At 64.9% G+C, this 57,671-nt stretch carries 41 protein-coding genes (2 of these 41 running past the window's edge); 17 read left to right on the top strand and 24 right to left on the bottom strand.

Features of this window, described 5'->3' with window-relative positions; genetic code table 11:
- Positions 1-1,060: the 3' portion of an ArnT family glycosyltransferase gene (locus tag ACYJSS_RS18215; RefSeq protein WP_236204953.1), read on the top strand. Its footprint begins 404 nt before the window's first position; 1,060 of the gene's 1,464 nt are visible here — the last part of the coding sequence; its start codon lies off the left edge, out of view; the stop codon is at positions 1,058-1,060.
- 70 nt (positions 1,061-1,130) lie between these two features.
- The gene (locus ACYJSS_RS18220) at positions 1,131-2,084 is read left to right on the top strand and encodes an SdiA-regulated domain-containing protein (RefSeq protein WP_111262369.1); all 954 of its coding nucleotides are present in this window, start codon (positions 1,131-1,133) and stop codon (positions 2,082-2,084) included.
- A 160-nt stretch (positions 2,085-2,244) separates the two neighbouring features.
- On the opposite strand, the gene ACYJSS_RS18225 is transcribed toward ACYJSS_RS18220, so the two are convergent.
- Positions 2,245-3,024 carry a COG4705 family protein gene (locus ACYJSS_RS18225; RefSeq protein ID WP_111262370.1) on the bottom strand — a complete coding sequence of 260 codons (780 nt, stop codon included), beginning with the start codon at positions 3,022-3,024 and terminating at the stop codon, positions 2,245-2,247.
- A gap of 1,013 nt (positions 3,025-4,037) precedes the next feature.
- On the opposite strand from ACYJSS_RS18225, the gene ACYJSS_RS18230 reads away from it, so the two are divergent.
- The 12 genes from ACYJSS_RS18230 (at position 4,038) to ACYJSS_RS18285 (ending at position 19,812) form a co-directional block, all read left to right on the top strand.
- Positions 4,038-5,918 (top strand): 3-dehydroquinate synthase, encoded by a 1,881-nt coding sequence (locus ACYJSS_RS18230; RefSeq protein ID WP_111262371.1) that lies wholly within the window; start codon positions 4,038-4,040, stop codon positions 5,916-5,918.
- A gap of 8 nt (positions 5,919-5,926) precedes the next feature.
- Complete coding sequence (locus tag ACYJSS_RS18235; RefSeq protein ID WP_371921704.1) at positions 5,927-6,805, top strand: UbiA family prenyltransferase; 879 nt, start codon at positions 5,927-5,929, stop codon at positions 6,803-6,805.
- Positions 6,802-7,554, top strand: a complete 753-nt coding sequence (locus ACYJSS_RS18240; protein ID WP_236204882.1) for an EboA domain-containing protein — start codon at positions 6,802-6,804, stop codon at positions 7,552-7,554. The genes ACYJSS_RS18235 and ACYJSS_RS18240 overlap by 4 nt, the downstream gene beginning before the upstream one ends.
- Positions 7,555-7,576: 22 nt before the next feature.
- Positions 7,577-8,461 (top strand): TatD family hydrolase, encoded by an 885-nt coding sequence (locus ACYJSS_RS18245; RefSeq protein WP_111262374.1) that lies wholly within the window; start codon positions 7,577-7,579, stop codon positions 8,459-8,461.
- Positions 8,458-9,678: a metabolite traffic protein EboE gene (eboE, locus tag ACYJSS_RS18250; protein WP_236204881.1), complete on the top strand. Its 1,221-nt coding sequence runs from the start codon at positions 8,458-8,460 to the stop codon at positions 9,676-9,678. The genes ACYJSS_RS18245 and eboE overlap by 4 nt, the downstream gene beginning before the upstream one ends.
- Positions 9,671-11,116 carry an alkaline phosphatase family protein gene (locus ACYJSS_RS18255; RefSeq protein WP_236204880.1) on the top strand — a complete coding sequence of 482 codons (1,446 nt, stop codon included), beginning with the start codon at positions 9,671-9,673 and terminating at the stop codon, positions 11,114-11,116. The genes eboE and ACYJSS_RS18255 overlap by 8 nt, the downstream gene beginning before the upstream one ends.
- Entirely contained in the window at positions 11,086-12,249 is a 1,164-nt protein-coding gene (locus ACYJSS_RS18260; RefSeq protein ID WP_111262377.1) for a hypothetical protein, read from the top strand. Before ACYJSS_RS18255 ends, ACYJSS_RS18260 begins: the two co-directional genes overlap by 31 nt.
- Positions 12,246-14,648 carry a hypothetical protein gene (locus ACYJSS_RS18265; RefSeq protein ID WP_236204879.1) on the top strand — a complete coding sequence of 801 codons (2,403 nt, stop codon included), beginning with the start codon at positions 12,246-12,248 and terminating at the stop codon, positions 14,646-14,648. Before ACYJSS_RS18260 ends, ACYJSS_RS18265 begins: the two co-directional genes overlap by 4 nt.
- Positions 14,649-14,722: 74 nt before the next feature.
- Positions 14,723-15,655: a hypothetical protein gene (locus ACYJSS_RS18270; protein WP_236204878.1), complete on the top strand. Its 933-nt coding sequence runs from the start codon at positions 14,723-14,725 to the stop codon at positions 15,653-15,655.
- 18 nt (positions 15,656-15,673) lie between these two features.
- The gene (locus ACYJSS_RS18275) at positions 15,674-16,942 is read left to right on the top strand and encodes a hypothetical protein (RefSeq protein WP_236204877.1); all 1,269 of its coding nucleotides are present in this window, start codon (positions 15,674-15,676) and stop codon (positions 16,940-16,942) included.
- Between the two features lie 4 nt (positions 16,943-16,946).
- Positions 16,947-18,743, top strand: a complete 1,797-nt coding sequence (locus tag ACYJSS_RS18280) for a hypothetical protein (protein WP_236204876.1) — start codon at positions 16,947-16,949, stop codon at positions 18,741-18,743.
- 10 nt (positions 18,744-18,753) lie between these two features.
- Entirely contained in the window at positions 18,754-19,812 is a 1,059-nt protein-coding gene (locus ACYJSS_RS18285; RefSeq protein WP_111261798.1) for a hypothetical protein, read from the top strand.
- A 77-nt stretch (positions 19,813-19,889) separates the two neighbouring features.
- Here ACYJSS_RS18285 and ACYJSS_RS18290 read toward each other — a convergent pair whose 3' ends face one another.
- The 20 genes from ACYJSS_RS18290 to wecB form a co-directional block, all read right to left on the bottom strand.
- On the bottom strand, positions 19,890-20,996 hold the full coding sequence (locus ACYJSS_RS18290) for a glycosyltransferase family 4 protein (protein ID WP_236204875.1): 1,107 nt from the start codon (positions 20,994-20,996) through the stop codon (positions 19,890-19,892).
- Positions 20,993-22,087, bottom strand: a complete 1,095-nt coding sequence (locus tag ACYJSS_RS18295; RefSeq protein WP_111261800.1) for a glycosyltransferase — start codon at positions 22,085-22,087, stop codon at positions 20,993-20,995. The genes ACYJSS_RS18290 and ACYJSS_RS18295 overlap by 4 nt, the downstream gene beginning before the upstream one ends.
- Positions 22,084-23,235, bottom strand: a complete 1,152-nt coding sequence (locus ACYJSS_RS18300) for a GumK N-terminal domain-containing glycosyltransferase (protein ID WP_236204874.1) — start codon at positions 23,233-23,235, stop codon at positions 22,084-22,086. Before ACYJSS_RS18300 ends, ACYJSS_RS18295 begins: the two co-directional genes overlap by 4 nt.
- Positions 23,228-25,390, bottom strand: coding sequence for a heparinase II/III family protein (locus ACYJSS_RS18305; protein ID WP_236204873.1), 2,163 nt, complete (start codon positions 25,388-25,390; stop codon positions 23,228-23,230). Before ACYJSS_RS18305 ends, ACYJSS_RS18300 begins: the two co-directional genes overlap by 8 nt.
- The gene (locus ACYJSS_RS18310; protein ID WP_236204872.1) at positions 25,387-26,988 is read right to left on the bottom strand and encodes a glycosyltransferase; all 1,602 of its coding nucleotides are present in this window, start codon (positions 26,986-26,988) and stop codon (positions 25,387-25,389) included. Before ACYJSS_RS18310 ends, ACYJSS_RS18305 begins: the two co-directional genes overlap by 4 nt.
- 1 nt (position 26,989) lies before the next feature.
- Positions 26,990-28,966 carry an asparagine synthase (glutamine-hydrolyzing) gene (gene asnB, locus ACYJSS_RS18315; protein ID WP_236204871.1) on the bottom strand — a complete coding sequence of 659 codons (1,977 nt, stop codon included), beginning with the start codon at positions 28,964-28,966 and terminating at the stop codon, positions 26,990-26,992.
- 24 nt (positions 28,967-28,990) lie between these two features.
- On the bottom strand, positions 28,991-30,988 hold the full coding sequence (gene asnB, locus ACYJSS_RS18320; RefSeq protein ID WP_236204870.1) for an asparagine synthase (glutamine-hydrolyzing): 1,998 nt from the start codon (positions 30,986-30,988) through the stop codon (positions 28,991-28,993).
- A gap of 10 nt (positions 30,989-30,998) precedes the next feature.
- Entirely contained in the window at positions 30,999-32,693 is a 1,695-nt protein-coding gene (locus tag ACYJSS_RS18325) for a class I SAM-dependent methyltransferase (RefSeq protein WP_236204869.1), read from the bottom strand.
- On the bottom strand, positions 32,683-33,549 hold the full coding sequence (locus ACYJSS_RS18330; protein ID WP_236204868.1) for a class I SAM-dependent methyltransferase: 867 nt from the start codon (positions 33,547-33,549) through the stop codon (positions 32,683-32,685). The genes ACYJSS_RS18325 and ACYJSS_RS18330 overlap by 11 nt, the downstream gene beginning before the upstream one ends.
- Positions 33,546-34,586 carry a radical SAM protein gene (locus tag ACYJSS_RS18335; protein ID WP_236204867.1) on the bottom strand — a complete coding sequence of 347 codons (1,041 nt, stop codon included), beginning with the start codon at positions 34,584-34,586 and terminating at the stop codon, positions 33,546-33,548. The genes ACYJSS_RS18330 and ACYJSS_RS18335 overlap by 4 nt, the downstream gene beginning before the upstream one ends.
- The gene (locus ACYJSS_RS18340; protein ID WP_236204866.1) at positions 34,586-36,289 is read right to left on the bottom strand and encodes an ABC transporter ATP-binding protein; all 1,704 of its coding nucleotides are present in this window, start codon (positions 36,287-36,289) and stop codon (positions 34,586-34,588) included. The genes ACYJSS_RS18335 and ACYJSS_RS18340 overlap by 1 nt, the downstream gene beginning before the upstream one ends.
- On the bottom strand, positions 36,282-37,094 hold the full coding sequence (locus ACYJSS_RS18345; RefSeq protein WP_111261810.1) for an ABC transporter permease: 813 nt from the start codon (positions 37,092-37,094) through the stop codon (positions 36,282-36,284). Before ACYJSS_RS18345 ends, ACYJSS_RS18340 begins: the two co-directional genes overlap by 8 nt.
- Complete coding sequence (locus ACYJSS_RS18350) at positions 37,091-39,790, bottom strand: radical SAM/SPASM domain-containing protein (RefSeq protein ID WP_236204865.1); 2,700 nt, start codon at positions 39,788-39,790, stop codon at positions 37,091-37,093. Before ACYJSS_RS18350 ends, ACYJSS_RS18345 begins: the two co-directional genes overlap by 4 nt.
- The gene (locus ACYJSS_RS18355) at positions 39,787-41,961 is read right to left on the bottom strand and encodes an alginate lyase family protein (RefSeq protein WP_236204864.1); all 2,175 of its coding nucleotides are present in this window, start codon (positions 41,959-41,961) and stop codon (positions 39,787-39,789) included. Before ACYJSS_RS18355 ends, ACYJSS_RS18350 begins: the two co-directional genes overlap by 4 nt.
- Positions 41,958-43,811, bottom strand: a complete 1,854-nt coding sequence (locus ACYJSS_RS18360; RefSeq protein ID WP_236204863.1) for a glycosyltransferase family 4 protein — start codon at positions 43,809-43,811, stop codon at positions 41,958-41,960. Before ACYJSS_RS18360 ends, ACYJSS_RS18355 begins: the two co-directional genes overlap by 4 nt.
- Positions 43,812-43,813: 2 nt before the next feature.
- Positions 43,814-46,606, bottom strand: a complete 2,793-nt coding sequence (locus ACYJSS_RS18365) for an acyltransferase family protein (protein WP_236204862.1) — start codon at positions 46,604-46,606, stop codon at positions 43,814-43,816.
- A gap of 5 nt (positions 46,607-46,611) precedes the next feature.
- A complete protein-coding gene (locus tag ACYJSS_RS18370; protein ID WP_236204861.1) occupies positions 46,612-49,248 on the bottom strand; it encodes a bi-domain-containing oxidoreductase in 2,637 nt (878 codons plus the stop codon).
- A gap of 68 nt (positions 49,249-49,316) precedes the next feature.
- Complete coding sequence (locus ACYJSS_RS18375) at positions 49,317-51,455, bottom strand: bi-domain-containing oxidoreductase (protein ID WP_236204860.1); 2,139 nt, start codon at positions 51,453-51,455, stop codon at positions 49,317-49,319.
- Positions 51,452-52,699 carry a UDP-N-acetyl-D-mannosamine dehydrogenase gene (gene wecC / locus ACYJSS_RS18380; RefSeq protein WP_236204859.1) on the bottom strand — a complete coding sequence of 416 codons (1,248 nt, stop codon included), beginning with the start codon at positions 52,697-52,699 and terminating at the stop codon, positions 51,452-51,454. Before wecC ends, ACYJSS_RS18375 begins: the two co-directional genes overlap by 4 nt.
- Positions 52,696-53,808, bottom strand: a complete 1,113-nt coding sequence (gene wecB, locus ACYJSS_RS18385) for a non-hydrolyzing UDP-N-acetylglucosamine 2-epimerase (protein ID WP_111261817.1) — start codon at positions 53,806-53,808, stop codon at positions 52,696-52,698. The genes wecC and wecB overlap by 4 nt, the downstream gene beginning before the upstream one ends.
- Before the next feature lie 581 nt (positions 53,809-54,389).
- Between wecB and ACYJSS_RS18390 the strand changes: the two genes are divergently transcribed.
- On the top strand, positions 54,390-54,833 hold the full coding sequence (locus ACYJSS_RS18390) for a hypothetical protein (protein ID WP_236204858.1): 444 nt from the start codon (positions 54,390-54,392) through the stop codon (positions 54,831-54,833).
- Here the strand turns inward: ACYJSS_RS18390 and ACYJSS_RS18395 are convergent.
- On the bottom strand, positions 54,820-55,245 hold the full coding sequence (locus ACYJSS_RS18395; protein ID WP_236204857.1) for a hypothetical protein: 426 nt from the start codon (positions 55,243-55,245) through the stop codon (positions 54,820-54,822). The two genes, ACYJSS_RS18390 and ACYJSS_RS18395, sit on opposite strands and share 14 nt — an antisense overlap.
- Positions 55,246-55,445: 200 nt before the next feature.
- On the opposite strand from ACYJSS_RS18395, the gene ACYJSS_RS18400 reads away from it, so the two are divergent.
- Positions 55,446-55,730, top strand: a complete 285-nt coding sequence (locus ACYJSS_RS18400) for a hypothetical protein (RefSeq protein WP_111261820.1) — start codon at positions 55,446-55,448, stop codon at positions 55,728-55,730.
- A gap of 150 nt (positions 55,731-55,880) precedes the next feature.
- Positions 55,881-56,006 carry a hypothetical protein gene (locus ACYJSS_RS18405; RefSeq protein ID WP_256604822.1) on the top strand — a complete coding sequence of 42 codons (126 nt, stop codon included), beginning with the start codon at positions 55,881-55,883 and terminating at the stop codon, positions 56,004-56,006.
- A gap of 108 nt (positions 56,007-56,114) precedes the next feature.
- On the opposite strand, the gene ACYJSS_RS18410 is transcribed toward ACYJSS_RS18405, so the two are convergent.
- Positions 56,115-57,068, bottom strand: a complete 954-nt coding sequence (locus tag ACYJSS_RS18410; RefSeq protein WP_111261857.1) for a FecR family protein — start codon at positions 57,066-57,068, stop codon at positions 56,115-56,117.
- A gap of 67 nt (positions 57,069-57,135) precedes the next feature.
- Positions 57,136-57,671, bottom strand: the 3' portion of a protein-coding gene (locus tag ACYJSS_RS18415) for an RNA polymerase sigma factor (RefSeq protein WP_111261821.1). It continues 10 nt past the right edge of the window; the window shows 536 of its 546 coding nt (coding positions 11-546); its start codon lies off the right edge, out of view; its stop codon occupies positions 57,136-57,138.

The raw sequence follows: 57,671 nt of genomic DNA on the forward strand, positions 1-57,671 counted from the left end.
CCTGCTGCTCGGCCCCGCCTGGCGCTGGTTCTACCTGGCCTGCGCCGCCATGGGCTTCGGCATCATCAGCAAGGGTGTGGGATTCCTCCCCGTGCTGATGCTGATCCCATACGCCTACGCCGCCCGGCGCGGCTGGAACGGTGTCGTGCGCATGCCGGGCGCCGGCGGGGCATGGGCACTGGGCCTGCTGGTTGCCCTGGCGGCCATCGCGAGCTGGCTGCTGCCGCTGGTGATCAAGGTAGCGCTGTACGGCGACGAAGCCAGCCGTGCCTACCTCGACGAGATACTCCTGAGGCAGACGGCCAAGCGCTATGCCGACGCCTGGCACCATCGCGAGCCGTTCTGGTATTTCTTCACCCACGTCATCCCCAAGAACTGGATGCCCCTGGTCCTCGCCCTACCCTGGCTGGTCCCCGCCTGGCGGCGCCAGCTCGCCCGGCGGGATGGCCGCTACCTGGTACTGCTGGGCTGGGTGGTCCTGGTGCTGATCTTCTTCAGCTTCAGCAGTGGCAAACGCAAGATCTATATCTTCCCGGCCGTTCCTGGCTTGGTCCTGGCCATGGCCCCTCTTGTCCCCTGGCTGCTGCGCCGCTGGTTCGCCCAGAGGCCTCGCGCGCGGAAAGTATTCATCGGACTGACGGTGCTCTGGTTCTTCGCCTGGTTCGCGCGGGGCTTCATAGAGCCCATCAAGGACGGTGTGAACCCCAGGCATCTCCTGATGACCAACGTCGCAGATGCCACCCGGGGTTCACAACTCGTGCTGACCCAATGGCAGGAGGGGCATTGGCTGTATGCCCGTCAGCCTCTCGTCCACTTCGGCGTCCTGGCTCCGAACCAGACGGAGAAGGCGGCGGAATGGCTGCGCGCCAACCCTGCTGACTACGCCTTGATCCGCCCGAACGAGCTCGCCCGTTGCTTCATACCCGACAAGGCGAAACGGATCGGCGATGGCGATGAGGAAGACTGGTTCCTCGTGCAGGAGGACGCCGATAACGGCCAGTGCAGTGACCCGGATGCGACCCGGCCGTACCACTTCGCGTGGAAACACCCGATCGATTGACTCCATGGGCAGGACTCGCGCTCCGCTGCTGCGGGGACACGAGCCGGGTGCCCGCAGCACAGGACTCGGCATGAGCATCACAATCGATCCCAACGTGCGCAGTATCAGACCGCGACGCAGGTTCCTCGCTCTCGGCCTCTATGGCCTGGGTGCACTGGCTTTGGCGCTGCTGGTCCTGGCGTCCGGCAAGTTCCACTGGCATGACCGCGTCTGGTTCTATGTCGTCAGCCGCCTCAATGCGGACCAGTGGAGGCAGGAAAGCCTCTGGCTGCCAGACTTCAAGGTGGATATCGAGGCCATGCCGGTCATCGGTGTTGATGACGACCTCTCCGCCATCGACTTCGCCGAGGACCGGCGCCAGCTGCTGGCCGTCACCAACGCATCCCCCAGGCTGCTGGAGTTGGATTTCGACGGGAAGGTCACCGCCCAGTACCCGCTGGTGGGATTCGAGGATGTCGAAGGGATCACCTACATGGGGGACGGCGTAGTGGCCGTGGTGGATGAGGTACAGCAGCAGCTTGTCTTCTTCCACATACCTGAGCACCCCGGTGAAGGAATCGACAAGCGAGACTGCGAGACCCTGGCCATTCCCCTGGCCTCCAGTGCCCATAACAAAGGGCTCGAAGGGATCACCTACGATGCGGTGAACGACCGCCTGTTCGTCGCCAAGGAGCGTGACCCACGTAAGCTCTACGTGGTCAGCGGGGTCAAGGCGAGCCTGGGACACAGGATGCGTGTCAAGGTCGAGGACCTCAGCGACTGGATAACCGACAGCGTCTTCGCCAAGGACATCTCGGACCTTCACTTCGACCAGCGGACCGGCCACCTCCTGGTACTCAGCGATGAGTCCCGGCTGGTCATCGAGCTGAACGGAAGCGGCAAGGCGGTCAGCATCCGCTCGCTGCGAGGCGGCGATGACCTGAAGCACGATGCGCCCCAGCCCGAAGGGCTGACCCTCGACAACCAGGGCACGCTGTACGTGGTCAGCGAACCCAATCTTTTCTACCGTTTCAAGAAGCACTGAGCGCCTGGGTATCGCAGCCCCGGGGCGGTGGCACCGAACCGCCACCCGCTCGAGATAAGGAATTTCCAGCGGTGCCCCAGCATTACGACCTCATCGTGCTGGACATCATTCTGGTAGGTATCGACGGGCGGACGTCGCTCTCGCCGCCCGCCTTCCCAGGTCACTTGCCGGCTTGGGCCTGCTGGTGGTCGCGCCAGCTCAGGTAGCCCACCAGGGCAAGAATGATGACGGCAAACACCTCGCTGGTGCCGACTGTTCCAAGCCCCAATCCGCCTTTCCTGGCCGAGTGCGATAGCCAGTCGCCCACGGATGCTCCGAATGGCCGCGTGAGCACATAGGCGATCCAGAAGGCCGTCACGACATTCAGGCGGAAGAAGTAGTGGGCGATCGCCACGGCGAGGATGCACCCGGCGAAGACCAGGGCCGAGACCGCATAGCCCAGCTTCAGCTCTTCCGCGACCAGGTCACCGGCGGCGGTGCCGAGCGCGAAGGTCATCAGGATCGCCGTCCAGTAGAAAAGCTCCCTCCTTCCCGGATAGATGGTCCGGATCGACAGGGTCTTCTCCTGAGCGAACCAGAGCACGAAGGTCATTGCCAGCAGCACGCTGAACACTGCGGTAGTGGCGGTCAGTGCCACACCGTAGGTATCCACCAGGCTGTCGGTGACCAGGGTACCGAAGATGCTCACCTGCACCACAGCCAGCCAGTACTTCCAGGGCACGTAGCGTTCGCTGCGCAACTGGATGAGCATCACCGCCACCAGCAACGCTCCCATGATCAGGGACGTCAGCGGCAGCCCGACATGCAGCTTGAAGATCAGGAAGTCCGCCCCCGTCTCCCCCACCGTGGTCGACAGGATCTTGATCACCCAGAACACCAACGTCACCACTGGAACCTTGTTCTGCAGGGTATCGGTCCAAACACCGTTGTCCTCGCTCATGCTGGAGCCTCCATGTTGTCTTTCGTTGTACGAAGCGGGCCGGAATGCATGTATTCCCACTACCCTCGCCGAGAGTTGCAAGGGAGGTTAGGGACGGAGGCGTGAAGCGCCTGTCGGGTGTCCGTGAAGTTTTCGTCGGTCCGGCGGCATGCCGCTGGGAGGAAGACTTGCTGCCCGACGGATGAATGGTGTTGTTGCTGTTGCGCATCAGCTGGCTATATAGCGAGGACGAACAGCTTCAGGGTCATTGGTCTTCAGCAGTTCCGCCTGGTCATCCACCGATTCCCGACGGCGCCGCTCGCCGTGATAGCGACTGATGGCGCGATCAGGGATGATCTTCATAGCGCCAGGGGCGCGCCCCTTCCCTCTCGGGGCAGCAGCCGGCGGACACAGGCATCATGCACAACCTCATGGGCTGTTTGTCGATCACCAGAGCGGCGACTCACGGAGTCGACCAGTTTGAGCCCGCACCGCGACAAGTGTGTTTCTGGCTGGCGCGTGCGACACGTGAAGGCTTCTCAGCATGATTACGGCTCACGATATAAGTCAGAAAATCTTGCAATTGAAGAGCCGAAGGCAGTGCCCGGCCATGACCAGTGCCACAGGTGTGCAAGCATCCACTCCCAGACTTGTGCAGCAGGACCTGTAACGTCTCTGAGTCATCATCATTTCGCTCGGCTAGAGCCATTCCTCATCACGGCACCCGGTATCCATAACCGCTTGACCGTCGCCCCGAGCGGCAACCCGGATCGTGTTTTGCTGCAAGGTCACGGATTTCGCGGCCTGCGTCTGCCGGCTCGGTTTCCTGAGCTATCCGACAGCTTTTCATTCTGCAGCCTGAGCTGCATGCAGCGGTCATCGGCTTGCTTGCAAAAACAACCCCACTGTCTACGTTGCAATTACGCAGTCACCGTGGACATGCACCCCAGCCGCTCAGGACGTGAACGCTGGACCTGACGAAGCACAGCCTCGCCAGGGATAGGGAAATCAACCAGAAGAACAAAGGGAACTTGATGAAGCGCCTGATGAGTCATGTCCTCTCGCGTAGAGGCCCGTGGGAACACTTGTGCCTGTCGCTCGCACTGTTCGCGGTGCTGGTGATCGTCAGCTTCCTCCTTTTCGAAGAACCCATGCAGCGCCTGCTGGCGAGCCTTGGCCAGCAGCCTGCGGACCCCGTGCGTGCGCTCAACCTCGCCGTTCTCGTCATCGCGTTGCTGGCCCTGGATGTGGTGCTGCCGGTGCCGTCAAGCATGGTGTCGCTCCTGGCGGTTGCGGTACTGGGGGCCGTAGGCGGCTACCTGGTGATCTTCGTCGGCCTGTGCCTGGGGTCGTTGCTGGGCTACTGGCTGGGGGCCGGGTACTTCCGCATCGCCTCCGGGCTGCTGGACATCGAGGACTGGCGCAAGGCCGGGCGCCTGGCCAACCGGCTCAACACCTGGTCGCTGATCTGCCTGCGTGGCGTGCCCGTACTGGCGGAAACCTCGGTACTCGCCGCCGGCATGCAGCGCTATCCGCTGCGACGTTTCCTGGTCATCACCACCCTGGCCAATGCGGGCCTGGCCGCGGTCTACGGCGCGCTCGGCAGTTTCGTCGCCGAGGACCAGGTCCTGCTCCTGGCGGTGATGGCCAGCATGCTGTTGCCGGCGTTGTTCCTGGCGGGCCGTGGCCTGCTGGCACGTCGCGACCTCACCACGGCCGCCTCCGACACCCGCCAGCTGGAGGGTTCCTTCACCGTCACCTACCGCTACCCGGTGCTGTTCACCGAGCACCTGTTCGCCGCGAACAACGATTGCCTGCATCGCCAGCTGACCGACAACGGCACCCGCCCCGCAAGCGCCATGGTCTTCGCCGACGCGGACCTGCTGCGCAGCAACCCTGCCCTGGCCGCGCAGATCCAGGGCTATTTCCAGTCCCGCGCGAGTGACCTGAAGCTGCTGGCCGATCCCATCGCCGTGCCCGCCGGCGAGTCCTGCAAGACGCCCGATGTGCTGCAACGCCTCTATGGGCAGATGCTCGAACACGGCCTCGACCGGCACTGCTACGTGCTCGCGCTGGGCGGCGGTGCGTTGCTGGATGCCGTGGGCTACGCCTGTGCGACCTTCCACCGTGGCGTGCGCCTGATCCGCATCCCCACCACCGTGCTGGCGCAGAACGATGCCGGCGTCGGCGTGAAGAACGGCATCAACGCCTTCGAGCAGAAGAATCTCCTGGGTGCCTTCCAGCCCGCCAACGCGGTGATCAACGACTTCCAGCTGCTGCTCGGGCTGCCCCGGCGCGACCAGTTGGCCGGGTTGGCCGAAGCGGTCAAGGTGGCGGCGATCAAGGACGCGGCCTTCTTCGCCTGGCTGGAAGAACAGGCCGACGCCCTCTCCGCCTTCGCCCATGAGCCCAGCCGCTATGCCATCCGCCGTTGCGCCGAGCTGCACCTGGAGCAGATCACCCGGGGCGGCGATCCCTTCGAGCGCGGCAACGGTCGGCCCCTGGACTACGGCCACTGGGCGGCGCACAAGCTGGAGAAACTCAGCCAGCACCGCCTGCGCCATGGCGAGGCGGTGGCCGTCGGCATGGCCCTGGATGCCCTGTACGCCAAGACCCTCGGGCTTCTCGCGGAGCATGAGGCCCAGCGCCTGCTCAGCCTCCTGGCCCGGCTCGGCTTCAACCTGTCGCCGCCCGAACTGAGCCTGCGCGATGACCAGGGCAACCTGCGCGTGCTGCAAGGGCTGGAGGATTTCCGCCAGCACCTGGGGGGCGAGCTGTCCATCCCCATGCTCGAACGCATCGGCCGCGCCGTGGATGTCCACCAGATCGACCAGCCGACCATGGAGCTGGCCCTGCAACGACTGGTCGAGATGCGCCCACGCGAGCCGGCCTGGACCGAGGGCTACGCGCGATGAGCCAGCCGATGCCCAGCCTGCGGACCTGGATGACCCTGGGGCGCATCTCCAACCTCCCCACCGTCTGGACCAACGCCCTGGCCGCCACCCTGCTGGCCAGCAGCGCGAGCGCCCTCGCCCCGCCCTCCCCGCTGGCCTGGGCCCTGCTGCTGGCGGCCGCATCGGCCCTCTACCTGGCCGGCATGCTGCTCAACGACCTGATGGACGCCGACTGGGACAGCCGCCACCACAACCCACGGCCCATCGCCCTCGGGCTGGTCACCCGGCAGCAGGTGGCGCTGGCCAGCACCGCGCTGTTGCTGCTGGCCGCCGCCGCGCTGCTGGGCCTGAGCCAACTGATCGCACGGCCCGGCTGGTTGCTGGGCAGTGCCGCACTGCTGCTCGGGCTGATCCTCGCCTACAACCTGCTGCACAAGCGCCACGCCCACAGCGTCTGGTTCATGGGCGGCTGCCGCGCGGCCCTCTACCTCACCGCCGCGGCCAGCCTCACCGCCCCGCCGGCGCCGCTGTGGCTGTGCGCCCTGCTGCTGGGCACCTACATCAGCGGGCTGACCTACGTGGCCCGGCAGGAGCACCTCAACCAGCTGGCGAGCCTGGCGCCGCTGCTGCTGATGCTCAGCCCGCTGGCCCTGGCGGTCCATGCCCAGGGCCTGTGGTTCTGGCTCATGTTGCTGTTGTGGCTCGGCTGGCTGGGCCTGAGCTACCGGCGCCACCTGGCGGCGCCCGAGCGGCGCAACGTGCGCGCCTTCATCGGCGCGGGGCTGACCGCGCTGCCGCTGATCGACGCCATGGTCCTGGCCCTCGCCGGCTATCCGCTGGGCAGCCTGGCCTGCGTGGGCGTCTTCCTCCTGCTGCCGCGCTTGCAGCAATGGGTGAAACCGACATGAACAGCCCGACCACGCTCCAGCTCGGTAGCGATCGCATCGCCGACCTGCACCAGGCCCTGCGCGACGAATTGACCGGCGCCGCCCTGGCCTGGTGGAACCAGGCCCGCGAACGGCTCGCCGCGCAGCCCGACATACAGGCGCTGATGCGGCTCAGTGGCCCGTGCCGACGCCAGATCGGCGATGCCCTGGTGGCCGACCTGCCGTGGACGCGCGCGGCCCTGGCACGCGCCCTGCTCCTCGCCCAGGCCCTGGAGGCCGACGCCGGCCCCGGGCGGGCAACCCTGCTGCAGCGCTATTTCGAGTGGGGCGATGACCAGGAGAAAGCCGCCGCCCTGCGGGCCCTGGACTGGCTCGACGGCCAGGGCGCCAGCCTGGAACTGGCGCTGTTCGCCGGGCGTACCAACAGCTGCGAGGTGTTCGCCGCCCTCGCCCTGGACAACCCCTACCCGGCCCGGCACTACCCCGAGCGGGCCTTCCACCTCCTCATGCTCAAGGGTGTCGGCATGGATTTGGACCTGCGCCGCGTCCTGGGCCTGGCGCCGCGCCGCAGCCGCGAACTCAACCAGCTGGCGCTGGACATGCTGGAAGAGCGCCTGGCCGCCGACCGCCCCGCGCCACCTGCCATTTCGCACCTGCTGGCGTGGCCACTGCTGGCGCCCGACCAGCTACAGCGCCTCGACGCCCATCACCGCCAGGGACGCCTGCCAAGCGGCTGGCTGCCCGGCGACCTGCCTCTTCAACACCGATAGCGACAACGCGAAGGACGCCGACATGCCCACCTATTTCGACCCGCACATCCACATGGTCAGCCGCACCACCGACGACTACCAGAACATGGCCGCCGCCGGCATCACCGGGGTCATCGAGCCGGCTTTCTGGCAAGGCCAGGCGCGCACCAGCCTGGGCAGCTTCGTCGACTACTTCGACACCCTGGTGGGCTGGGAACGCTTCCGCGCCAGCATGTTCGGCATCCACCACTTCTGCACCATCGGCCTCAACCCCAAGGAGGCCAACAACCTGGGGCTGGCCAACGAGGTGCTGGAGATACTGCCCCGCTACCTGGTGAAGGATGGCGTGGTCGGCGTCGGCGAGATCGGCTACGACGACATCACCCCGGAGGAAGACCGCTTCCTCGCCCTGCAACTGGAGCTGGCCAGGCAGTTCGACCTGCCGGTCCTGGTGCACACCCCGCACCGCGACAAGATCGGCGGCACCAAGCGCACCCTGGCGGTCATCCGTGAAGTCGGCATCGCCGAAGACCGCGTGCTGATCGACCACCTCAACGAACTGACCCTGCCCCTGGTGCTCGACAGCGGCTGCTGGCGCGGGCATTCCATCTACCCCAACACCAAGATGTCCGAGCAGCGCATGGTCGCCCTGCTGCAGCAGTACGGCACCGAGAAGATGGTGGTCAACAGCGCCGCCGACTGGGGCGTGAGCGACCCGCTCAAGGTGCCCAAGACGGCCGACGCCATGCGCCAGGCCGGCTTCAGCGAAGCCCAGGTGGAACAGGTGCTGTTCCACAACCCGGTGGACTTCTTCGCCCAGAGCGGCCAGCTGGACAAGGCCGCCGTCGCTACCCTGCTGCCCATCGACCAGCGCCGCAAATGGCAGGACAACTCCGCGCTGCGGGGCCAGGAACCGGTGGTGCGATGAGCCCGGCAATGGGATGGACCCCGCCCCGGCTCGGCTACTGCGGCAACGTGCACCCGGCCCATGACCTGGCCGCCCTGCGCGCCTCCATCGCCGGGCCGTTCCAGGCCGTGCGCCGGCAGCGCGGCCTGGCCGAACAGGACAGCGGCCTGTGGATCAGTGCCCGGGCCGCCGCCGAACTGCAGCAGCCCGGCCCGCGCGCGGCGTTCCTCGCCCTGCTGAAAGACAGCGGGCTGCGCCTGACCTCCCTCAACGGCTTCCCCCATGGGCGTTTCCATGGTGGCCAGGTGAAGAGCGGTGTCTACCGGCCGGACTGGTCCGAATCCCCGCGCCTGGACTACAGCCTGCAACTGGCCGCGCTGCTGGCCGAGGCGCTGCCCGAGGACTGCGACCAGGGTGTGATTTCCAGCGTTCCCCTGGGCTATGCCGCCGATTGGTCGATCGAACACCTGGCCCGCGCGGAGATGCACCTGCTGCAACTGACCGAAGCCCTCGCGGAGCTGAAGCGCAGGACCGGCAAGAACATCCGCCTGTGCCTGGAAATGGAGCCCGACTGCGTGCTGGAGCACACCGACCAGGCCCTGGCCTTCTTCGCCCACTGGCAGGCACGGGACCCCAACCACGACCACCTGGCGTTGTGCTTCGACGTCTGCCACCAGGCGGTGCTGTTCGAGGACTGCCACGCCTCCCTTTCGTGCCTGCGCCAGGCCGGCATCGTCATCGGCAAGATCCAGCTCTCCAACGCCCTGGTGTGCCGCCTGCCCGGGGATGAGCAACGCCGCGACCAGGTGCTGGACGTGATCGCCGGCTTCGCCGAGGGCACCTACCTGCACCAGGTCAAGGCGCGCCACCGCAGCGGCCAGCTGCTGGCCTGGGCAGACCTGCCCGCCGCCCTCCTCGACCCGGCCCTGGCCGGTTGCAGCGAACTGCGTGTGCACTTCCACGTGCCCCTGTTCAGCGAGCGCTTCCAGCTGCCGGAACTCGGCGGCAGCCAGCAGGCCCTGGGGCGCGTCTTCGAATACCTGGCCCAGCACCCGGACTTCCACCCGGTGCTGGAGGTGGAAACCTACAGCTGGATGGTGCTGCCCGAAGCCCTGCGGCCCGGCTCCGAACCTGCGCTGGCCCGCGGCATCGCCGCCGAACTGGAGTGGGTGGAAGCCCAGCTGCAACGGCACGGCGCCCTCGACGGCGAGCCGCTGCGGGAGGTGCAGCATGCTTGAGCCACGGCCCCTGCTGCTGGTCGACGTGGTCGGCCTCACGCCTTCCCTGCTGGGTGAGAACACCCCCCACATCAACGCCCTGCGCGGCCGTGGCCGCATGGCCTGCATGCAGCCGGTGTTCCCGGCGGTCACCACCACGGTGCAGTCGTCCATGCTCACGGGGTTGCCGCCTTCCGGGCACGGCATCGTCGGCAACGGCTGGTACTTCCGCGACCAGGCCGAGGTGCGCTTCTGGCTGCAGCCCAACGCCCTGGTCCAGGGCGAAAAGGTCTGGGAGGTGCTGGCCCGCGAGCTGCCCGGCTTCCGCTGCAGCCAGCTGTTCTGGTGGTACAACATGTACGCCGACGTCGGCGCCTCCATCACCCCGCGCCCCCACTACCCCGCCGACGGGCGCAAGGAGTTCGGCCTCTACTCCGCCCCCGATGGCCTGCACCAGGCGATCGAGCAGCGCATCGGCACCTTCCCCTTCCAGCACTTCTGGGGGCCCGCCGCCGGCATCGGCTCCAGCCGCTGGATAGTCGACTGCGCCATGGCCGAGTTCGAGATCAACCGCCCGCACCTGCAGCTCGTCTACCTGCCGCACCTGGATTACGACCTGCAGCGCCTGGGCCCCGACCACCCCGGCATCGCCACCGAGGTGCGCGCCATCGACAACGAGGTGGGTCGCCTGCTGGCCTTCGCCCAGGCGCGTGGTGCCGCGGTGATGCTGGTGTCCGAGTACGGCATCGAGGCGGTGCAGCGCTCCATCTCCATCAACCGCCTGCTGCGTGCCGATGGCTGGCTGCAGGTGCGCCAATCCCTGGGCTGGGAGCTGCTGGACCCGGGCGCCAGCGCCGCCTTCGCGGTGGCCGACCATCAGGTCGCGCACATCTACCTGCGCCGCGAACAGGACCTGTCCAGGGTGCGCGCCCTGCTCGAGCGCGAACCCGGCATCGAACGGCTGCTGGACCGTGCCGAGCAGCGTGCCTGGCAGCTGGAGCACCCGCGCAGCGGCGACCTGGTGGCGATCGCCGCCCCCGGGCACTGGTTCGACTACCAGTACTGGCTCGACGACGCCAAGGCGCCCGACTTCGCCCGCACCGTCGACATCCACCGCAAACCCGGCTACGACCCGCTGGAACTGTTCATCGACCCCGCCATCACCCTGCCCAAGCTCCGCGTGGCGCGGCGCCTGCTGCGCAAGAAACTGGGGTTCCGCTACTACATGGACCTGATTCCGCTGGACACCCGCCTGGTACGCGGGAGCCACGGCCGACTTCCCCGCAGCGACCAGGATGGCCCGCTGCTCATCACCGATTGCGACTTGCCTTTACCGGACCGCCTGCCGGTCACCGCGGTAAAACAGTTGCTCCTGCAGTACTTCCTGGGGCACCGAACTCTCGACAAGGCCATAGCCAAGGAGACCCCATGCAACGAGCCCTCCCCCTTGCAGTACTGAGCGCCCTGGCCGGATTGGCCCAGGCCCAGAGCCAACCCGCCTTCGACTGCACCGCCTTCTTCGAGTACGGAGGCAAGCCGGAAGAGGTGCGCAAGGCATTCGAACAATCCCCCGAGACCCTGGCCTGGGACTGGTTCGTCTGCCTCAACCATCCACAAGCTCAGGACAGCGCCGACCGTGTCTGGGAGGGCCTCAAGCCCACCGACCAGGTATTTTTGCCCGATGGCAGCAAACCCTTGCCCTATGAACAGCGCGAGCCCACGCCGGTCGCCGTGGTCAAGGCCGCGCAGGCCATGGGCATGGACACCACGCGCACCTTCCACAACCTCGACAGCACCCAGCAGGTCGACGGCCTGATCCTGGAGATGGGCGGCAATGTGCCGGCGGCGCAGAGGGGCAAGCCGGTGCGCTTCCAGTTGCTGATGGGCAGGGACACCTTCGGCTACATCGTCGACAAGGGTGTCTACAACGTCGACGGCCAGGCCGCGCTCACCGCCAACCTGGCCTTTCCCGCCGCCGCCTGGGAACTGAAGACGGCATGGATCTGGATCGGCAACGACCAGGCCTTCATGAAGACCCTGGCCAACGACGGCTACTACATCGTCCAGGCCTACTACCTGCAGAACGGCAGCCAGTACCAGGTGGGCTACGCGGCCCTGAGCGGCATGCACGTCATCAACAAGCTCACCGATGACTGGGTCTGGACCACCTTCGAGAACCGCAACAACAGCAAGTACACCGTCACCAACGACATCCCGCCCAAGCCCATGACCAACAGCACCGGGCCCACCAGCGCCGCGCAACCGGTCAACGCCAGCTTCCAGTCGCAGTACCCGGCCCTCGCCCAGTACGAGCTGATCGGCGTGCAGCACACGGCGGGCGGCGCGCCCAAGCTGCTGGCCAACTCCCAGCTGGAGTCGGCCTTCCAGAGCCAGTCATCGTGCCTCGCCTGCCACGACACTGCGGCCTATTCGGCGAAGAAGGGCTACTTCAACTTCGCGCTGCCGCAACAGGACGGGATCGTCTACCCCACCGAGCCGCTGCCGGATTCGGCCTTCGCCGGCTACAACAAACTGGACTTCGTCTGGTCGCTGAAACGCGCCCAGTGGAAGCGTCAAGGAGGACAGCAATGAGCGTCTTGAACTTCCCCCGCCTCTACCTCAACGGGCATTTCTTCTGGAACCCGCCCACGGCCAACAACAACGACATCTACCCGCTCTACGACGCGGCGAAGATGGACCTGAACTGGCCCTTCCTGGAGAGCTTCGGCATCAACCCCGCCAACGCGCGGGACAAGGTGCTGCCCTGGATGATCGCCCCGCTGCCCGAGGCACAGGTGCCGGACTACGTGCTGCAGGTGCCCAACAACAGTGCCAACAGCGGCCTGCCGCAGATCCCGGCGGAATGGGACCTGTTCGGCGACAACGCCTGCGGCACCGTGGACTACAACGACATCCGCTCGCTGATCATCGGTGGCGAGCTGCAGGCAAACAGCTACATCGAGCAGGACCCCATCGTGGGCAAGGGCTTCCAGTTGCTGGGCAACCCCTTCGGCAGCGACAAGCCCACCCCGGCGCGCTTCGTCGACATCAGCCCCTGGCAGAACACCTTCACCGCGCTGTACTTCGACCGCCTGGTACTGGGCGACGCCACCTGTGGCCTCACGGCCAAGCGCGCGTACCGCATGCTCGACCGCTTCCTCAACTTCAACTGGGGGGCCGTGCAGGGCCTGAATACGGTCACCACCACCTGGCAGACCTGCTTCCCCCGCGAGAACCTGCAGTGGCAGCTGGGCGACTCGGCCCTGCTCAAGGCCCTGCAGCAACAGATGGAGGCGCAGAACGCCAGGGGCCTGATGTTCCGCTTCACCACCTACCTGACCTACTACGACCGCAACGGCATCTTCAACGACTACCCGAAGGTGGTGACCCGCACCGGCGGGCCCGGCTGCAACACCTGCGCGACCGATCCCCAGTGCGCTGAATGCCAGCAGTGTCTGAAGACCCTGGCCGTGCAGCAACAGGCGTTGCAGGACATGTACCAGAAGGGCCTGGACAACGTCGCCGACATCTTCTTCAACCCCGCCTACAGCCGCACCGCCGGCGTGCTGGGCCTGTGGTTCGCGGACGAGTACCCCACGGCTCCGGCCGGTCGCCGGCTGGAGCCGGTCGGCGATTTCCCGATCCCGGGCGGCAGGCCGGGATCGACCATCCAGTTGGGGGTGATCTCCGCCCAGGCCCAGGGCGACCTGCTGTCCCTGGACCTCGGTACCGGCTTCCCCTTCCAGCCGCTGAAGGCGACCGAGGCGACCGTTCCGGAGTGCGAGAAGCTCCAGCTGGGCGATTTCCAGGTCGGCATCCAGCAGAACGGCCAGTTCCAGCCCCTGGCCGACCTCGCCTACGCCCAGTACGCCCAGGCCGCCTTCGACAAGCGCGCGGGCCTGGTGGACCTGCCCGTGAAGGATGCCGTGCCCAGGACCCAGGCCGGCACCCTGGCCCTGCTGACCCAGGGCGCCAGCCCGATGCTCGCTGCCCAGCAGCGGATGTGGACCGCCGAAGTGATCGAGAGCGGCACCTTCATCGATGTCGGGGACACCCGCACCCTGCAGATCATGGTGCAGTACGACGGCCTGCCCGCACCGGCCGGCACCACCCTGTGGGTGGCGGAATACAACAACCCCTACATGCTGACCACCAGCAGTTATTTCCTGGCCTTCGGCAATGACGTGGATTTCGGGCTGATCGCAGACGACCCCGCGAACCGCAACAACAACGCCACGCTGCTGCCGCAGTTCGCCGGCACCCAGGCGCCGGCGAGCCTGCTCAGCGAGGGCGCCGGCCGCAGCCTGCAGCAGGTGCTGCCGGCGAGCGACGCCCCGACGGCCACCATCAACTACCAGCACGTCAAGGCCACTCCGGCCGGCGTCAGCCTGGCGCCCTGCCTGCAGTTCGTCCCGTCCATCCCGCGTACGGGCGTGCTGGATAACGGCGCCACGGTGGACTACAGCCTCACGCAGATCACCACCGACGCCAACGGCATCGCCCAGGTGACGGTCAAGGCCATCGCCGCCGGCTTCCCGACCCTGCGCTTCTTCGTCCAGGACGGCCCTGGCGCTGCGCCTGCGGTGCCCTTCAGCTTCGACTACCCCACCGCCTACACCGACTTCCTCGCGCCCTTGCGGGTGCTGCCGGACGAGCCCGGGCTGATGGGTGAATTCGTCGCGGCCTGGAACCAGGTGTGCACCCAACAGGATGCGCGGGTGCAGATCTGGGAAGGCTTCATCTACCCGCGCATCTTCGAGCCGTTCTATTACCTCTACCCGATCATGGACAAGTACATGCCGCTGAACTCCCTGCAACGCATCGAGGGCGCCATCGACCAGTTGATCCGCCTGGTCAGCAAGCCCTACCAGGAGGAAAGCACCCTTGCCATGCCCATCACCCGCGACCTGCCGCAGAGCCGGCGCGCGGTGCTGGAACGCTGGGCCAACGAGCTGGTGAAGCTCAACTACCCGCCCCGGCCCCTGACCTGAACCGTCGTAGACCTGGAACCCGCAGGCGGGCCGGCACCGCTCGCCCGCCCTGCCCGTTACGAAGGAGTGTCCCCATGAAGAAAACCCGACTGCTCGCCTCGCTGCTGCCCCTCGCACTGCTCGGCCAACCCGCCATCGCCGCCGATGACGAAGGCGACGTGTTCTTCACCAACGGCGTGCACAACACCCTCGGGTGCGACGCCAGCAACGGCAACTGCATCGCCGAGCGCAAGCCCGGTGAGCCCAGCGATCCGTTCTTCCCCGCCACCTGGATCAGCGACTGGACCATGTTCCGCGTCACCCAGAACTACGAGAAGAACCCGCCGCCCTACAGCAACCCGCCCAGCACCCTCAAACCCGCCGACTACACCGTATCCAGGGGCACCAGCTACTACGACACCACCTACATCCCCGCCGATGGCGACGGCTACGGCGCGATGATGGAGCACTACGAGAAGTACTGCCTGCCGATCTTCCCGATCAAGGACAACAACTACACCTGCTCCTTCGTCTCCCTGGGCAACAAGGCCTTCTTCCTCACCTACGAGGACCGGCCCAAAGACATGCCCGAGTGCTGCGCCTTCTCGCCCATGAACCACCCGGCACGCCAGGACTTCGTCCAGCACCTGCCCTACAGCCCCACCCGCAGCCAGAACCTGCGCGGCAGCGTGCAGGCCTATGCGCTGGACGTGCAGTCGCCCCAGGGGCCGATCCTGTTCGGCTACGCCTTCTACAAGGACGCCACCCGCGCAGCCCCCGGCCAGCCGCTGTTCCGCCACCCGCAGTCGTTCTACTTCTCCGGGGACGCCAGCGTCGCCAACGCGCCCATCGTCAGCCAGAACTACGTCAACTTCCGTACCGACAAACCGGACCCGGCGCAAACCTGGGACCAGGTGGCCAAGAAGTGCCCGGTGAACCCGCAGCCCTGCCAGTTGTTCAACCCGCCGGCGTCCCAGGACAACGGCGCCGAGGCGCAATGGAACAAGCTCCAGTCCCGCAAGCCCTGACCGGCAAGGAGAGCCGCCATGAATCCGAGTTTCCGTCTCACCGGGCTGGCGCTGCTGGCCCTCGCCTGTGCCAGCTGCAACCTGCGCGAGCAATCACCCGCCCCCACCGTGCCCGCAGCGACCAACGCACAGTGCCAGCCCCCCACCACCGCCCCGGCCGCCACCGCCAGCCAGCAAGCCTTCGATGACTACAGCTGGCGGCTGTTCATCGCCCTCAACTGGCCCGCCATGGCCGGCCAGCGCGGGCAGCCGGACTGCAGCCAGCCCCTCGGCGGTGCCGGCCCCAGGGTCTGGCAGAGCTACAAGACGGTGAGCGAGATCTTCCTGCCCAACGGGGCCGACCCCGGCCCCTGGAATTCACCGCTGGGCACGCGCAGCCTCGGCATCATCAACATCGCCGCCCTGAAGAACACCTCGGTGGTGCAGGCCGTGGACCAGGCCGTCGGTGGCTGGCTGATCGACCAGAAGGGCAACCCGACCTACTACGACATCTCCGCCAACCAGGCCTCCTACGACTACATCGTGCAGAACGGCTTCTACAACGCCAACACCGTGTCCAGGGCGCAGAACATCGCCTTCCCGGCCCAGGCCACCGAGGTGAAGGCCGCCTGGCGGGTGCTCACCAGCCAGGACGACGCCAGCCGCTACCTGACCACCCAGGCCCAGGTGGCGCAATTCGACGCCCAGGGCCGGCCCACCGGCAGCACGGCCCCGGCTACCCTCGGGCTGGTGGGGCTGCACATCATCGTCAAGGCGCCGGGCTACCCGCAGTGGATCTGGTCCACCTTCGAGCAGGTGGACAACGTCCCGGGTTCCTCCGCCGGCAACGGCACCTACAGCTACTACAACGCCAGCGCGCCGGCGGCCAGCGTCAACCAGTCGCCCTGCAACTGGCAGCAGCAGGGCGCCCAGCTGGTGTGCACGCCCAAGCCCGGCGCCACCTTCCAGACCCCCGACCCGCTCAGCCGCGTCACCCCGATCGCCAGCACCACGGCCGCCGTCAACGGCCTCTACCAGCAGAACCTCGGCAGCGACGTGCTGCGCTACTACCAGCTGGTCACCACCCAGCGCCCGCTGATGCCGGACAACCCCAGCAACCCGCTGGGCCAGCCGACTCCGGCGCTGTCCGCCAACGTCACCATGGAGAGCTACATCCAGCCCAACAGCAGCTGCATGAACTGCCACTCCATGGCCACGCCGGTGCACAGCCCCTACAAATCGGACTTCTCCTACCTGTTCAAATTCGCCAAGGCGCCGGCGACGGCGCCCCACAAGGACGAGGAATGACCCCATGAGCATCCTGAACGGACCCCGACTGAACTTCTGGGGCGGCATCCGCACCGACGTGAGCCTGCCCAACAACTCGCCGACCATTCCCCAGGGCGGTCGCAAGCTGCACCTGTTCGACCTGCCCAACTCCCAGATCGCGTCCGAAGCCGCCGGCTACAGCGACGACCAGCTCAATGAGTGGATCAACGCCCCGACCGGCGACTACTACACCGCCGGGGGCTGGAACCACTACGGCCAGCACGTGGTGGACATGCAGAACGTACTGATCAGCTCCCAGGGCACCCCGGGCGCCATCAGCACCACGGGCGACCTGGTGGGGCAACCGGTCTACCTGCTCGGCTCCAAGGACCCGGTGACCAACCAGCCGCCGGTTTCCGGCCCGATGATGGTGGACCTCGACCCCTCCAGCGGCATCACCACGCAGATCTACATCGGCGGCCTGCAGATCGGCGGCACCAGCAACCCGCAACTGGTGATCCAGGCCGACGTGGTGGCCAGCAGCTTCGACGTGGCCCCCCGGCTGCTCAATGGCGAGGATGACGCCCCGGGCTCATCGCCGCTGTCCGGCACCTTCCAGGTCACCTTCCCGTTGAGCGCCATCGTCAGCTGGAACCCGAACAGCGCGATGCTCAAGGCCATCATCCAGGCGCCCGGCGCCACCGGCATCGTGGTGCGCTTCGTGATGTTCGAAATGTGCCCGGGCATGACCACGCCGCAGCTCGATGCCGACTACGCCGCCGGCCAGTACACCCCCAACCCCAGCATCGGCCGGGTCATCGGCACCCTGGCCCCGGCCTTCGCCGGCGAGCCGCTGATCTGCCCGGTCGGCCGCCAACTGGTGAACGGCGGCACCGGCGGTGCGGGTTATGCCCAGCAGTACAGCCTGAGTGGCCAGGCGATGCTCAGCCTGGACATGGTCAACCTGATCCCCAAGGCCGACTTCCGCGCGGTGCGCACCGACATCACCAGCCCCATAGGCCCGAACATCGACTACGGCCCGGTCAGCATCAGTGCCGGCAGCACCCTGCTGGCAACGCTGCCCGACACCAGCCCCTACCTGGTGGACTACTCCCTCTATGGCGGCATCGTCGACCTGCCGCTGACCGCCACCCAGTCGGCGGCGGCACAGGCCACGGCCCTTGCCATCGCGGCACCGAACACCGTCGACGGCACCACCCTGGCGGTGTCCGAAGTGACCTACCGGCTCTACAGCGACCAGCGCAACCTGTACATGGACGAATACCCCGACGGGGTGACGCTCGACCTGCAGGTGCGCTACCTGGGAGGGCCGGTGCCGGCCAACGGCAGCATCGCCCTGAAGACCTCCTTCCCGGGGGCCATCGTCGATCCGAACAACTGGAACCTGCTGCAATACAGCGCCACGGTCCCGATCAGCCAGGGCCAGACCAGCGTGTCGATCCCCCTGACGCGCAAGGAAGGAACCGCCGCCAAGGCCGGCTACACCAAGCTCGCCTTCTCCCTGGGCGATGGCAAAGGCTTCAGCAACTTCCGCTTCTATTCCACCACCGACTTCGGCATCCCCGCCGGGAGTATCCCCACCTGGGACCAGGTCTACCCGGCCGTGCTGCGCTTCCACTACCTGGCCTTCCCGGCCATGTCGCGCTTCATCCCGCTGAACCAGCAGGACGCCATCTGGAACGCCCGCGCGGCCATTGTCGCGCGCACCGCCGATGCCTATCGCGGCACCACCCTGTACATGCCGGTGGTGCGCTCCATGTCGCCAAGCCAGCGGGCCCTGCTCAAGGCCTATCTCACCAGCACGCCCTGGCAGCCCTGAGGAGGCGCACATGAGCATCCACATCCCCCACAGCCCCGAGGAAGACCTGCGCCCCACCGTCGTCGTCGCCGAGGGCCTGCTCAACCCCCGGGGCCTATGCCGGCAACCTGACGGCAGCCTGCTGCTGGTGGAAGCCGGCTCCGGCCACCCCGATGCGCCCTTCAGCGGTCGCATCAGCCGGCTGCGCCCGGCCCCTGGCAGCCCGGGCGCCTACCTGGCCCCAGAACCGGTGGCCCGGGGCTACCGCTCCATGAACATGCAGGTGCGCATGCTGCGTGATGAAGTCATGGGGCTCTCCGACGTGGCCTGCGCCGATGGCCGTTGCCTGGCCAGCCTCACCGACTACGTCGAAGGCTCGCGGGTGCTCGACCTGGGGCAGGACCCGCCGGTGCCGGTGTTCCACAGCCGCGGCAACCTCAACGCCCTGTGCTTTCACCCCGGGCGACGGACCTGGTTGTCGGTGAAGCCGGATACCAACCAGGTGGTGGAATTCGACGAGCGGGGCGAACGGGTCGTCGCCCAGATACCCGACATGGACCAGGGCCAGGACGCCGTGCCGGTCACCCTGGTGTACGAGCCCACCACCGGCGCCGTCCTGGTCAGCCTGTTCTCCGGTGAACGCCGGCTGGACCCGACGCGGCAAGGTATCGACTTCGTCGAGCGGGCCGGCCAGGTGATCCGCGTCTGGCCCGAAGACGGCTCCATCCAGCCACTGGTCGACGGCCTGCAACTGCCCACCGGCCTGGCCTTCACTCCGGGCGGCGGGCTTCTGGTCCTGGAACTGTGCCGCACCCTGCTGCAACCGCTCGATGCACAGTGGCGAGGCGAGGCGCGGCATGGCGGCTTCGAGCGCTTCAGCGGCCGCCTTCTGCACTGCGACCTGGCCAGCGGCACGGTCCGTGTCCTCGCCACCGGCCTCGACACCCCATCCAACCTCTGCCTGCTCGACGACGCCGTGCTGGTCAGCGAAGGCATGGGCCTCCACGGCCGCCCCCTGCCCCTTCCCGGCGGCGGGACGGTGCCGCTGGATGGGCGGATACGGCGGGTGTCGTTGCGAGGGCGGGTCTAGAAAACTTCGTTACGTAACTTGAATTTCAAATGTTACGTAACGGTATTCGATTGTCCCAGTGCGAGGCTGTACCGCGGTCACAGTAGCTCCCGATAGAGCTTGATGTAGTCGGTAACCATGCGTTGCGCCGTGAAATACTGCCAGTAGCGCTCTTGAGCGCGCGCTCCGAGCGCACTCGCCTGCTCCGGGTTGTCCCAGAGAAACTGCATGGCATTGCGCAACGCCGCCGGATCGCTCGGAGGCACCACCAGGCCGGTTTCACCGGCGATGTTGATGAACGTGGTGCCCGTGCCTATCTCGCTGGAGATCATCGGCTTGCCGAACATCGCGCCTTCCAGCAGAGAGATGCCGAAGGCTTCGGAACGCAGGTGGGACGGGAAGACCACCGCGTAGCTCAGCTCCAGCAAGGCGACCTTGTCGCTATCGGGCAACTGACCGAAAAAATGCACGTTGCGCAGCCCAAGGGCATGCGCCTGCGCGCGCAGTTCGATCTCGATGGGGCCGGCGCCGACTATGACGATGGGAACGTGCATGTCCCGCGCCGCCTCCATGAGGATGTGCAGGCCCTTGTAATAACGCAGCACCCCCACGAACAGGAAAAATTTGGGGCCGACCCTGGCACGCCATGCCTTGAGTCGTTCCGGGTCGGCGGCCGGGTAGGTTTCACGATCGAGGCCAATGGGGATGACACTGACCTTGTCTCGATAGCGTGCAAGCACTTCGCTGGTGGCCAGGTAGTTGGGCGAGGTGGCGACGATGCGGTCCACATCGCGAAGGAAGCAGCGCTTCAGCGGCCGGTAGATCTTGAGCAGGCGCTTCTGGCGGATGATGTCGGAGTGGTAGGTCACCACCGTCGGCTTGCGGATTCCGGTCGCGAAGTGCACCACGTCCATGAACGGCCAGGGGAAGTGATAGTGGATCACGTCGGCGTGGCGGGCCAGTTGGTAGAAGCGCAGGAACGCCGATGCCGAAAAACCGGTCGATGCGATCTGCAGGTCCATCTTGGCGCGGTGTACCAGGTAACCCCCGACATCGACGATACGGGGAACGTGCCTGCGCGTCAGGGACAGCACGTCCGTCTGCACCCCCTGCTTGGCCGCACCTAGCCCGATCTGGTGGATCACTTGCTCGATCCCGCCCATCGATTCGGGCACCGAGGTCTTGTAGAAGTGGAGTACTTTCATGGGCTTCGAGTGACCGCCTCCATGCGTTCCAGGAATAGCTTCTTCGAGAAGCGTGCCGCTTGTGTCTCACAGGCCTCGCGCATCGCCAGGGCCCTTGCCGGGGGCATGTCGCCAATGGCTTCACGCAGGCTTTCCACGTCAAGGGCCGGCGCTACGAGAGTGCCGGTCTCGCCATCCAGAACAGTTTCCAGCATCCCTCCTTCACGCACGCCGATGACCGGTTTACCGGCTGCCATCGCTTCCACTGGCGACATGCCGAAGTCCTCGTCCGTGGGCACGTAGATCGCCGCCCGGGCACCGCCTACGCATGCACGCAAGCCCTCTTCATCCTGCCAGCCGGTGAAGACGATATTGGGCGCCCCCTTGGCCAGGGCCTTCAGTCGTGCCTCGTCGCGCCCTCCCGAGGCGATCACCAGTTTCTGTCCTGGTAAACCGAGGAAGGCCTGGATGATGAGGTCAACCCGCTTGTGTGGCTCGAGCCGTGCCAGTGAGACGAAGTAGTCCCCTTGCCCCGTCCACCTGAATCGTTCTGTATCCACCGGCGGATGAATCACCTCGGACTCCAGGCCGAGATGCTGGCGAATACGACTGCGTACGTTCTCGGAGTTCGCGATGATCCTGTCCATACGCCCTAGGGCGGCTTCGTAGCGCCGTCCCAGGGCATCGAAGGCTGCGGCGGCCAGCGGCCGGAGCGGCGGTGCAAAGCGCACGAGGTAGCGATCGCGCCAGTCATAGACGTATCTAGGGGGCGTATGGCAGTAGTAGATACGCGCGCCGCCTCCCTGGTTGAACACGGCCGATGGTGCGTACAAACCGCTGTAGACGACCGTCTCCGCATCGCGCAGAAAACCGGTGCGCCAGGTGAAGCAGGCCAGGGCCTCGGCGATGCGCGGCAGCGGCCGGGTACCCACCCCGCCCAGGCAACGCAGCCCATCTGCTCCCAGTAATTCTTCTACGGCGAGAAAGCGTGCCTGCTCGTAAATACGTGAAACCACCAGTTGATATCCCGGCAGGCCCCTCACCAGATCGAGGGACAGGCGCTCGGCCCCACCGCTGACCTGGAGGTAGTCGTAGAGAACGTATCGGCTCATGTCTCGCTCGCCCACGAGAACAGCGGCGCAAGCCGCTGGGGCCAGGAAGCCGACTGCGCATACCGCTGGTAATGCGGTGCCTGGTTCGGCTCTTCCAGTGCGACCCGCACGGCGGCGACGAACTCGGCGCTCGATGAGCACAGTACGGCTGGGCTACCCAGCCCCTCCAGTTCGGCCCAGCGGCTTGAAACAACGGGCAGGCCGGAAGCCAGGTATTCATAGAGCTTGAGCGGGTGAATATGGGCGACCAACTGCCCGCATTTCTCCAGGTGGAAGGGAATCAAACCCACTTGGGCGTGACGCAGGTAGCCGGCCAGTTGGTCGTGTGGCCTGACCCCGAGAAAGTGCACATTGGCGGGTACGGTGGCCGGTGGGCTGGCGCAAGGCCCGATGAGCACGAAGTTGACCCATGGCATGGCTCGCGCGCAGGCGTCGATCAGAGTCATGTCGACCCAGGTGCTGATGTCCCCCACGAATACGGCGATCGGGCCAGAAAGTGAGGCGTATTCGGCTGGCCGCGGGGGGTGCCCGGTGAAGCGTTCGAAGTCCACGCCGTTGGGCATGTACATCACCTGGCGTGCACCCTGCTCGGATGCCCACTGCGACAAGCCTCGGGAAGCCGTGACCACCAGGTCGGCCCTCGCCAGAGCGTTCATCTCGCTGCGCTGGGCCCCTGCCCCGTAGCCGTCGAAACCGGCGTTGTAGTCGGCCAGTCGAACCACACAGCGTTTGTAGCGGATGTCGTCGAGCCAGGCCGGCTGGTAGATGCTGTCCAGCAACAACAGGTCGACCTCACCGAAACCGGCCTCGTGCACCCTCTGTTTGACGTTCGGCAAACTCAACTTGCTCCAGTTCGAGAACAGCCAGGGCGAGCGCAGGAAGCGCCGGTTGGAGGGCGCCAGGAGCGAGAACGGCACGTAGTGCCAGAGCTTGCCGTCCAGGTCGCGCTGGCCGCCGGCACGGTACTCGGCCAGCCGGGCCTGAAACACGGATGAGCTTCGCTTCAGGAAATTGAGCGGCGTGATGGGGGCCGCTATGTAGGCGACCTCCCACCCCTGGCGCACGAACTGGGTGGCGATGGCATGGCTGCCGACGCGCATCGGTGAAGTCCAGCAATGAATGCCGATATGCAGGACACGCTTAACCATGGACGGTCTCCAGCAGACGCATGCTCCAGACACAACGCTCGGGGATGTCGCGCACGCGGATCACCCGGGTCTCCGACTTGCAGCCGTAACCTGAAGAGAACGCCCCCTCCTCCAGCGTGGACCGGCCGCCGGAAACTTCCAGTCGAACCCTTATCCCGCCGCTACTCAGCAGCCAGCCCCCCTCCTCCTGCTGCGCCTGGACGCGGGGAGACAGCGGAAACGCCAGCTCACGTGCAGCCGCCCGGCATTCATCGATGACCTCGAAACCATCGTCCCGGATGGCCACGCTGCGGCGGTGCGGTGCGGCGAACCCCTCGTGCTCGCCGACGAAGCCTTCCGGGGTGGCCTGGATAACCCTCGATGTCGCCACACGACAGAGGCCGAACAGTCCCGTAGCGCCCTCCAGCCAGCCGCTCTGTTCGCCAGGCGCAGCGCTCAAGGTGGCGTGCGCGCGGGTGGAACGGAAGGCGTTGCGCTGCTCCGGAAGTGGCGTGTAGAGGTAGGTGCCCGGGTCCAGTACGAAAGGCTCACCAGCGAAGCAGGCCTCCAGCGAAAGCTGATCGTTGTGCGCATGGCCACCGTTGCCGAGTTGCCCCACCTGGCCGCAGCGTACCGATAGCCAGAGCGATGGGCGTCGATAGACGTAAAGCCCGAAATCGTCGAAGGCGTGGAACGCAGCGAGCGGCTCGATGGCCGGTGCACCCTCGCCTTCCCCGAGGTCTCCCGCCAGCGCATTGATCACCCATGCATCCAGCGATGCAGGCAGAGGCCGGTCGCCCTTGCAAAGCTGAGCCACACAGTCGATGAGCACCGCATGACCATCACTCCAGGGCGCATCCGGTCGTGCATCGGGGGTGAGTTTGAAAAAGCGGCCGCTGTCGTTGTCACCAACCTGCACGACTTGCCCATCCGGCCGGGTGATGGCGCGAGAGAAACCGGCCATCCGGGCCAGCTGATGCAGCGCTTCCTGCGAGTGCAGCGCCCAGCGGGCCGGCACGCTGCGCTGGGCTGGCAGCAGGCCTGGTCCGCTACCGTCGAGACGCTCGAGGATGGACAGGTCCAGAGCCTCCAGGCGCGCACCGATACGGTGGGCGAGCGCCACGGGGAACAACACCAGCTCCGCCGAGAGACGGTGATAGCTGGTGGACGCTTCGAAGTTGCTGCCATCGGCCTGGAACTGCTGGAACATTTCCTTGCCCAGTTCGTTGGCGGCCAGCACCAGCCAGGCATCGCTTTCAGAACTTGCAGCCAGGTAGGCCGCCACGAACAGCAGGCCCGCCACGTTGGACAGGTAGTGGTTGCTGCGCAGATGGGGGAACCACTCCAAGTGGGTCACGATATGGCGCCCGTGGGCCTGTACGCTGCGCCTGAACTCGGTATCGAACCCCGGCGCGAAGCCCATGCCGACGGCGACGAAGATGTCATGGGCCAACAGCAGGTTGGCGACTCGGATCGCCACGTCCATGGTGCAGGCCCAGTTCACGCCGAAGCGCGGCGGGTTGGCCGAGATGAAGTCGAGCACCTGGTCCTGGAACTCGACACGCAGCGCCTCACTCATCTCTATCTCGCCGGCCAGCCGGTGCGCGGCAGCGGCGAGGGCCAGGCGGGGTGCATGCTGCATGCGGGCGAGCTCCCAGGGCAGCTTGATGTCCACGCCGGGCAGATGCCCGTAACGGATCTGCGCCGATGGCGTAGTCACTGACCAGCGATAGCCGGAGCGCAGGTCCAGCTGCCAGTCGATGGACTGATAGCCGGGGGAGATCAGCCGTCTCAACCGCGCCCCATGGCGGCGGTTGGAAGGATTGATTTCCGTTGTCGCGGGAGCGTTGTAGCGGTGTCCCTCCAGCCCCGCCGGCTGGCAGCCGAGGTCGGGGCAGACGTTCCAGGCACCCAGCAGGTCGAAACGGTGGGCGCGTATGCGAGCTGCGTCGACGGCCAAGGCCTGGCGCCAGGGAGCCAGCATCTCCGCCGTGAGCGGTGGCAACAGCCTCTGCAGGGGCTGCACGGGCACTTGGCTCCCGAAGGTCGGCAGGAAGCGGTCGCGTGCTTGCAGGCGCAGCCGGGCCCAATTGCGCAGTACGAAGGCCGCCACGCGACGAACGATCTCGGCCAGCGGGTGACGCAGCAGGCGTCTGACTCTCATCAATCCGTTCATGGGCACAGCCGCTCCAGCGAGGAGACGATTCGCTGCGTGTGGTGCCGCCAGGTGTGCCGTTCAAGCACCTCCTGCCGGGCGCTGGCACCCAGGTGCCGGCCCAGATCGGGCTGCTGCAGCACCACGGAGAGGCCTTCCGCAAGCCTGCCCGGTTCCCCCGGCTCGACCAGCCAGGCGCTGCGCCCATGGTCCAGGACCTCACCGATCTGCCCCAGCGCCGAAGCGACGATAGGACGCCCCATTGCCATGTACTCGAAGAGTTTCGTGGGTGACCCGAAGAACGGCGTGCCGTCGGGGTTGGGTACATGGGGGGCGACGAGCATGTCGCAGCAGGCCAGGTAGCGTGGCGCGTCCTGTTGCGGCACCTGGCCGGTGAACACGCAGTTCTGGCTTACGCCCAAACGCTCCGTCTTCTCCAACGTCGCCGCATGGCGCACCCCCTGCCCCACCAGCAGCAGGCGCACGCTCTCTCGGTGCTCCGGGCGGCTCTCCAGCAGCCTGGCGAACGCCTCGACCAGCTCCTCGGTGCCGTGCCAAGGACCGAAAGTGCCGATGAAACCGATGACGGTCATGCCCTCCAGGCCCAGTTCCCGCCGCAACGCGGTGGCGTCGATGGCCGGGTGAAAAGCTTCCGCATCCACGCCGTTGGGGTTGACCAGGATGCGCTCGGCCGGCACGCCGCGTTCGAGCAGTTCCTGGCGCAGTACCTCGCTGACCACCACGATGAGGTCGGCTGCATCAAGGTTGAGTTGCTCGACCCGCTCGGAAAGCGCTGGCCGTGCCACCGGCGTACCCCAGTTGCGGCTGATCCAGACTTCCGAACCGTTGTATTCGGTCACCAGCGGTACCTCCAGCGCCAGGGCCAGCCTGGCGCCGGCATAGTTGTTCAGGCTGTAGCGCTGGTAGATGAAGGAAGGCCTGCGCCCGCCAAGGGCCGCTTTCGCCTCATCACTGGCGGAGCGACTGAACAGCAGCGCCGGGATTTCACGGAAATCCCAGAATACGGGGGGTGGAAGGATCGTCCGCACGGCGATGGCGGTATCCAGGATCGGATTGCCTGCCGTGGAAAGCACCAGTGGAGGCGTCCCAGTGGTGACAGCCAGGTTGTTGATCACACCGGCCATGTGGGTGACCGAGCCACCGACCTGGGTCGAGAACCACAGGTCCGTCTTCAGGTACAGGCAAGGCGCCCCGGGGTGCAGCGCCACAGCGCCGCGTTGCTGAGCCCGCTGTGACAGCTCTGCCAGTTCATCGCGGACCCCTTCCAACAGCCCGGGCAGGCGCAGCGCTTCGCCCACGGCCCGGGTCATCTGGCGGATCAATTGCCAAGGGCCAATGCGCAGGCGGGCCAGGCTCGTGTCGACGAGGGTGACCTCGCCACGGGCGAGCAGCCGCAGCACACCCATCACCAGCAGGGGCCGCGGGCGCAGGCCCAGGTGCGGCAGGACCAGGGTGACCGAGGCATGGCGGAACAGGTGGCGGCGCAGCCCGGGGCCACGCACGGTGGCCGCGAACTCGGTGTGCGACCAGGTTTCCACGCCTTGGGGCAGGTCCAGCCCCAGGGGCGGCTCGCCATCGCAGATCAGCAGGTGCGCCATATCAGTGGCCCCGCCCGCTCGGTGCTTCGATCCAGCGGTCGTACCAACTGGCCAGGTTGTACAGCGCCCACAGGTTGGCGCCGTAGTTGCCGCGGCCGTTGCGATGCGCCTCGAACAGGCTGCGGACGTAACCTTCGTTGAACCAGCCCCCTCTGAATAGCGCACATTGGCTGATCTCGAACTCGACCCGACGGCCCAGTTCGCCCTTGAGCCAGTGGGCCACCGGGGCACCGAAACCGACCTTGGGCCGGTCGATGACCCGGTCCGGGATCAGCCCACGTACCGCGTCCTTGAGGAGCGACTTGGTGCGCCCGCCCTGGAGCTTCCAGGCGGCGGGCATTGCGTAAGCCGCCTCGACCAGGCGGTGATCGAGGAAGGGTACGCGCGCCTCGATCGAGTGCGCCATGGTCATCTTGTCGACCCGCATGAGCAGCAGTTCGGGTAGGCGATAAGCCAGCTCCAGGTTGGTCATGCGCCGCAGCTGTTCGTCATCGCCGGCCGGTAGCAGGCTCGCGGCGGCCGCCATGATCGCGTCGCTGTCCGCCACCCGCAGGGCACTGTCGTCCAGCGGGCCGGAGCCCTCTGCGAAGTCGATGGTGCCCTTGTTGAGCAGGGCACTCTTCTGGATCTCCCAGAACGTCGCCGCGCCGCCCCAGAAACACTCCTTGTCACGGCTGGCGCGGAGGAGAAAGTCCAGGCCTGACGAACGGTACAGACCGTCGCGCCCGGCCCGCTCCGCCAACTGGCCGATTCCCCGGCGCACCCCTTGCGGCAGCCAGCGTCGATACGGCGTCCAGAAGCGCCGGTGCAGTTCCAGGTAACGCAGATAGCCGCTGTAGCCGGCGAACAGTTCGTCCGCGCCCTCGCCCACAAGCACCGCCTTGACCTCGCCCGCAGCCAACCTTGAAACCTGGTAGAGCGGTAGGCATACCCAGTCGGCCAGCGGCTCATCCTGATGATGGACGATAGCGTCCCAGGACTGCTCGAACGAGTCCTGGGTCACCAGGATCTCATGGTGTTCGGAGCCGAAGTGACGGGCCATGTCGCGGGCGTACTCGCGCTCGTCCATCTCGGGGAAGCCGCCATAGCCCACCGAGAAGGAGTGCACCGTCGCGCCGTTGGCACGGGCCGCCATGCCCGCCAGCAGGGAGCTGGAATCCACGCCGCCGGAAAGCAGCACCCCGACGGGCACATCGGCGGCCATGTGCTCCACCAGTGCCTCGTCGAAGGCCGTTCGAACGGCACGTACCGCCGCCTCGCGGTCCGTTGGTTGCGAAAAGCCCGCCAGGGCGGGATGCCAGTAGCGCCGGAACTCCAGCGGGCCGCCATCGACAATGCGCAGGTAGCACCCGGCCGGCAGTTTCTGAATGCCGCGGAACAGTGTCATGGGGGCCGGGGCCACCATGCCACTCAGGTAGTGGTACAGGGCGGCCGGGTCGATCTCCCGCGCCACATCTGGCACCTGCAGGATCGCCTTGATCTCCGAGGCGAACAGCAGGCGTGAACTGTTTCCCTGCACATAAAGCGGTTTGATGCCGACCCGGTCGCGCCCGAGGTAGAGCGTGCGCCGTGGGACGTCCCAGAGGGCGATGGCGAACATGCCGCGCAGGCGATGCAACAGGCCTTCCCAGCCCCAGGCCAGGTAACCCTGGACCAGCACCTCGGTGTCCGAATGCGCGGTGCGGAATCGATAGCCGGCTGCCTCCAGCTCACGACGCAGGCCCACGTGGTTGTAGATCTCGCCGTTGAAGACCACGACCACCGACTGGCCGGCATCCGACATGGGTTGGGTCGAAGACTCATCGAGGTCGACGATGGACAGCCGCCGGTGCCCCAGCCCGAGGCGACGCGAAGGGTCGATCCACAGCCCGGCAGCGTCCGGCCCGCGATGAATCAGGCTGTCGCGCATACGGGCCAGCACCGGTTCGGAAACGGCCTGGCCGCCCTCCGCTACGAATACTCCGCAGATTCCGCACATGGCGTCAGGTTCTCGCAAGCGGCATCAGAAGCAATCGGTCCGTCCTTCGATCCAGGACTCATGCCAAAGCACGGCGTTGAGCACGGTCCACAAGTGGAAGCTGTAACCACCCCCGGTGCCCATCTGGTGTTTCAGCATGTCGCGGAAGTAGTCATTGTCGAAGAAGCCCTCGCGGACCAGTCGCGATCGCTCGAATGCGGCGAGACAACGTCGACCGAAGTCTTCCTGTTTGAACCAGGCCTCCATGGGTGCACCAAAGCCTTGTTTCTTGCGGTAGATCATGTCGTGGTCGAGATAGGGCTCGGCGGCCTTCTTAAGCACGTGCTTGCCCACGCCGTCGCGCAGCTTGTGCCGGGGGTGCAGAGTGCGGGCGAACTCGATGATGTCGTGATCCAGGAAGGGCGTGCGCGCCTCGATGGAGTGCGCCATGGTCAGCTTGTCCACGCGCATCAGCAGGTGTTCGGGCAGGCGCAGCTTCATTTCCAGGTAGGGGATCTTCTGCAGCACATCGGGCTCGAGCAGCTTGCCCCTGATGGATGAGAGGTAGTGCGCGACTACCGCATTGCTGTCGGTGCCTTGGTGCGAGTCCGGCAGCAGGCCCTTGACCGGGCAGTCGATCTGACTGGCGAAGCTCGAGTGGTCGGGAGTGAGCTGGTCACGCATGCCCCCCCACCAGCACACCGCCCCGCCCCAGAACAGTTCCTGGCCGGAGCGCGCGCGCTTCTGGATCTCATTGTCTTCGGCTGTCAACGCCGGCAGCAGCGTCCTGGGTTGTGAAACGAAGCGTCGCCACCAGGGTAATCGGGGCCCAGGCAATGCCGGGTTGTAGACCGTCATCGCCTTGTCCCGGTAATGGTCGCACCACCAGTAGCCGAGAAAGTTCTCGTCGGCGCCCTCTCCCACCTGGACGACCGTGGTGCCGCTCTCACGCACCAGCTTGGACAGGAAGTACAACGGAATGCATACGTTGTCGGCGATCGGCTCGTCCTGCAGGCGCACCAGTTCAGGCAAGAAGTCTTGCGCATCGCGGTGGTTGATCGTCATCTCGTGATGCTCGGTGCGGTAGCGCTCGGCCACTCGGCGCGCGTACTTGAATTCGTTGGTGTCGTCCTCGCCTTCGTAGCCGATCGAGAAGGTCGTGACCGGCGCGTCCCGCAGCTCGCTCATGAGCGCCACGTTGAGGCTGGAGTCCACCCCACCGGAGAGCAGCACGCCGAAGGGCACATCCGAGACCATCCGCCGCTCGATGGCCTGGCGCATCAAGGCGGTCATCTCCGACACCGCCTGTTCGTCGGTGCGTTCGCGGATGTCGGCAGCGCTGGGAATGCAGTCCCAGTACTTGCGCGCGCTGGCCTCGCCCCGTGCATCGACGGTCATTACATGGCCTGCCGGCAGTTTGAAGATGCCCTTGAACAGGGTCAGCGGAGCCGGCGTGACGATGAAGGTCAGGTAATGCCAGAAGGCGGCGGGTTCCATTTGCGGCGATACCGCAGGATGACCGAACAGCGCACGGATCTCCGAGGCGAACAGCCACTCGCCGGCCTGGGTACGGGTGAAGTACAGCGGTTTCTTGCCCGCGCGGTCTCGTGCCAGGTGCAGGATCGGGGCGTTCGGGTTGCGCGCATCGTAGATGGCGAAGGCGAACATGCCGTGGAACCTGTTGACGCAGTCGATGCCCCAGAGTTCGTAGGCACGCAGCAGCACCTCGGTATCCGAGTGGTCGGTACGCCAGGCGAACGACCGGATCTTGGAAATCTCGCGGCGCAGCTCCGCGTGGTTGTATATCTCGCCGTTGAAGCTCAGCACCACGGAGGCGTCTTCGTTCGCCATGGGCTGGGTAGCCGCCGTCGACAGATCGATGATCGACAGCCGACGATGCCCCAGTACGCAGCGCTCCTGCCGCTCCCGCCATATACCCGCACCATCCGGCCCCCGGTGCAGCATGCGATCCCGCATGTTAACCAGGGTCCGGTCATCGCATACCTTTGCCTGTGGGTTGAAGGCGCCCGTAATTCCACACATTGAACGGCTCTCAGCGGTCGTTGTTGATGTCGTTGTCTTGCACCCGGGTCTTGCGCCGCCACCCGTCGAGCAGGTGGGATAGCTTGTAGAGCCAGGTCGATTTGAGCTGCTGCAGCTCAGCCGACAGCGCGGCGCACTCGCGGGACACGGCCCCGAGGCGGCTGCCCAGTTGTTCCACCTCGGCCTCGCGGGCTGCCAGCAAGGCGTTGCGCTCTCTCACCTCTGCTTCTGCTCGATTCACCTCTTGACGCAGCTCGGTCACCTTGCACTCTTCCCTCGCTACGCGAGCGGTTACCTGAAGCAATTCCTCGGCTACGCGATTCGCCGCGTCCTGCGCCCGTGTCGCCCCCTCGTTGTATTGCTCGGCAAGCCTGAGCGCCTCGTCCCGCAGCCGGACGATTTCCTGATGGAGCGCTTCGCTCGCCCTACCGGCTTCTTCCTGTACCCGCAGCACTTCGCGCCGCTCCGTGGCCACCTGCGCAGTCGCGCTGGACCGTGCCATCGGCGTCGCTTGCGCCAGAAGTTCCTCATCGCGTCGCCGATCCATGGCACGCGCCTGCTCAGCCAGCCCGGCTGCATCGCTTTGGCGACAGGCCACCACGAAAAGGATGGGGGCTGTCAGCGAAAGGCGCTCGAGCAGCGAGACAGCAGGACCGATGGCGTTAAGCAGCGTGCGGGTTACCAATGGCAATGGCTCGGATTCGCTGCGGCCGCCCAGCAGGTCTGCCGCGCCTCGGTGACGCCCCAGCATGTAGGCCGCCAGCTCGGGAAGACTCATGCCGTACTGCCCATCGATGTGCAGCAGGGCAAGCCCGCAACGTGCCAGCAGCTGGCTGACATGCGATGCGCCGAACAGATTGATATGGCCCGGGGTGTCGTAGCCCCCGTGCACCACGCTGCAGTCTCCGCGCTGTGCCCGCAGCAGGGGTGAGTCGAGGTTGGGGACGGTGAAGGCGATCACGCCGTTCTCGGCCAGCAGGCGATGGCACAGACCGAGCATGGCCGCGGGGTCCGCCATGTGTTCCAGGGACTCCCAGAAGCTGATCAGGTCGAAGCCGCCTGGCGGTAGGGTCTGCTCGACGTGCCTGACATCCAGCCCGGCCTCCTGGCACAGGCGCAGACACTCGCGCGAGGACTCCACGCCGAACGCCTCGAAGCCATGCGCGCCGGCCGCTACCAGCGAGTTACCGAGGCCACAGCCCATGTCCAGGTAACGTCCACCTCGGCGCTGTGCGAACAGTGGGCTCAGTCGTGTGAAATAGTCATCGAACCGAGCCAGATCGGCGCTACGGTTCTCCTCGGACATGCGCTTGTTGAAGGAGCGCAGAGCGACCTCCGCCGCCTTGGGGCAGCGCTCGAAGAATCGCTCGAAAAGCAGTGCGTCGACCACCAGCGGAACATGCCAGCAGCCGCAGCGCCCGCACTCCTCGTAGGCGTAGCCGTCATAGGACTCGAAGATCCGGCGATGCTCCCCGGTCGCTCCACAAGCAGGACAGGCACGCTGTTCGAGCCCCGCGATGAGAGGGCGGCCGTCACGGTTCCACAGGTAGACAGCCTCGCACCAGTCAGCCTGACTCATGGTGCTGAAAGGCGTCCCTATGTCCGTATCAGGCGCCTTGTCGCCGTCACCCTGGGGCGTGACCAATGCAACGACCAGTTGGGCGAGATCGCCAGCCAGATCACCGGCGGCCCGCTCAATCGGCATGGGAAGCCCGGGCCGCAGAAACCTTCGGTACCACCGCTCGCGCTGCGTAGATCAGCAACTCGCGCAGGCTCGGGTCTGCTTGCATCGCCTGGTGGTTCTCGAAGTCGATGCCGGCGAGTTCGGTTAGGCCGTAGAGGCTGTAGTTGAAGGCCTCGGACTCTAGCGTGGCGAAGGAGGACGCCTCCAGCATCCACTCGATCTCGCTGGCGGTGTACTCGCGGTGATGCCCTTCGAAAGGCAGCTGGGTGGCGAACTGGCTCTGGATCGGCGGATGGATCGACTGCCCCCGCGAAAGCTTCTGGCGATTGTAGATGTAGGCCAGATTAGGCGTATCGAGGACCATCAGTCCTTCGGGAACCAGTGCCCGGTGCACGTCGCGCAGCAGCAGGCGCGGTGTATGCGGTACATGTTCGATCACCCCCATCAGCATCACGGCGTCATGATCGCCGGACGGCTCGAAGTCGGTGAAGTTCCGCACAGTCACGCCATGCTCCGCCAGCAATCGCTTGTTGTCATCGAAGCAGGCCCCGTAGCTGTCATAGGAGTCCAGCGCTGTAACCTGGTAACCGGCCTGGGCCAGCATCAGCGCGCAGTTGCCGAAGTACGCGCCGAAATCCAGCACTTTGGCACCTGGACTCGCATGCCGCCGCAACAAGCGCAGAGCGCGGACCATGCGGATCGAGCTGAGGTTGATGTAGTTGGCCCAGTTGAATCCCTTGAGGCCCGGCGAATGCGCTTCCAGGGCCGAGTAATCCTTGCCGTCGATACAGGCCATCACCTGCCGAGCGGCGTTGTCGGCGATGCGGAACTCATCCGGGAAATCACGCTGCAGTTCATCGGTGAAGCTGAGTCTCATGCCTTGACCTTTTTGATGAGCAGACCCTGGGTCTCGTATGCCAGCGTGCCCTGCCCGACCCAATGGTCGTTGCTGGTGACGATACCGTTGTGTGCCAGCCACTGCGGGTACTCTGCGGCGCGGTGGCGGACCTGGCCCTGCAGGATGGCGTTGAAATCTTCCCGGTCGCTGATGCCGTCCACCAGTTCCTGCTGGAAGTGCACGTCGCAGGAGCAGATCTTGTCGCCCTTGTAGCAGGGCTTGGAGCCGGGGATGGCCTCGAGCCGGTTCTCGAAGATGTTGCCCAGGACCGGTAGGCCGGTACTGATGCAGGGGGTGATGTCGCCACCCTGGCTGAGCCGTGCGGCAAAGACCCGGTCGGCGGCTACGCAGGTACGGCCCTCGCCTACCAGTACGCCGCCATCGAGTTGCATGAGGCTGGAGTAGCCGGACATGTAGGATGCCAGGTAGGCGCGCTCTTCCGCCGTGTAGGCCTTGGGGTAGCGGGGATCGAACAGGGTGGTCGGCAGGAAGCCGACGCCCGCCTCCCGGCACTTCTCGTCGAGTACCGGCAGCAGGTGCAGCACCGCGGGTGCACCGACGAAGCGGACCAGGCAGGGAATGCCCAGCTCACGGGCTTCGCGGGCGTTGTCGAAGAACTTGTCCATGGAATGGCTGCCGATGTGCCAGTCCGGATGAAAGCTGAACTGGATGTACGCCAGCGCCTGGACGGCCTTGTCGGAAAAGGCTTTGCGCACGGGTACTGAGCCGTTGCTGTAGATCGCCACGCTGTCGCCCTGCCCGGCCAGCGCCTCGCAGAAACGATCCAGGTTGGGCATCAGCATCGGCTCGCCCCCGGTCATCTGGATCATCCAGGGGCGCCCGGCGGGTCGGTTGTCGGCGAAGAAGCGCACCAGACGGTCGATGTAGGCCGTGTCGCGGAACGGTGCGAGTTGCTCGGTTCGCTCGACCGCGCCGCTATCCACCAGGCTGCAGTAACCGCAACGGAAGTTGCAGGTATCGAACAGCCACAGCTCCATGATGTTGGGTGCAATCATCAGGCTGACTCCGGGCAGGTGCTGCTCACCGTCACACACATCGGTAGCAGGGTGCTGGCGCCGGCGAGCTTGCCGCCATTGCCCTTGATGGTGATCTCGAGACCGCGATTGAAGGCGAAATAGACATCATCGTTGATGGAGTAGAACTTGCCGTCATTCTCTTCGAAATAGCCGGGTCGCACCGCGAAGACCGTGAAGGTGTAGGTGCCCAGTCCAAGCTTCAGACCGGACCATTCGAAGCGCAGTCGCCCGTAACCAGGCGCGACGCTTACATTACCGGCACTGAGGCGGGCGATATCGGTAACTCCATCACGGTGGAAGGCGAAGAGGAACTCTACAGGCAGCGGACCGCTCCGTTGCTCGGTCCGGTAGTTACAGAGCACGCTGATCGCCTCACCGGCGTCGAAGACGAAGCGGGCTTGTCCGTCCTCGCCACACAATTCGATGTCCTCCAACCAGATACGGCCCGAGCCATGCACGTCGGACTGCTTGGCCAACTGGGTTTCCGGTGGCAGCAACCCGCTGCGTACCCGCGACCACGAAGACGGCTCTGCAGCCAGATCCAGCTCGCTGCGCAGCTCGCACTTGTCCTTGAGCCACAGCTCGCACAGCAGCCTGTTGTTCGCGCTGGCCACATAGTCGATCTCCACGGCCAACGCCGAGCCCAGGACCTGCTGACGGCTGAGGTCCAGCACCAGACGGCAACGCTTGACCGCCCCGCCGTCAGCCATCATGCGCAGACCGGCCTCGCCATCGACCTCGTCGAAACCCGAGGATGGCTCGAAAACCGGGTCACCGTGCCGCATGAGGTATTCGCCAAGCAGGCGCTCGCCATCGAACAGGCGCACCGCGCGGACCAGAAGCTGCCCCTGCAGCGGGGCCTGGCCTACGGTCGAGAGTTCCAGCAGGCATATGCCCGCCTTGCGTGTGGAGATGGCCTTGGCGCGCAGGCGAGCCTCTTCCTGCAGACGTACCGAGTGCTCGTAGGCGCGGATGACCTCGTCGCTGCGGCCATCGAGCAGCACACTGCCACGGTCCATCCAGATCATGCGGTTGCACAGTTTGGCGGCCGAATAGACATCGTGCGATACCAGTAGCACGGTCGTACCGCTCTCCTCCGCCATCTCGCGGATACGCTCGAAACTCTTGTTCGCGAAGTAGGCGTCGCCCACTCCCAGTATCTCGTCGAGTACCAACAGCTCGGGGGAGATGGCGGTGGATGTGGCGAACATGAGGCGTGCCATCATGCCGCTCGAGTATGTCTTGACCGGCTGGTCGATGTACTCCTCGAGCTCGGAGAAGGCGATGATCTCCTCGACCTTCCGATTGGCGCGCTCGCCTGTAACGGCCAGGTGCGCAAGGTATGCGAGCGCGTTTTCGCGACCCGTGAAATCCGGATGGAAACCGGTGCCGATCTGCAACAGCGCATGTGCGCCCTGGCTGACCTCGAAACGGCCCTCGGTGGGTTGCGTCACCCCCGTGATCAGGCGCAACAGCGTGCTCTTGCCGGCACCATTGCGACCGATGAAGGCGACCTTCTCCCCTTTGCAGATGGTCAGGTTCACATCACGGATGGCCCAGTGTTCCTGGTAGGCATCGACGCGGCGCAAGAGGCCCAGCATGTCGAGGAACCGGTAGTGAGGCTTGGCGTAGAGCTTGTACAGCTTGGACAGCCCTTCGGCGCGGATGATCACGTCACTCATAGTCCACCAGCATGTTCTTGAAGCGCCGGAAGAAGGCACAGCCCAGGGCGAAGGTCACCACGCAGATCAATGCGAACCAGCCCAGCGCCTCCAGGTCGATCGGGTGATTCCCCAGAAGGACGGTACGGAAAGCCTCCGTCATGTAGTACACCGGGTTGAGGTAGATCATCGCCTGGAAGCCGCCCGGCACCATCTCGGGCTTGAAGCCGATGGGCGATATGAACATCAGCAGCAGCAACGACAGGTTCACGAAGTTGGCGACATCGGGCAACGCCACCACCACTGCCGAAAGCACGAACACGCAACCCAGCAAGAAAAGCACCTGCAGCACGATGACCAAAGGCAGGAGCAGAAAGCGCCAACTGATATTGCCGTCACCTGTAACCAGTAACGCCACGATCAGGATGCTGACCACCTGCCCGGCCAGGGCAACCAGTACGGTGCGAACGGGGATCAGGTCCACCGGCAGCATCACGTTCTTCACCAGATGCATGTTCTGTCGCAGGGACACCGCACCACTGTTGAGCGCTTCGCTCATGCCGATGTAGGGCACCAGGCCGGCGAACACGTAGAGCGTGTAGTCGAACTCGCTGTACCCCGGGAAGCGCATCTTGAACACCACCAGGTAGACGAACAGGTAGATGCCCAGCAGCAACAAGGGGTTGATCAGCAGCCAGGCCTTGCCCAGCGCCGAACCCGAATAGCGCTTGGCCAGCTCCACGCGGGTAATCGACGTCAGCACTCCGCGGTAGGACCAGATCATCGACAGCACGCGACCGGCCGAGCGGGCGATCCGCAGGATCATCGCTTGAAGCCCCGGAAAAGTATCGCCACCACGGGTTTCCTGAGCCTGTCCACCAGCCGGGCGGCAATGCGCCGCACAACGTGTCGACCAGCCTGCCGGTTAGTGATGGCGTACTGGGCGATGCTGGCATCCGCCAGTGTGCGATCGAAGAATGGACCCTGGTAGCCGTAGGCCATGGGACAACGCTGGCAGGGCGGCAAGGGCGTATCGGAGTTCACCGTGCGTCGGAACTCGCGCATACGCTCGCCGTTCCAGATCTGCTGGAAGTCCTGTTCGAAGATGTTGCCCAGGGCGTAGTGTTCCTGGCTTGGCCCAGTGGTGATGCAGCAGACGTCCATCCGTCCATCCACCGTGAAGTTGTTGATGTCTGTCCAGGGCTTCTGGCAGTAGTAACGCACCTTTTGCTTCGGCGCAGGCTCAGTCTTCGGCTTGGCGACCACGGCGGCTGCCTCTGGCTCGCCAGCGATGGCCTCCATCTCGATGCTCTCCACGCCCTCGCGCTCCCTGTCGGGGGCGGCTTCCAGGGTGTCGCCCCAGTCGATGCGCGCCTTCAGGGCTGCCTCACCGCGCGCGAACAGCACCACCTGCAGGCGGTGGTTGTCCGCCGTATCGATGATCAGCTCCTGTTCGTGGTGGCCAGCCTCGAAGGCGAACTGGTGCGTCCATTTCTGGAAGTCCTCGCTCAATACGCCGATGACCAGCCTACCCGCCAGGACCTCGACCTTGATGGGGAGCGCCAGGCGCGTGTTCGGTGCACAGGGATTGGAATAGGACTTGATCAGGTAGCGTCCGGACAGGTTCTCCTGGGCGTCGATATCCAGCAGGTTGCCTTCCCAGCGCGCTCGCACGCCGGGGCTGTCGATCTGCCAGCGTCGTGGTAACGGTAGCTTGAACTCGCTGCGGATACCGGCCCCGGGTCGCATGACCCGGATGAAATCGATGTCGGCGACGCAGGCCTCGGTGCAACTGAACTCCAGGGACACACGGGATGAACTTCCGGTCTCGAAAGCCAGCTCCACGTCCTGATCGCCCGGGACCGGCTGGATCACCAGGCTGGCCAATACCTCGCCGGCTTCACCCCGCACCGACAGCGTAAGGGAGGAGCCATCCTGCATCACCCGGGCCTTGAACAGCAGCTTCCTGCCAGGCTCGACCGGCGTCGCTGCGCTGCGCCAGGTACCCTGCCGCGGGCAACGCAGTACTGCTCGGTTCAGCGTCCAGGAAACGCTCATGGCCGCGTCGGAGCAGTGCCAGTCATTGCGGCGTGGAGCGAGGAGGCGTCCCTCATAGCCGGGCGGCATGATGACCCGGTCCACCGGGTCGGGGCGGACGGAGCGGAAAGTGGATGGATCGAGACGGATATCGCAGTCGTTGTTGGTGTAGGGAATCCTGCGTCGAGGTACGTCCTCCAGGTATTCCCGCGCTGCGTCCAGGGCATCGTTGACCTGCGATTCATAAGGCACGATCTCACGCAGGTCCTCCACCGCACCGAGGTCGGCGCCCAACTCCGAAAGCGGGCGGATCATGATGACGTTGACACGCAGGTCGTACTCGGCGAACTGCAGGAATTCCTGCAGTTCGTGGACGTTGGTCGCATGCACCACGAACGACACGAACACGCAGGGCGTATCGCTCCAGGCTCGCTGGTCGACGATGGTGCGGATGGTACGGGTGACGCGGTCGAACTCCTTGAGCTTCATCACCTCGCGATGCGTCTCGGCGGTAGCCGCGTTGAGCGAGAAGGTAATCGATTGAAGGCTGAGCAGATGCGGGATCTGCTCAGGCTCGATCAATGCCCCATTGGTGATCAGGTAGGAGGAGGCGCCCTTCTTCTGCAGCGTGACCAGCAGCGAATTGAATTCCTTGTAGATGGTCGGCTCACCATTGCCTTCCACACCGTACATGTAGGCGGTGTTCAGGGTCGGTGCGATGAAACGCTGGACCTTGTCGAACGGGAGCTGTTTCTTGATGATCCCGGTGCGTTTGATGGTCACCGAGCAGAAGTCGCACAACGCGTTGCACTGCCCGGTCGGGCACAGCGCAAGGTACATCGGAAGGCTCAGGCTCTCTTCGCGCCCCAGGCGCATCTCCATCCCGGCCACGAATGCGTTGAACAGGCGTGAACGTTTGCAGCGTCGGTGGATATAGCGCTTGAGCGGCCCCCAGGTAGGCAGGTAGGTATCGACGTCGAGAATGCTGTCATCGGCCACATAGGGGGCGCTCAACATCTCGAGCCCGCCCAGCCTGAACTCGCTGCCTCGGGAGTAGCTACCGAAGTAGTTGATCAACGCCAGTCGGAAACGCCCGGTCTCGCCGGGAGCGTAGGAGAACGCCAACCTGTGATGGCCCGTTTGCTCCACGGCCCGTTGGCGTTGCCAGTTTTCGGGGGCTCCCGCGCTGCCCTGGTCCTGGGACCTGATCAGTACCAATGCCAGCGGAGCGGCATGCAATACCTCGACTTCGAGATCGAAGGTATAGAGCCATCCCTTCTCCAGCTGGAACTCCGAGGACAGTACCTGCGAGTTGAGCGGGCCGTGGTCGCACAGCCAATGGCCCAGCACCTTTTCTCCATTCGCACAGACGCCTTGCCAGGACACGCCTGCGGCGATTCCCGGTTCGACGAAACCGGTGCGCTTCCTGCGCCCCGTGTCACGCTCGGCCTTGTCGGTCACTTCGACGAGTGGAATGGTCTTCATGCATGCAGTCCTTCAGTTTCCGCCTTCCATAAGGCATTGGCGCGTTCGCATCCTTGCGCGTATGACGGGCCATTCAGGGGCGCACCAACGAATGTCGCACCGGTCAAGGTAGTCGACTCCGCCACGATGGCCGCGGTGCGTATACGCACGCCGTAGCCACTTGAATACCAGGCCTCTTCGATTGACCAGTGCAGCGTCGAGGGCGCCTCGAACATCGCCTCACCTCCCGCGAAATGGAGACGGGCCCGATTCGCTTGCACCGTGACCTTGACGCTGGGGTGGAGCAGAAAGTGCCATCGCAAGGTGTGACCGGGCCTGCGGCCAATTCGATCCTCGACAACCAGCGCACCATCACTGCTCAAGCAGAGGCGACGCTCGTGCAGCAGTTCAGGTGCCAGGCGCTGATAAGACGAGTTGCGTCCGATTACACCTACACAGTGGTCCATGCAGACCGGGAACTCCCACTCCGGGTCGCCCTGCTGTACCAGTCGGAACAAGGCCTTGGGGTCCATTCCGTGCTGCTCCTCGCCATCCACCTGGACAGTGTTATGGGTTGCGGTGGAACGGAATTCATTACGTGCATCGGGATCCTGTGTGTAGGTGTAGCTGCCTGCATCCACGAAGAGCGGCTGGGCGCCAATGGCCCACTCGATAGCCAACTGATCGTTGTGCTTGTGGTTGCCGATACCGAAGGTGCCACAAACCGAATTACTCATCGCTACGTAATTCTCCCCCTGCCGAAGCACGGCGACGCCGGCACGCTCGAACAACATCGCAGGTAGAGGTGGAGGCAGTTCCGTGCAGGTTGGGACAGGGTCCCATGGGTCGCGCCAGAACAAGGCTTCGACTCGACCGGAGGTATCCACTGAACCGCGCAGAGCCTCGCAACCCAGCACTGCAGCTCCTGCTGCCAGCAAGTGATCCATGTGCTCCTGCTCGATCTCCCAGCGGTCGTAGGCTGCGAAAATATGCGCGCGTCCGTTATCGGCATCACCGATCTGCGGCAAGCGCCCGCCATCCTGGCGCAAGGCACGAACGAACTGGAGTGCCTTCACCAACCGATCACGGTACTCGGCCGAAAACGGTTGCTTGTGATGCAGTGACAGCGCATAGGCGGAGAGGAACATCTCCGTCACCAGGCGGTGGTACGGAACGCTGGACTCGAAGCCGCCTCCGTCATCCAGCAATTGCAGGCGCACCTGTTGTTCCAGTCCGGATTCGGCTATCCCTCTCCACACACAACCGGCATCCAGCCCTGGGAAGTTCATGGCCAGCCAGTACAGGCCGAACAGGTTCGCCAGACCATGGTTGGAAACGATGATGCGCCCGTCCAGGGTGCCGAACTCCAGGTTGGCGGTGATGTGCCGCCCGTGTTGCACCAGACTCTTGAGGAAGCGACGCCACCAACGCCTGTCGAGTTCGCCGGAGCCCTGGAAGAACGACAGCCCTGCCTGCCAACTGACCAGGCGCAACGCCACGTCCATCGGGCAGGCCCAGTGCACGCCGATACCTGGCCGGGTATGAGCGATGAAGTCTGCAATGGTACGGGCATAGCAACGCGCGTACTTCTCGTCGCCGGTCAGCCAGTAGGCCTGCCCCAGCGCTGGGAAGTGCTGGCAGCGCGTCAGTTCCCAGGGGCCCTTCACATCGGCGTTACCACGGCGCATGGCAAATGGCGACCAGCGCCATTGGCTGAACACCGAGGCATAACGCTCGCCGGATATCGGGTCACGGTTCCAGTCGATACGGTGCCCGGCACCACGCTTGCCGCGGCGCATATCCACCGGGCCGCTGCCAAGCAGATCGAATTCGCCGCTTACCAATCGGTCGGCCTTCTCGATGATGCGCTCCGCTTCGCCGGGTACCGCCCGCAACTGGCGGACCACCTCATCGCGGTCGGATGGCAGGAAGTTGCGCCGGCCGAAGTCTCCTCGCCGCTGACGGATCAGATAGGCGTAGAAGCCGGGCCAGCCGTTGCGACGCAATATCGCGGTCATTTCGCCATCGGGCGGCTGGCGTGCGAGCAGGTACTGGCGCCACTCCCAATAGCGCTCCTGGCGAGTCTCCAGACCATGCAGCCAGGACTTCAGCCGCTCGCGGTGGGGCGCCGCGACCCTGTGCAGGCCAGCGCCGATCGACCGGCGCAGAAAACGAATGCCGCGGCTGATCATGACTGGCCCTTGATTGCAGCCGAGCGCTGCACCACGTGTCGGATGATCTTGTGCACGTGCTGCTCCCAGGTGAAGTTGTCCAGCAAAGCCTGGCGCGCATTGGCGCCGAGCGCAGCCCAGAGGTCGGCTCGCGCGGCCAGCCCCGCAACGGCATCGACGAAGTCGTCCGTATCGCCAGGCCTGCACAGCACCGCGCGCTGGCCATCGATCTGTTCGGGATGTACCTGTGCCAGGTCCTCGGTGGTGAGCGATGGCGTGAGCACATCGCCAATCTGCTCCAGGCGGCTGGCCACGATGGCACCGCCAAGCGCCATGTACTCGAACAGTTTGGTCGGCGAGCCGAAGAACTTGCTATCGACCATGTGCCGGTTGTGCGGCGAAACCAGGATATCGGCGCACGCCAGCAGGTTCGCGGCCTCGGTCTGGGGAACCGTTCCGGGCAGGTGAACCCGATCCTGCAGCTTGTGACGCTTGACGGCGTCGTCCACGAGATGCCGGAAATTACCATCGCCGATGAGGAGAAAGCGCAGGTTCGGGTCGCGTTCGCACAAGCGCGGCAGTGCTTCAGCGAGTACATCGATGCCGTGCCAACCGCCAAAGGTGCCAACGAAACCGATCACGCTATTGTCGGCCTCCCACCCCAGTGCCATGCGCATGGCACGCTTCTGCTGCGTATCGATCGGCGCATAGTGCTCGGGCGAGCAGCCATTGGGGTTGAACAGGATCTTCTCTGGCGCAATGCCCTGCTGGATCAGGCCATCCTCGATCACCCGGGAGATCGCTACGATGGTCGTGGCCTGGGCGAAAGCCGCCCGCTCGGCTGCGGCGAAGGCCGCCTCCAGTTCATAGCCGCGCTCGTCGAAGCTGCGTTTCATGGAAATTTCCGAGCCGTTGTACTCGAGGATGTAGGGAATCCCCAGCTCGCGGCTCAGTTGCGCGCCGACATAGCTGCCCAGGATGGCCCGCTCGTAGATATAGGCCGGCTTCAGTTCGACCAGGCGGTCGCGCAGCCACCGATAGTAGAAGCGCGAGGCCTTCAGCACGTCGATCTCATTACAGGTCGACGACGGCGAATCCATGATTACCTGCTCGATCCCCATTGCATCGAGCAGATCGAAACGGTTGGCCATGAAACACACCAGCCTTTCGGTGCGCGCGGCCAGTTCCTGCGCCACGTAGCAGGTGTGCCCGTAGCTACCGCCGGCGGCGATCTTCACCCAGTAGTCGGTACGCAGGTAAACGCCGGTGCCGGGGATTTTGTTTTCGGGGCTGGGCACGCTGCCGATGGCGAGCGGATAAGGCGAGGCCTCGGCGATATGCCGCTCGATCTCGGCGACGATGGACGACTCCGAATCGCCGAGCATGCGGGCCAGGTCGGCGGGCATCCACTCGACCACCAGGTCGGTCACGTCCAGCGACGAAGGGCCACCCAGCGCGTTGCTGAACACCAGCGTCAGTCTCTCGGAGGTCCCCGGATCGATGACGAAACGCTCGGAGAAACGGCTTCTGGGCAGCGGATAGTTGCCAAGCCAGCTGGACTCGTCGGCATTCAGGCAACCAATGGCCATGGCGCCGCTGGCCAGTTCACCGGAAACCGACAGTACCGCCATCTGCCCGGGACGCGCCGCGATCGGCAGCGAGCGCAGCTGGTAGCCCCAGTCGGAGTCGTCGCTGGCCAGATGAAAACCTTGCTCTCGGGCCATGAAAGTACGAGCCGCAACGGGGCTCCAGCCGAACTGCTGCACACGTTCGATGCGTGCCACGCGCATTGCGTGCCAGGCGCCTGCGGCACGGCGTCGGAGGAAGCGAGCTACACGCAGCGGGAGCTGAAGAATCGACAGATGGCGCACGGCTAGACTCTCTCCGAGTACGCGACGTTATGGGTGGTGAGAACCTTGATCAGCGCTTCGCGGGTAGCGGGTTCGGCGCCGGTGATCGAGATCACGCCTTTTTTCAGCAGGCCCAGCCAGATATCCGGGCCCTCGATGCCCGCCTTGCGGAGCCGGGCACGCACGGGATCGAGCATCAGGTTCACCTGATTGACGTTACGGCACAGTTGACGGCTGCCTTCGACGCTGCAGCTACCGCCCGCCTGGACCACGTCTGCCACTGAGGAGTCCAGCGGCAACAGCAGATCACGCACCGCCTCTTCGGCGGAGTGCAAGCGCACGTCGGAAGCCGGCAGCGCCAGCGCTTCGTCCAGATCGAGTTGCATGTTGTCTGCAACCTTTACAAGCCCGGCATTGAAGGTGGGGTCGAAGATGTAGAAGCGCTTGGCATCGGCGGGGCCGACGGCTACTACCGTAGTGACATGGGTGAAGGTGCCTGGTATGCCGAAGTCCATGGTGAAGGCTTCATAGCCGAACATCTTCAACAGCCGCGCCTGGAACACAGCGAAGCCGCCGCAGGAGGCGCCATTGCGCTTGGCCTCGAACGACTCGGTCAGAATCTGCCCGAGCGGCAATCCGCTCATTACCGCATGCAGGGCCTCCTCACTTTCGATCACCAGCCGCGGCGACAGCCAGTGCATCAACTGTGTGGCGCCGCCCAACCCATCCGCCTGCCGCGCCATTTCCGGAGCCAGATTCAGAGCCGGAATCTCCTGCCTGATCCGCGTCATCATCTGCGCATCGGTGGTGCAATCCGCGCAAGCCGCCAGGCTGAACGCTTCCAGCTGGTAGGCGAACTGCTGGTCGGCGTAGATCAACAGTTCTAGCCGTGTGCCTGGCGCAACGGTGACGGACAAGGGGCCATCGGGCATGCGGAAGTAAGTGCTGGGCTGATCGTCCATGGTCAGGCGCCCGCTGACTGCCTGATCCCCCAACTGGCGCCCTAGAAGCTCCAGCCTGCGAACTCCTGGCTGGCTGGCTTCGACCACCAACCCCAGGCCCGCCGGGGGAGTTTCGCTGCTGATTCTCAGATTTCCGCGTGCCAGAGCGAGAGTGGGGGTCCGATAAGGCTGCACGGCCAGGCCGCTGTCCTCGCCGAAGAAATGCCAGGCTGCCGCCAGTCCACTCGTCTGCTGCCCATCGACGACGCAGTCCGAGCAGGCCGTCAGGCTGGTCTTTTCGATCACATAGGCATAAGGCACATCGGCATAGATCAGCAGCTCGACCTGGGCGCCGGGGGCCACCGTGAGGGACAAGGGGCCATCAGGCATGCGGAAGTAGGTGCTCGGCTGGCCGTCGATGGTCAGGCGTCCGCTCACGGGCTGAGCCCCCAACTGACGCCCTATCAGCTCCAGCTTGCGCGTCCCTTGCTGGCGGGGCTCGACCACCAGGCCCAGCCCCGCCGGGCCCATGTCGCTGCTGATCTGCAGATCGCCGCGATGCAGTACCAGATCGGGGTTCTGATAAGGCTGCACGCGCAGGCCACTGTCATGGCCGAAGAAATGTTCGAGCGCAGACGGTCCATGCAGGTCCAGCAGTGTCGAGCGCGATACTGCGAGTGCGGTCAGGCTGGCAACCATCAGGGCGGCAACGCCCAGCAACCGGGGGCGCCACAGGCGCAGATCGGCGACGGAGATACGCGGCAGCTGCCAGCCGAGGTGCGCCTGGCTCAAGTGCGGACGCAGCCTCAAGGCCGGCGCCTCGACCAGAGTCCAGGACAGTGCGGCCAGCACGAAGGCCACCAGCAGCGATGCCCAGGCCAGCCAGGCCTGCCCGGTCATGCCGGCGTAGTAGAGCCCTAGCGGTAATGGCATGTGGAACAGATAGAGCCCGTAGGACAGGTCGCGGCCGCGCATCCAGCCTGACAGCTGCGGCCAGGAGTGGGCGAGCGAGAGCACTACACCCGCCAGCAGCAAGGCGCGCAGGGCGATATCCAGGTCAGGTATGCGGTACCTCACGGCCGTTGAGCCGGTTTTCAGGAAATAAAGGCCGGTGATCACCCCCCATGCCAGCAGCCACCAGGCCGCTCGCCCGACGAAAATGACCTTCAGACGTTGCCAATAGATGGCCACCGTCGCCCCGGTGAGAAACAGCCAGAAGTAAGGGAGCGGACTGGAGTGGATCAAACCGGTGGAGCTCGTGGTCGGCTCGTTTAGCAGCATGGGGCCTACGTGCATGGCGTAGGCCAGCGAACCGCCGAAACACAGGAGGATCAGCCAGGGCGTCAGCTTCAGACGTGCCAGGGTTCTGGAGAGCACCAGCGGCACCAGCAGGTAGAACCCCAGCTCGACCGGGATAGTCCACAGCACATCGGCGGGATAGCTCTGGTACAGGCCCGTCCAGGTGAAAGGCCCCCAGTTGGCGACCAGGTTGCCGTAGAAGTTGGAGCCGATGAGCATCGCCGACAACAACCACTTCCAGAACATCGGCTCCAGCAGCATCGACACGGCGAACCCGCCGGTACAGGCCAGCAGCACGATGACCAGCAGGTACTGCAGCCACAGCGCCGGATAAATGCGCAAGGCCCTGCTGCCCAGGTACGCCCAGAGGCCACGCTGGCGGCTGACATAAGAGCGTGTGATCAGGAACCCGCTGACCACGAAGAATACGGGAACCCCGGGGAAGCACTTCAACAGCAGGTCGACTTCGCGTGGTAGCGGCACCTGCAGCCACCAGAAGGTGTGCGAAAACGCCACCTGCAGAGCAGCCAGCAGGCGGATCAGGTCGAAATTGTTGTCGTGCTCGTCGGCAAGCATATCGCTCAGTCGTCCACCTCAAGGGCTCCGGTTCCCATGAGCAGCTCCTCGACCCGCAGCGCCACCGCCGTGGTCTCGATGATTTCGTCGAAAGAGATCGGAGCCGCGCCCCCGCTGGCCAGTGCTTCGGCCAGCATCTTCATCTGCGTGGCCTGCCCCTTGTCAGCCTCGGTAGCTGACCAGAGCACCTCCCCGGTGCTGGCCTTGATCAGCTGCTTGAAGTCGTCGACGACATAGGCTTCGCCGTCGCAGAACACTTCGATGCGCTCTTTCGGCAGCCCCTGCTTGGGGCCGAGGGCGGTGTAGAACAGGTTGCCGATACTGCCGTCGGCATAACCGACCGTAGCGGAAAAATTGTCGGTAACGAGATAAGGCCGTGCGCCCGGATTGATGCCCGTGGCGGAAACGGATATGACGGCCGCCCCAGCCAGGCAACGGAACACGTCGTACATGTGGCAGGCTTCGCCGATGTTGCGTCCGCCGCCCTGCTCGGTCTGGATCCAGTGGTCCAGCGGGATGTAGCCACCGTTGAGCCGGTAGTTGATCGCCAGCGGCGCTGTGCGGTTGGAGAGGACCTCGCGCAGCGCCTGGATGGCTGGGGAGAAGCGACGGTTGAAGCCCACCATCAGCAACGGTGGGTTCGCCAGGGAATCGTGGCACTCCACCAATGCATCGAGCTGTTCCCAGGTGATAGCGAGCGGTTTTTCGACGAATACGTGCTTGCCGGCCTTGAGCCCGGCCATCGCCTGGAAAGCGTGCTCGCAATGGCGGGTCGCTATGACCAGCATGTGCACATCAGGGTCATCGATGGCGGAGTCCAGGTTGGAGGCGAATACGCCAAGCCGCCGCTCACGCACGAAATTGCCGCCACGTACGGCGTCGCGACTGACGACTCCCCGCAGGAAAATCCCGTCCTGACGATCGAGCATGGGCACCAGCATGGACTGGCCATAAGCCCCCGCCCCCACCAGCAGGTAGTTGATCTTGTCCGCCTGTGGGGTGCGCGCACCACGCAGGTGGATGCGCTCGGCCTCGGACGGTTCGACCACGGAGCGGCCAGATGTGTAGTCGAGCAGCACGCCAACAGGCGCCTCCGGGCTGCTGGCCAACATCTTGTATAGCGTTGGCGCCTCGTCCACAGGGGCCACGATGTCCACCAGGGACTCCACGTCCAGGCGCCCGGCTGCGATCAGCTCCATGTAGCTCTGCATATTGCGGTTGAGCGTCCAGCGCACGTAGGCGAATGGATAGTCGCGGCCCTTCTCCTCGTAGTTCGTGTCGTATCGGCCGGGACCGTAGGAGGTGCTCATGAGCAGGTCGATTTCCTTGCGATAGAAATGCGCACGCTGCACGTTCAGGCCTATATCGCCAACGATCACCACGACGCCACGGCGCCGCGTCACTTCCATGGCCGTATTGATCACCGCATCGGACTTGGTCGCGGCCGTGATCAGGGTACGATCACAGCCCTGTCCTTCGCTGATGTCACGCACCAGGCGGAGGAATTCCGCAGGATTGGCACTGCCATACTCCATGCCCAGCTTCCGTGCACGCTCCACGCGCCTGGCGTCGAGATCGAATCCGATCACCTGGCAGCCTGCAGCTCGCAGCAGTTGCACGGTCAGCAGGCCCAGCAGCCCCAGACCGATGACGGCGATCCGCTCTCCCAGATCGGGCTGGGCACGACGCACGCCTTGCATGGCGATGGTACCGATGGTGGTGGACGCGGCCCAACGCATGTCACAGCCATCCGGGACGCGACACACCAGATTGCGCGGCACCAGCACATAATCGGCATGGTTGGCGCGGCCGGCACCGCCGCAGGCCACTCGGTCACCGACCTTCAGCCCCTGCACCCCGGCGCCCAGGGCAATGACGACACCGGCGGCCGAATAACCGAGGTTCCACCCCGTCTCGTCCATCTCGTTATGGGGATCGCCGTCGGGATTGGGAGCTACCAGCACCACGCCGAGGCGCTCGAAGTCGGCGCGTGTCACGCCGCCCTGGGCATTGGAGATGACCAGCTTGGCCGCGCCCTCCCCTTGCGGATCGAAGATCAACCGGTCGTCTAGCGTGCCTGGCGTCAAGGTACGGTTCCCCAGCCACTTGGTACCCGCGTCATCGAGGATTCCGATGGCCAACCTGCCACTGTCGATGGTGCCGCGTATTTCGACTGCAACCTGGTAGCCCACGGGAATCTGGAAACTGGCGGTATGTGCCTGATATTGCCAGTCCGAGTCGTCGCTCAGCAGTGTCAGGCGCCCCCCGTGATAGCTGAACTCCGTGGCCGCATCGCGCTCCCAGGAAATGGAGTCCAGATTGTGGTCGGGCTGCCGCGGTTGCGGGCGATCGGGAATGAGGCGAGCGATTCGGCTCTTGGCGATGCCTTTGAGTCGCGAAGCCGCCAGCCGCGGGTCAGCGATGGCCTTGGCCAGATAACGCCCGGCACGACTGGTGATCTCCCTGGCCTGGTCCAGCCCGGTGGGAGCCTCGCCTGAGGAGACGGGGCGCAAACCGGCAACCTCGGTCCCCACGCTGATCATCGAATAGTGGACCTTAACCAGTACGGCGCCGGGCTCTACGCCAGGTGCGGGCATGCGTGCGACACGTACGCGATCGTTGGCCAACAGGACTTGCCTCATCAACACGCTCTCTCGTCATGAGCCGATGCATCGGGACGGCCAGCGGCATCGCCTTGGCCATCCCGATGTCAGGACTGCAGTTGCTTCTCTATCGCCAGGGCCAGGCGGGTCGTCGCCAACTGGCTCCTGATGTTCCTTTCATCTATCACGCCCGAACCGATGGCATCTGCCAGTGCCACGAGCTCCTCGTACTGGCCCTTCTGGGGCACAGGCGACGTCCAGGATCTGGCGCTGTCGCCCGACACCGATATCGTCCGGTAGTCATCAAGGCTCAGCACCTTGCCGTCGGTGTAGATGTCCATTCGCTCCTTGGGATGGCTGGCAGCTCCCAGAGAGGTGTACAACAAGGACGCCACCGAACCATCGCTGTAGCGGATGGTTGCGGTGAAATTCTCGTTGGCGCGAATGCCACCTGCGCTGACGCCGATGGCGGTCGCTTCCACCGATACCGGTTCGGCGTCGGTGAGGAAGGCGAACAGATCATAGATATGGCAGGCCTCGCCGATATTGCGGCCTCCGCCCTCCGGCCCGTGTACCCAATGATCCGGAGACAGGTAGCCTGCATTCATGCGGTAGGAAATCATCATCGGCGCGCTGCGCTGGCCCAGCATCGCCTTGAGCTGGACGATGCCTGGCGAGTGGCGCCGGTTGAAGCCGGTCATCAACAAGGGCCTGGGGCAGGCATCGGCATTGGCATAGAACGCTTCGATGGCCGCCACTTCATCCTCGAGCAGGGCCAGCGGCTTTTCGATCAGGACGTGCTTGCCGGCTTCCAGAGCCTCCCTGGCCATCGCTCCATGCAGGTGATGACGCGTGGCGATAAGCACCAGGTCGACATCGGGATCGGCCAGCGCCTCCTGGTAGTCGGTACCAGCGAAACTCGCTCCGAATTGAGTGGCCACAGCCTTCGCTGTACTGCCCGTGCGGCTGACGATCCAGCGGACTTCATAGCGTTCACGCAACCTGACCAGGTTGGGCAGATGCATCCCCTGGGCGAAACCACCCGCTCCGATGACGGCGACCCGAATTCTGCCGTCGGCCCGCACGGGCTGGCGCAGCATCAAGCTGTGTTCCCGCTTCGGAGGGGCGTCCACGGGATAGCGCAACAGAGCGAGCAACGGACGCGCCTGGCCCTTGGCCAGGCGCGCGTACAGGGCTTCCGCCTCAGCAAGATCGACTATCTCGGGCGAAAGCGCCTGCAGGTCCACCTTGCCTTGCTCCAGCAGATCCAGATAAGCCGCCATATTGCGATTCTCGGTCCAGCGCACGTAGGCAAGCGGATAGTCCTGCCCCTCCTCCTCGTAGTTCGGGTCGTAACGCCCCGGGCCGTAGGAAGTGGAGATAAGGAAGTCCAGCTCCTTGCGATAGAAGTCTTCACGCTTGAGGTCCAGTCCCACATCACCCACCAGGACCACGCGCCCCTTCTTGCGGCAGGCACGCATGGCCAGGCTTATGAGGTCGCTACTGGCGGATGCCGCAGTCACGACCACGGCGTCCGCGCCCAATCCGTCGGTCATCCAGGCCACCCGGGAAACCTGATCGTCCTGGGTCGGATCGATTCCAAGGTGCATGCCGCAGCGTCGCGCAACTTCAAGCCGTCGCGGGTCCGGATCGACACCGATGACTCGGCAACCATTGGCCTTGAACAGCTGCACAGCAAGCTGCCCGAGAACACCGAGACCAACGACCATGATGGTTTCACCCAGCGTCGGAGCCGTCCTGCGTACCCCTTGCAGGGCAATGGCGCCCAGGGTCACCGTAGCGGCATGCTGAGAAGGGAGTTCCGCTGGAACCGCCACCACCAGATTGACGGGAACGTTGATGAACTCTGCGTGGTTGGCGATACCTGCGCCGGCGCAAGCGACCCGATCACCAACCTTGAATCCTTCGACCCGATCACCCACCGCGACTACCGTGCCTGCGGCCGAGTAACCGGTAGGCTGGCCAGCCGCCAAGGTGCCACGAACCCGCTCGACGGTTCGGGCAAGGCCTTGCTCGCGCACCATGTCGAGCGCCCGGCGGATTTTTTCAGGGTGCTTCAGGGCCCGCTTGTAAAGCGGTTCCGCCGCTGACGCGACGCTCGCGGCCTCGGTGCCGACGCTCACGCAGGAATACTGCACGTGCACGAGAACGTGCTTGCTTCCCACCAGGGGGGCGGGGACATCTTCCAATCGCGCGGCACCCTGCTTCAACAGCAGTTGCTTCAACGCCACGCTCCCCGGGTATCGATCACGACCTTGTCTTCCAGCAACGAACGGTCGATGGTCAGGAACATCTTGTGGTTGACCAGCAGCAGGACGATGTCGGCATCGGCGATGGCCTCTTCGGCCTGCATGAACTCAACGTTGCGATACTTGGCCAGGGCCGGCGGCAATGTGTCGACGTGAGGTTCCACCGCATAGATGAGGCCATCTATCTCATGAGCCAGATGGGCCGCGATCTCCAGTGACGGGCTTTCACGGAGGTCGTCGATGTCCGGCTTGAAGGAGAGCCCCAGGCACGCGACCTTGGGATTGCGCAACCCCTTGACGGCGTCCTTGACCCGCTCGATCACCCAACGCGGCTTGCCATCGTTGACCAGGCGCGCGGTGTGGATCAAACGCGCCAGATCAGGGGTTTGCTCGACGATGAACCAGGGGTCGACCGCTATGCAGTGGCCACCGACCCCCGGCCCAGGCTGCAGGATATTGACGCGGGGGTGACAATTGGCGAGTTCTATCAGCTCCCACACATCGATGCCTTGCCGGTCGCAGATCAGCGAGAGCTCATTGGCGAAAGCGATGTTGACGTCACGGAAGGCGTTCTCGGTCAGTTTGACCATCTCGGCGGTACGAGCGCTGGTGGTCAGGCACTGGCCTTCGACGAATACCTGATAGAAGGCCGCGGCACACTCAGCACACCTGGGGGTCAGGCCACCGATGATGCGATCATTGCTCACCAGCTCGTGGATGATCCGCCCCGGGAGCACACGCTCGGGACAATATGCCAGGCGGATATCGGAGTCCTCGCCAGCCTGGCTCGGGAAACTGAGGTCGGGACGAGTCGCATGCAGCCACTGCTCCAACTTCTCGGTGGTGCCCACCGGCGAGGTGGACTCGAGTATCACCAGGTCGCCCTTCTTGAGCACGGGGGCAATGTTGGCAGCCGCTGCCCTGATGCAACTGAGGTCAGCCTGATGGTCATCCTTGAACGGCGTAGGTACCGCGACCATGAAGACATCCGCCGCTTCAGGCTGCAGCGAGGCACGAAATCGCCCGGAGGCTATAGCGCCGGACAGCAGCACATCGAGCTCTGCCTCGACGATGTGGATCCTGCCCGAGTTGAGCGTCGCTACAACGGATGGATTGACATCGACGCCCAGGACTTCGCAGCCGCGGCTGGCGATCAAGGCGGCAGTCGGCAGACCGATGTAGCCCAGCCCGATCATCGAAACACGCTTGAATTGAATCATCCGAGTATTCTCTGCACGATTCTCTGCGCGGCCATGCCATCCCCATAGGGATTGCCGGCCCTGGCCATCATTTCGTACTCAACCTGGCTGGTGAGTAGCCGTATCGTCTCCGAGACGATCTTTCCGCAGTCCGTACCGACCAATCGCACGGCCCCGACCTGCATTCCTTCCGGGCGTTCGGTTGTGTCGCGCATCAGCAGCACGGGCTTGCCCAGCGACGGAGCCTCCTCCTGGATGCCGCCTGAATCGGTGAGGATCAGGTGGCAACGCTTCATGAGGTAGACAAATGGCAGGTAGTCGAGCGGCTCGACCAGGTGCACCTGCGGGCAATCACCAAGAATGCGGCGGACAGGCTCCTGGACGTTCGGATTGAGATGCACGGGATAAACGATTTCCACATCCTCACGAGCAGCCAGTTCACGCAGGGCGAGACAGATGTTCTCGAAGCCCTGGCCGAAGCTCTCTCGCCGATGGCCGGTTACCAGAATCATCCGGCGATGGGGATCGAGAAAGTCGAACTCCTGCTCGAAGCGCTGTGTCAGTGCATTGTCGCTTTCGATGCGCTGGACGACGGCGAGCAAGGCGTCGACCACTGTGTTCCCAGTCACGCAGACGGCCGAGTCGGCAATGCCTTCCCGTAGCAGATTGGTCCTAGCTGCTTCTGTGGGAGCAAAGTGATGGGCAGCGATCGCACCGGTCAGGCGCCGGTTGATTTCTTCGGGCCACGGGGAATAGATGTTCCCCGTACGCAAACCCGCCTCAACGTGCCCTACAGGGATGCGCCGGTAGTAAGCGGCAAGGCTGGCAGCGAAAGTGGTCGAGGTATCACCGTGCACCAAAACAAGGTCAGGCTTCTCGCTTTCCAGAATGCTTTCCATGCCTTGCATGACACGGGTTGTGATGTCGGTCAGGCTCTGCCCGGGGCGCATGATGTCGAGATCGTGGTCGGGAACGATGTCGAAGACTTCCAGCACCTGGTCCAACATCTGGCGTTGCTGAGCTGAAACGCACACGCGACTGTCGATCAGGGATTCCGACTCCAGACGCTTGACCACCGGAGCCATCTTGATGGCTTCGGGGCGTGTACCAAAAACGCTAAGTACCTTCATTCCCCCAGAATCCTTCTGAAGTCCCAAAGCAGTGAATTTCCCCGCCTAGATAAGTAGTTCCCCGTCCTTAGGCGCCTTGAAAAAGTCCTACCGGCTGAAGGGACAATATTGCGTGCCTATTTCTAGTCGCTTATCAGTGACTTAACAAGTTTGCGTCAACTTTTTTACAGGCTGATGACCCAATTGCCAGTAGCCGACTTCCGCTCCCGAGTTTAGGCACGGCTTTGAACATGACTATCAGATCAGGTGATATGGCACTTACAACGAGTAAAGCCTCAGACGACTACAACGGGCTGACGAGTGGATCGGACAAGCACCCAATCCGAGCCAATGTCCAAGTGCACGCCGCTGCATACAGAGTGGAAGATTAGTGGCCCTTAGCCATCGGGCAAACATGATCAATGTTATAGGCTTGAAACACTCCCCCCCAATTTCTCCTTGGCTGATTCGAGCGTTCATAGCTGACATTTCCATATTCTCGTTACGTTATTAGAATGATGCGAACTCGCCAGGAACGTCCCATGAACCAGCAGGAACCATCTTCTCCTCGCAAGCGCGGCCGACCAGCGAGCGGTAACGCGATGAGCAATGCCGAACGTCAGCGGGCGTATCGGCAGCGCCAGGCGGAAATCCGCCGCGCTTTGGACGAGGCTATCGATGGCGCTGCCCAGCAGGCCCTCGAAAGCACCGGCGCACTGCGATCACAGCGCGACCAGGCCCTCGAGGCGCAGGCCCGGGCCGAGCACAAGGCACGGGAATGGGAGGCCAAGGCCAAGTCGTTGCTCAAGCAGTTGCGCGAACTGGAACAGCGCAGGGATACCCCGCCCGCCTGGTACCAGGACCCGGGCATCGAATCCGTCTACGTGCTGGAGTCGCGCCTGCGCGAGGAGAAGCACTGGAAGCGCGTCGCCTCGATGGGGGCATTCACCCGCAAGGAAGTGGCGGATGAATGGCTGAAGTCCATGCTGGCCCACTCCAGCATGATCGAGTACCGGGTGAGCCGGATCAGGTTCAAGACCGAGTGAGTCGCACCGCCCGCTTGAGCCGCCAGCAGTAGACCAGGCAGCCGGTGAGGCAGCCCAGCGAAAGGAGGCAAAGCAACAGCGTGCCGCGCTCCTGGGCAGTTACCAGCCAGTGGAGCTGGTACGGCAGGTAGGCCAGCAGCAGCCACAAAGCCGATTGGCGGGAGAAGAACAGCAACACCCCGGCAAGCATCAGCGCCAACGCGAAGAGGAAACTCGCAGCACCGGCGAGTACGGAGACTTCCCCGGCCCTCATGGCCTCCCAGATTGCCCCGCGGTTCCACAGCAGCGCCAGGAACTGGGCCGAGCAGAACGCCAGGATCGCCACGCGCAGCACGGTGGAGGTGATGCTCGGTCTGGTGCTGGTCTTCTCCGCCAGCGAGTCGCTCATCGGGGGTTGAAACGGGTTATCCATGCCATGTGCTCCGTTGTGGGAGCGGGAAATCTAGCGTTCTTCGGCGACCCTCACCACCGCAAAATGCGGGCGTTCAGGTGCCGCTTCGATAAACCGAACCGGAACGCCGCCTCGCAGTCGAAAACCGGGTAGTCCCCATTTTCGTGCCAACCGTGACCGAGGCATTGGGTGCGGTGCGGCCGTACAAAGGAGACCCACCGATGGTCACTCACTACAAGGTCGCCGGGCACCTCGCCTGCGGTCGTCACGGCAACAACCTGGTTTCCACCACTGAACTGGCACGCGTCAAGTGCCGCACCTGCCGCAACACCGAAGTCTTCAAGGAAGCCCGCCGCACTGCGCGCAACGCCGCACGACGCGCCGCCCGCAAGGCCAAGGCCGAGAACGTCGCCATCGATTGGCGCAGCAGCTGGGAGCAGCACCTCACCGCCCTGCCCGGCCGCCAGCGCCTGCCGCGTGGTTTTGGCGAACAGGGCTTCGTCTGACCCGCACGCGGGGTTGCCGTCCTGGCGGCCCCGCCCTGGCTCCGCCCTTCCCTACAGGCTTTTGCCGCAACGCCGATGGCGTCCCTGTTCCCCCTGGCCGACAATCCCCGCCAGCCCTGAGCCCATGCTTTCCTGGAAATGGAATCCGCGATGCAGAACGCTCATATCGGCCTGGTCATCATCGGTCTCATCATCGCTTTTGGCCTGGCGCTGTTCTATTTCGACCACCTGCGCGAGCCCCGCAAGCCGTCACCTGCGGAGGATGAAGCCACCTGAAACGCCAACGGCCCGGTTTATCCGGGCCGTTGCGTTATGGGGATGATGGGTTTCGCTTCGCTCTACGCCATCCTACGAAATACGAAAGCCGCAGGCGTGCAGCACCGATCAACTGACCAGCACCACCCCGCCCGGCAACTCGGTGACCGTGGCGCCGTAGGCGTCGCGGATCAGGGAGGCGACCTCGGCCAACTGGTCGAGGCGGAAGCGGGCCTGGACCTTGCGCCGGCCGAGTTCGTCGTTGACCAGCAGGATCATCCCCGGGCGGTAGCGGTTGATCTCGTCGATCACCGTGGCCAGGGGCGCGTCGTCGAACACCAGCAGTTGTTGGCGCCAGGCCATGACCATCGCCGGGTCGAAGGCGATCGGTTCGCTGCGGCCGCCTTCGTCATAGGTCAGCTGGCGGCCGGGCGGCAGCAGCAGGCTGCGCCCGCGCACCTCCACGGCGAGGCTGCCTTCCAGGCAGGTGACGCAGATGGCATCGCCCACTGCACGCACGTTGAAGCGTGCACCGGCGGCATCCAGGGTGCCGGCTCCGGCCACCACGCGGATCGGCACCCTGGCCAGCACCTCCACCTCGCCTTCGAGCAGCTCGATGCCCGCCACACCGCCGCCCAGCGGGCGCCGGTTGATGCGGGTACGGGTGTTGAGCTCCAGGGTCAGCCCCTCGGCGAAATCCACGCGGCGCTGCTCACCCACCTCGGTGCTGTAGTCGGCGCCCAGGCCGGACAGCGCCCCCGGCAACGTGGGCCGTACCAGCACCACGGCAAGGGAGGCCGCGATGGCGCCACCGAGAAACGCGCGCCGGCCGAAGCGCCGGGACGGCAGGCTGGCCGCCGGGGCAGCCGGTTGCTGCAGCGCCACGGCGGCGGGCGCCAGGGCCTGCCACAGCTGCCGGGCACGGGTGAAGGCCGCGGAGTGCTGCTCGCTTTGCGCGCACCACAGGCGGAAGGCTTCGGCGTCACGGGTGGTGGCATGGCCGGAGGTGAGGCGGAGCAACCAGGCCCGGGCTTCGTCCTCCAGCCGGGTCTGCCCGGCGGTGCCGGAATCGGGTCCTGTCATGGCGTCGTCGTTCAAGCGCAGCTGTTCTCGGGAGTGATCGGCGGGGCGCTCGTGCCGCCCCTCGACCCTATGACTGTTTTCCGGCGCCGGGACCGAACCGTTGCACCACTTTTCTTTCCAGGCGGGCGGCGCAATGGCCCAGCGCGGCCTTCAGCTCCTTCTCCACCATGCGCGTGGAGATGCCGAAGCGCCGGGAAATCTCCAGGTGCGGCACCTCTTCCATGCGCGCAGCGATGAGGATCTGCCGGCGCCGGGGCGTCAGCTCCGCCAGCGCGGTGACCAGCGCGCGGATCTCGATCTGCCCGCCGACGATCACCGCCGGGTCGAGGTGCTCTTCGCCCAGGTGCAAGAGCTCCTCGACCTCCTCGCCGGTGAGCAGGCGCGCGTCCTGGGCACGGCGGTCGGCGGCGACGTTGAGGGCCATGCGATAGAGGTAGGCGCCGGGCTTCTGCACATCCTCCGGCTCGTCCATGCGATCCAGGCGCAGGTAGGTTTCGTGGAGCACATCGTTGGCCAGGTCATCGGACCCCAGGCGCCGCCTCAGGCGTGTCCGGAACTCCTCGTAGGAGGCCAGAAACAGCCTGAGCATGGTGCCACGCTCCT

The sequence above is a fragment of the Pseudomonas sp. No.21 genome (assembly GCF_054558415.1).

Coding starts and splice junctions, on each gene's coding strand:
- ACYJSS_RS18310 (WP_236204872.1), bottom strand. CDS start 26,988: ATGGCGCACCTGCTGATCTGCGATGGCGAGCCGCCCCTGGGGCTGGAC.
- ACYJSS_RS18340 (WP_236204866.1), bottom strand. CDS start 36,289: ATGAGTGACGTGATCATCCGCGCCGAAGGGCTGTCCAAGCTGTACAAG.
- ACYJSS_RS18300 (WP_236204874.1), bottom strand. CDS start 23,235: ATGGTTAAGCGTGTCCTGCATATCGGCATTCATTGCTGGACTTCACCG.
- ACYJSS_RS18305 (WP_236204873.1), bottom strand. CDS start 25,390: ATGAACGGATTGATGAGAGTCAGACGCCTGCTGCGTCACCCGCTGGCC.
- ACYJSS_RS18220 (WP_111262369.1), top strand. CDS start 1,131: ATGAGCATCACAATCGATCCCAACGTGCGCAGTATCAGACCGCGACGC.
- ACYJSS_RS18330 (WP_236204868.1), bottom strand. CDS start 33,549: ATGAGACTCAGCTTCACCGATGAACTGCAGCGTGATTTCCCGGATGAG.
- ACYJSS_RS18365 (WP_236204862.1), bottom strand. CDS start 46,606: ATGCTTGCCGACGAGCACGACAACAATTTCGACCTGATCCGCCTGCTG.
- ACYJSS_RS18255 (WP_236204880.1), top strand. CDS start 9,671: ATGCTTGAGCCACGGCCCCTGCTGCTGGTCGACGTGGTCGGCCTCACG.
- ACYJSS_RS18390 (WP_236204858.1), top strand. CDS start 54,390: ATGAGCAATGCCGAACGTCAGCGGGCGTATCGGCAGCGCCAGGCGGAA.
- ACYJSS_RS18235 (WP_371921704.1), top strand. CDS start 5,927: ATGCCCAGCCTGCGGACCTGGATGACCCTGGGGCGCATCTCCAACCTC.
- ACYJSS_RS18350 (WP_236204865.1), bottom strand. CDS start 39,790: ATGAAGACCATTCCACTCGTCGAAGTGACCGACAAGGCCGAGCGTGAC.
- ACYJSS_RS18265 (WP_236204879.1), top strand. CDS start 12,246: ATGAGCGTCTTGAACTTCCCCCGCCTCTACCTCAACGGGCATTTCTTC.
- ACYJSS_RS18345 (WP_111261810.1), bottom strand. CDS start 37,094: ATGATCCTGCGGATCGCCCGCTCGGCCGGTCGCGTGCTGTCGATGATC.
- ACYJSS_RS18405 (WP_256604822.1), top strand. CDS start 55,881: ATGCAGAACGCTCATATCGGCCTGGTCATCATCGGTCTCATCATCGCT.
- asnB (WP_236204870.1), bottom strand. CDS start 30,988: ATGTGTGGAATTACGGGCGCCTTCAACCCACAGGCAAAGGTATGCGAT.
- ACYJSS_RS18395 (WP_236204857.1), bottom strand. CDS start 55,245: ATGGATAACCCGTTTCAACCCCCGATGAGCGACTCGCTGGCGGAGAAG.
- ACYJSS_RS18400 (WP_111261820.1), top strand. CDS start 55,446: ATGGTCACTCACTACAAGGTCGCCGGGCACCTCGCCTGCGGTCGTCAC.
- ACYJSS_RS18230 (WP_111262371.1), top strand. CDS start 4,038: ATGAAGCGCCTGATGAGTCATGTCCTCTCGCGTAGAGGCCCGTGGGAA.
- ACYJSS_RS18325 (WP_236204869.1), bottom strand. CDS start 32,693: ATGCCGATTGAGCGGGCCGCCGGTGATCTGGCTGGCGATCTCGCCCAA.
- asnB (WP_236204871.1), bottom strand. CDS start 28,966: ATGTGCGGAATCTGCGGAGTATTCGTAGCGGAGGGCGGCCAGGCCGTT.
- ACYJSS_RS18295 (WP_111261800.1), bottom strand. CDS start 22,087: ATGAGCCGATACGTTCTCTACGACTACCTCCAGGTCAGCGGTGGGGCC.
- ACYJSS_RS18410 (WP_111261857.1), bottom strand. CDS start 57,068: ATGACAGGACCCGATTCCGGCACCGCCGGGCAGACCCGGCTGGAGGAC.
- ACYJSS_RS18260 (WP_111262377.1), top strand. CDS start 11,086: ATGCAACGAGCCCTCCCCCTTGCAGTACTGAGCGCCCTGGCCGGATTG.
- ACYJSS_RS18280 (WP_236204876.1), top strand. CDS start 16,947: ATGAGCATCCTGAACGGACCCCGACTGAACTTCTGGGGCGGCATCCGC.
- wecB (WP_111261817.1), bottom strand. CDS start 53,808: ATGAAGGTACTTAGCGTTTTTGGTACACGCCCCGAAGCCATCAAGATG.
- ACYJSS_RS18225 (WP_111262370.1), bottom strand. CDS start 3,024: ATGAGCGAGGACAACGGTGTTTGGACCGATACCCTGCAGAACAAGGTT.
- ACYJSS_RS18355 (WP_236204864.1), bottom strand. CDS start 41,961: ATGATCAGCCGCGGCATTCGTTTTCTGCGCCGGTCGATCGGCGCTGGC.
- ACYJSS_RS18285 (WP_111261798.1), top strand. CDS start 18,754: ATGAGCATCCACATCCCCCACAGCCCCGAGGAAGACCTGCGCCCCACC.
- ACYJSS_RS18240 (WP_236204882.1), top strand. CDS start 6,802: ATGAACAGCCCGACCACGCTCCAGCTCGGTAGCGATCGCATCGCCGAC.
- ACYJSS_RS18370 (WP_236204861.1), bottom strand. CDS start 49,248: ATGAGGCAAGTCCTGTTGGCCAACGATCGCGTACGTGTCGCACGCATG.
- ACYJSS_RS18290 (WP_236204875.1), bottom strand. CDS start 20,996: ATGAAAGTACTCCACTTCTACAAGACCTCGGTGCCCGAATCGATGGGC.
- eboE (WP_236204881.1), top strand. CDS start 8,458: ATGAGCCCGGCAATGGGATGGACCCCGCCCCGGCTCGGCTACTGCGGC.
- wecC (WP_236204859.1), bottom strand. CDS start 52,699: ATGATTCAATTCAAGCGTGTTTCGATGATCGGGCTGGGCTACATCGGT.
- ACYJSS_RS18270 (WP_236204878.1), top strand. CDS start 14,723: ATGAAGAAAACCCGACTGCTCGCCTCGCTGCTGCCCCTCGCACTGCTC.
- ACYJSS_RS18245 (WP_111262374.1), top strand. CDS start 7,577: ATGCCCACCTATTTCGACCCGCACATCCACATGGTCAGCCGCACCACC.
- ACYJSS_RS18335 (WP_236204867.1), bottom strand. CDS start 34,586: ATGATTGCACCCAACATCATGGAGCTGTGGCTGTTCGATACCTGCAAC.
- ACYJSS_RS18275 (WP_236204877.1), top strand. CDS start 15,674: ATGAATCCGAGTTTCCGTCTCACCGGGCTGGCGCTGCTGGCCCTCGCC.